Raw genomic sequence first — 51,862 nt, 5'->3', positions numbered from 1 at the left:
GCGACGGCCCTGTACCGGCGGTTCATGCCGACGGGCGTGCGGCGGGTACTGGTGTTCGCGGCCCTGTTCTGCCTGCTGGAATGGCTGCGCGGCCATGTGCTGACCGGTTTCCCGTGGAATCCGGCCGGGGCCAGCTGGAGGGCGGGGTCGGCGGGGTCGCAGTTCGCGGCGGTTGCCGGCGTCTATGGTTTGAGCCTCGTCACCGTGGCGGCGGCGGCCGCCTTCGGCCCCCTGCTGGGGGCGGGGCCGCGCAAGGACCGGATCGTCGCGGCGGTTCTGGGCGCCGCGGCGCTGGGCGCCCTGGTGGTCGGCGGAACGATGCGGCTGTCGCAGGCGCGGCTGGAGCTGACCGACACCGTGGTGCGGATCGTTCAGGCGGACGTGCCCCAGGAATCGAAATGGTCGCCCGAGGCCTATCGGGGGATCGTGGACCGCTACGTCAATCTGACCGCCCGCCCCGGCGCGGTGGTTCCGGACCTGATCATCTGGCCCGAGGGGGCGCTGCCCGCCTCGGCCAATCAGGTCTTCGCCCCGGGTTCGCCCGATGCGGAGGCGATCGCCCGCGCGGTTCAGCCGGGCCAGAGCCTGATCATGGGTCTGGGCCGGGGCGTACCCGATCCGACGGCGCCCGAGGGCGGCCGTTACTACAACAGCCTGTTCGTCCTTACCGACGAGGGGGCCGGCGGCCTGCGGATCAGCGCCACCTATGACAAATACCGGCTGGTGCCGTTCGGCGAATATCTGCCGGCGGGCGGCGTGCTGGGCGCACTGGGCGTGCGCAGCCTGACCCATATGCCGACGGACTTCAGCGCCGGACCGCTGCCGGCCCCGATCCGGATCCCGGGCGCGCCGCGGGCCCAGCCGCTGATCTGCTATGAGAGCCTGTATCCCGGCTTCACGCCGGGCGGCGCCGGGCGGCCGGGCTGGATCGTCAACATCTCGAACGACGCCTGGTTCGGGCGCACCTCAGGGCCGCTGCAGCATCTGAATCTGGCCAGTTACCGCGCCATCGAGACGGGTCTGCCGGTGGTCCGCTCCACCCCGACCGGCGTCTCGGCCATGATCGACCCCTGGGGGCGGGTGGTCGGCGACCAGAGGTTGGAGCCCGGCGAAAGCGGCGTCATTGACGCGCGCCTGCCGCGACCCACGGGGTTGACGCCTTACGGACGCTTCGGAGACCTGTTCTTCTGGCTCGCAGTGCTGGCCGGACTGGCTCTGGCGGGCCCGTGGAGCCGGTTGCGCCTGTCCCGCCCCGGGCGAAAAATTCGCCGTTAAGGATAGTTTTCCCGCGACGCGCGAGGCGGGAAACCCTTTACTCAACCAAGGCTGGGCGTGGCGCCGCGCTTTTTGCATTTTTTGATGACAGCAGGCACAGCCGGGCGCATTCAGGCTCGACGGTACCAACCGAAGGACGAGTAACGATGGCGAGAGGCAAGGGCGAGGACGGACCTCATCCCGTGGACCGGCATGTCGGCCGGCGCGTCTGCGAGAAGAGGCTGGCGCTCGGCTACAACCAGAGTGACCTCGGTCGGGCCCTGGGCCTGACCTTCCAGCAGATCCAGAAATATGAAAAGGGGGCCAACCGCGTCTCGGCGTCCAAACTTTGGGACATCGCCCGCTTCTTCAAGGTCGACATCGGCTATTTCTTCGAAGGGCTGAACGGCGCACAGGCGGCGGGCATGGCCGAGGGCGGGGCGGGGTATGAGCACGACTTTCCGGCCACGCGCTACACCATCGAGATCAGCCGCCTGGCGCCCCAGCTGTCCAGCCGGCAGCAAAAGCTGGCGCTGGAGCTGATCCGCGACATGGCCGATCGCAAGGAAACGGACGAGGCCTGACTCTCGCCCGCTAGTCCTGCGCCGCCCGCCGCTGGCCGAAGGTCGGCGCGCGGTCCTTCTGCTCGGCCCAGTACGCCGCCCCCTCGCGCGGCTTGAACATGGTTTTCGGGACGCCGCCGCGCGACACCACGGCGAAGGTGTTGGTCGAGGCCTGATACAGCAGCACATCGCCATTGGGCCGCTCGACGCGGTCCGTGCCGGCCGGCGGACGCGTGGTGAAGGCCTCGACCTTCGCCAGATAGTCCCGGGGCGTGCGGGCCCCGAAATCCGCTCCGTTCCGCTCGAACAGCCGCGCGACCTTGGCGTCCACCGTCTCGCGTCGGTTGGCGGTCAGCACGGGCTTCGGCGCTTCGGCGTCGGGCGAGGTCCCTGCGGCCTGCGCCGGGGCGCCGCCCGCGGCGGCGAGCACCGCCCCGGCCGTCCCCTCCGCCGTCCGCTCCCGGGTCTCGACGGCCGAGCCGCCGTTGCCGCAGGCCGAAACCAGGGCGGCCATCGCGCCCGCGATCCACAGTCTGGAGATCATTCTGTCCTCCCAAAGGTTGAAACTCCCGGCTGACGACATAACCACAGGTCCTTTGTTCTTGCAATGTTCCGTGTCGGACGCCGCGTGGGCGGTCCGGTCCTCGACGGATGGGGCGGGGATGGCTAGATGACCGGCATGACCTCCGCCGCCCTGTCCGGACGCAAGATCCTGCTGATCGTCGGCGGCGGCATCGCCGCCTACAAGGCGCTGGAGCTGACGCGGCTGCTGAAGAAGGCGGGGGCCGAGGTCATGAGCGTGCTGACGGCGGCCGGGGCCGAGTTCGTGACGCCGATGTCGCTGGCCGCCCTGACCGGCCATCCGGTGCGCCAGGCCCTGTTCATGCCCGAGGACGAGACGGCCATGGGCCATATCGAACTGTCGCGCTGGGCCGATCTGGTGGTGGTGGCGCCGGCGACGGCGGGGCTGATCGCCAAGGCGGCCAACGGACTGGCGGACGATCTGGCCTCGACGACGCTTCTGGCCACCGACAAGCGGGTGCTGCTGGCTCCGGCGATGAATGTGCGGATGTGGCTGCACCCGGCGGTTCAGGCCAATCTCGAGCAGCTGAAGGGCTTTGACGGCTTCCATGGCGTCGCCGTGGTCGGCCCCGACGAGGGCGAAATGGCCTGCGGCGAGTTCGGCCCGGGCCGAATGGCCGAGCCGGCGGCGATCGTGGATGCGATCGAGGGGCTGCTGGCCGGGCCGGCCCGTTCTTCGGAATCGGGGCGCCCGCTGGCGGGCCGCAGGGCGGTGGTGACGGCCGGACCGACCTTCGAGCCCATCGATCCGGTGCGGGGGCTGACGAACCGTTCCAGCGGCAAACAAGGATACGCCATCGCCCAGGCGCTGGCGCAGCTGGGGGCGCAGGTGACGCTGGTGTCGGGGCCCGTGGCGCTGGCGGCGCCCGCAGGCGTCGAGCGCGTGTGGGTCGAGACGGCCCGGCAGATGAAGGCGGCGGTGGAGGCGGCCCTGCCTTCCGACATCGCCGTGATGAGCGCCGCCGTGGCGGACTGGCGCGTCGACGGCGTCGCCTCGGGCAAGATCAAGAAGGCCCCCGGCGGCCCGCCCTCGCTGGCCCTGATCGAGAATCCCGACATTCTGGCCAGCGTGTCGGCGCCCGGAAAGACGCGGCCGAAACTGGTCGTGGGCTTCGCGGCCGAGACGGCCGATCTCGAGGCCAACGCCCGGGCCAAGCTGTCGCGCAAGGGCTGCGACTGGATCGTCGGCAATGACGTGTCGGACGACGTCTTCGGCGCGGACGGCAATACGGTGACCCTGTTCACGCGCGACGGTCTGGCGGAAAGCTGGCCGCGTCAGTCCAAGACAGAGGTGGCGAGGAAGCTGGCCGCGAGGATCGCCGATCATTTCGGCTGATCTGTCCACACGTTCTCCACCAGCTTTCCCCTTGTCACCTGTTCCTTCTCCACGGGAGGTTCTCTGACGGTGAACAGGGCGACGCGCCGCGGCGGCTGGCGGCACGGTATGGATCGCAGGGGCAATTCACCGCCTTAGTAGCTCTAATGAAGCCAGCGAACCCATGACGACCGTCCGGATCGAACGCCTGCCGCACGCAGAAGGCCTGCCCCTGCCCGCCTATGAGACTTCGGGCTCCGCCGGAATGGACCTCCGGGCAGCCATTGACGAGAATCTGCCGGTCATGCTGGCGCCCGGAGCGAGGACCCTGGTGCCCACCGGCCTCAGGATCGCACTGGAGCCGGGCTTCGAAGCCCAGGTACGTCCCCGGTCCGGACTGGCGCTGAAGCACGGGATCACCTGCCTGAACTCGCCCGGCACCATCGACAGCGACTATCGCGGGGAGGTCGGGGTGATCCTGATCAACCACGGGCAGGAGCCGTTCGTGATCCGGCGCGGCGAACGCATCGCCCAGATGGTCATCGCCCGCTACGCGCAGGCGGAGATGATGGAGGTCGGCGGACTCGACGAAACCGCCCGGGGAGCCGGCGGCTTCGGCTCGACCGGTCGTTAAGCGGAGCCATTCGGCGGAAACCGCGTTAACCTTGCTTCCGGCCGCGCCGCGGCCGTTTCAAGGAGGTCGGCGTATGGAGTCCCTGTTCGATTCGATCGGCGCGTTTCTGACCGGTATCTTCGGCCTCGCCCAGGGCGGGTTCGACAGCGTCAACCAGATCATGGGCCTGCTGATCGCGGTGATCGCCGCCCTGATGATGACGGCGTGGAGTCGGCTGTGGGCGACGGCGCTCGGCGCGGCCCTGGTGCATATCCTCATAGGGGTGGTGCGGCCGATGCTGGACGGCGGGGCGCTGGTTCTCCCGAACCTGCTGAGCCTGACCTTCTGGATGACCGTTCTGGCCCTGTTCCTGGGCTATGCGATCGTCATCGCGGTCTTCTTCTTCATCAAGTCGCTGTTCGTCGGCCGCGGCCACAGCCGCCACCGCCACGCGCACTGAGGCCCAGGGGCCTCGGCATCCTTGGCGGGCCGTCAGGCCTGCCGAAAACCAAGAACGTCCTGCATGTCGTAGAGACCCGGCTTGCGGCTGCGGACCCACGCCGCCGCCGCGACGGCGCCGCGGGCGAACAGCGACCGGTCGATGGCCGAGTGGCTGAGGGTCAGGGTCTCGTCTTCCGAGGCGAACAGGACCGTGTGCTCGCCGATGATGCCGCCGGCCCGCAGCGAGGCGAAACCGATCTTCCCGCTTTCCCGGGCCCCGGTGATGCCGTCGTATGGCGCACGGCGCACGTCGGCCAGGTCCTCGCCGCGGCCGTTGGCGGCCGCCTCGCCCAGCATCAGGGCGGTGCCCGAGGGGGCGTCCGCCTTCTTGCGATGATGGGCCTCCAGCACCTCGATGTCCCAGTCGCGGGGGTCCAGCCTCTGGGCGGCGTGTTCGACCAGACCGATCAGGATGTTGACGCCCAGCGAGAAATTGCCGCTGCGGACGATGGCGATCTTCTCCGCCGCCCGCAGGATTTCGGCGTCCTGTTCGGGCGACAGGCCGGTGGAGCCGATGACCAGGGCCGGCCCGCCACGCGCGGCGCAGGCCCGCGCCAGCTCGGCCGAGGCGTCGGGGGTCGAAAAGTCGATGATGACGTCGCACAGCGACAGGTCCGGCGTCTCACCGCGATCGAAGCGGGCTGAGACCACGACATCGTCGCGGGCGTCCAGAACGGCCGATACGGCCCGCCCCATGCGGCCCCGGGCCCCGGAGATGCCGGCGTGGAAGATGGCGCTCAATTCGGACCCCTGTCAGTTCGTCTGCATTGTGGAGGGTTTCTTCCGGACCGTCATCCCAAACACCGTCGCTCTCTCACCCCAAACACCGCCGGCGTCATCCTCGGGCTTGACCCGAGGATCAGAGGTTGGGCTGCAGGGTGTCCGGGACGGCCCTCCAACCTCCGGGCCGGCCCAGGGGACGCGCACCGGATGATCTGGCCCTCGGGTCAAGCCCGGGGGTGACGGCGGGGGCTACTGCGGCGCTTCCGAGCCCAGGATGTCGGCCCAGAAGCGTTTGGCCTTGCCGGCGAAGGACGAGTTGCGCGGGGTCTGGCTCTCGCCCAGCGAGGCGGCCAGTTCCTGCAGCAGCTCCTTCTGGTGCGCGGTCAGGTCCGTGGGGGTCTCGACGAACAGCTCGACCACCAGATCGCCGCGGTTCTTGCCGTTCAGATGCGGCATGCCCTTGCCCTTGATGCGCACCGTCTTGCCGGTCTGGGAGCCGGCGGGAACGCTGACGGGCGCGCGGCAGCGGCCGTCGCAGGCCTCGGACGTCAGGCAGGGGGCGTCGATCTCGCCGCCGAGCGCCGCGGTGGTCATGGGCACGGGGACGGTGACCAGAAGGTCGAGATTGTCGCGCTCGAACAGTTCGTGCGGGGTCACCGACAGGAAGACGTACAGGTCGCCGCGCGGACCGCCGCGCGCGCCGGCGTCGCCCTCGCCCGACAGGCGGATGCGCGAACCGTCGTCGACCCCGGCGGGGACCTTGAGCTGGAGTTTGCGGTTCTTGCGCACCTGTCCATGGCCGGCGCAGCTGGCGCAAGGTTCGGCGATCATCTGGCCCTGGCCGCCGCAGCGGGGGCAGGTGCGTTCGACCTGGAAGAAGCCGTTGGCCGAACGGACCCTGCCTGCGCCCTGGCAGGTGGTGCAGGTGGTCGGCTTGGTGCCGGCCTTCGCGCCCGTGCCCTCGCAGGTGTCGCAGGTCGCGGTGGTGGGCACGCTGATTTCGACGTCGGCGCCCTTGTAGGCCTGCTCCAGCGTGATCTCGAGGTCGTAGCGCAGATCCGAGCCGCGGCGCGGACCGTGCTGGCGGGCGCCGCCTCCGGCGCGGCCGCCGAAGACATCGCCGAACGCCTCGCCGAAGACCTGGGAAAAGATGTCGTTGACGTCGGTGAAGCCCTGGCCCTGGCCGAACGGATTTCCGCCGCCGCCATTGACCCCGGCATGGCCGAAACGGTCGTAGGCCGCCCGCTTCTGGTCGTCGGACAGGACGGAATAGGCTTCGGAAATTTCCTTGAAGCGCGCCATGGAGTCGTCGCACCCGCCGTTCCGGTCGGGGTGGTGCTGCATGGCCAGTTTGCGGTAGGCGGCCTTCAGGCCGGCGGCGTCGATCGTCCGCTCGACTCCCAGAACCTCGTAATAGTCACGCGTCGCCATGCGGCGGTCGTCCTCTTACTCTTGCCGACGATCGGCGCCTCTTGGCGGGCGAATGACCGTAACGGCTGACCGGGCTGACATGGTGGCCCGGGAAAATGATGCAAGTTCATGAAACGGCCCCGCCCGTCGTCAGACAAGCGGGGCCGGGTGATTGTTCGCGCGGTGTGGCTTACGCGCTCTTCTTCTCGTCGTCGTCGCCCGAGACTTCCTCGAACTCGGCGTCGACCACGCCGTCGTCGGCGGGGGCTTCAGCCGAGGCACCGTCGCCGGCGCCCTGCTGCGAGGCGTACATGGCCTCGCCCAGCTTCATCGAGGCCTGAACCAGGGTGTTGGTCTTCGTCCGGATGTCTTCCGGATCCGTGCCTTCCTTCGCGGCCTTCAGCTCCTCCAGGGCGGTTTCGATGGCGGTCTTCTCTTCGCCGCCGATCTTGTCGCCATGTTCGGCCATGGCCTTCTCGGTCGAATGGATCAGGCTGTCGGCGGCGTTGACCGCCTCGACCATTTCCTTCCTGGCCTTGTCGGAGGCCGCATTGGCCTCGGCTTCCTTGACCATCTTCTCGATGTCGGCGTCCGACAGGCCGCCGTTGGCCTGGATGCGGATCGACTGTTCCTTGTTGGTCGCCTTGTCCTTGGCGGTCACATGGACGATGCCGTTGGCGTCGATGTCGAAGGCGACCTCGATCTGCGGCATGCCCCGCGGCGCGGGCGGAATGCCCATCAGGTCGAACTGACCCAGCACCTTGTTGTCGGCGGCCATCGGACGCTCGCCCTGGAAGACGCGGATCGTCACGGCCGACTGGTTGTCGTCGGCGGTCGAGAAGACCTGGCTCTTCTTGGTCGGGATGGTCGTGTTGCGTTCAATCAGCGGGGTGAAGACGCCGCCCAGGGTCTCGATGCCCAGCGTCAGCGGGGTCACGTCGAGCAGCAGGACGTCCTTGACGTCGCCTTGCAGGACGCCGGCCTGAACGGCGGCGCCGAGGGCGACGACTTCGTCAGGGTTCACGCCCTTGTGCGGCTCCTTGCCGAAGAAGGCCTTCACGGCCTCCTGCACCTTGGGCATGCGGGTCATGCCGCCGACCAGCACCACTTCGTCGATGTCCGAGGCCTTCATGCCGGCATCGGCGAGGGCCTTCTTGCACGGCTCGATGGTGCGCTGGACCAGGTCCTCGACGAGGGCTTCCAGCTTGGCGCGCGACAGTTTGATGTTCAGGTGAAGCGGGCCTGAGGCGTTCATGGTGATGAACGGCAGGTTGACCTCGTACTGGGTCGTGGAGCTGAGCTCCTTCTTGGCCTTTTCGGCCTCTTCCTTGAGGCGCTGCAGGGCCAGTTTGTCGGAGCGCAGGTCGACGCCCTGCTCCTTCTTGAACTCGTCAGCCAGGTAGTCGACCAGACGCAGGTCGAAGTCCTCGCCGCCCAGGAAGGTGTCGCCGTTGGTCGACTTCACCTCGAAGACGCCATCGCCGATCTCGAGGATCGAGACGTCGAAGGTGCCGCCGCCGAGGTCGTAGACGGCGATCTTCTGGCCATCGTTCTTGTCCAGGCCATAGGCCAGGGCGGCCGCGGTCGGCTCGTTGATGATGCGCAGGACTTCCAGACCGGCGATCTTGCCGGCGTCCTTGGTCGCCTGACGCTGGGCGTCGTTGAAATAGGCGGGCACGGTGATGACGGCCTGGGTGACGGTTTCACCCAGATAGGCCTCCGCGGCCTCCTTCATCTTGCCCAGGGTGTAGGCCGAGACCTGCTGGGGCGAATAGTCCTTGCCGTGGGCCTTCACCCAGGCGTCGCCGTTCGGGCCCTTGACGATCTCATAGGGGACCATCCCCTTGTCCTTGGCCACCACGGGGTCCGTGAAATTGCGGCCGATCAGGCGCTTGATGGCGAAGAAGGTGTTGGTCGGGTTGGTGACCGCCTGGCGCTTGGCCGGCTGGCCCACCAGCACTTCGCCGCTGTCCTGGATAGCGACGACGGAGGGCGTCGTGCGGTTGCCCTCGGCGTTCTCGATGACCTTGGGATTCTTGCCGTCCATGACGGCGACGCACGAGTTCGTGGTGCCCAGGTCGATGCCGATGATCTTGGCCATGTGTAGTCTTTCACTCCATTTCAGCGGGCGATGCGGCGGCCTTTTAAAGCGAAGCGCCGCGCGTGACCGCCCCCGATGTTCAGGGTCTTTGGTCGGTTGGTACGGTTCCGGCCGCAAAGCCCCACGAACTGCGGGGATTTACGGCGGTTGTGGCCGATATGGGAAACACCCCCGGCCCTGCAAGCCCCAAACGCCTTCAGGGGAAGATTCGCTCTTTCATCAGAATGGATGATTTCGACGAACATTGGTGTAGTTAATAGGGGATGTGTCGGCCTGAGGGGGGCTGGCATCCGGGGAGAAACCGAGAATGAACGTCCACAAGACCATCGTCCGCGCCGCCGTCGTCCTGGCCGCGCTGGCTTCCACCGCGGCGGCCGCCGCCCCGACGACGGCGCCCGAGCGGGCCGTCGCCGTCACCACCGCCGCAGCGCCTGCGCCCGTGCAATCGCGCGACGGCCGGAACCGCCGCGTGCGCATCCACAACAACACCGGCTGGACCATGCTGCGCTTCTTTGCGTCGAACACCAGCCGCAGCGACTGGGAAGAGGACATCCTGGGCAACGACGTCCTCGCCAATAACGCCAGCATCGTGATGAACATCGACGACGGCACCGGCGCCTGCCTGTTCGACTTCAAGGCCGAGTTCACCAACGGCCAGAGCCTGATCCGCAACAACGTCAACGTCTGCGAGATCGCGGACTATTACTACACGCGCTGAGGCGCGCAGCGCCTCAGCTTGTTTGTTGGGCCTACCGCCCTTCGGGCTACTTGAGGCCGGGTCGCGCCCCCCTACCTTGATGGGATGTCCGCGCGCCCTGGGATCGATACGGGAATGGAGGGCTTCCGGTTCTGGCCGGGAGCCCTTTCCGCGTCCGAACAGGCCGGTCTGCTGGCCGGGGTGCTGGCGGCCGAGGCGGAGGCGCCCTTCTATCAGCCGGTGACGCCGGGCGGCCGGCCGTTGTCGGTGCGGATGACCAGTCTGGGGCCGCTGGGCTGGGTGTCCGACCGTGCGGGCTACCGCTATCAGGCGACGCATCCGGTCACGGGGGCCGCATGGCCCCCGATTCCGCGCCTGCTTCTGGACCTGTGGCGCGATCTGACCGGAGACGAGACGCCGCCGGACGCCTGTCTGGTCAATCTGTACCAGGACGGGGCCAGGATGGGCCTGCATCAGGACCGCGACGAGGCGGACATGTCGGCGCCGGTGCTGTCGGTCTCGCTGGGCGATGCGGCCATGTTCCGGATCGGGCCCGCGGGCGGCGGGCCGACGAAGGCGATCCGGCTGAACTCGGGCGATGTCTGCGCCCTGACAGGGCCGGCGCGGCTGGCGCGGCATGGCATCGACCGGGTCATCGCCGGCTCCTCGACGCTGATCCCGGGCGGCGGGCGGATCAATCTGACGCTGCGCCGGGCTGCTCCAGCTTCACAGCAAACGTGAATGGACGCCTCGCCGGGGCCGCGCCAAGGTCCCGCTTCCCCAGCCGGAGCCCGTCATGACCAACCTGATCCGCCCCGAGGGCCCCGAGGCCGACGATTTCCGCTTCAGCCGCCGCGCGCTGGCCGTCGGCGCCGTGGGCGGCCTGGCCTTCGCCGGCTACGCCCCCGCGGCTCTTGCGCGTCAGGCCGCGCCGATCACCACCAGCGACGACGACCTGACCATCGAGCAGACCACATACCCGGCGCCCGACGGTTTCGCCCTGCCGGCCTATGTGGCCCGGCCGAACGGCGCAGGGCCCTTCCCGGTCGTGGTGGTGGTGTCCGAGATCTTCGGCGTCCACGAATATATCCGCGACGTCTGCCGCCGGCTGGCCCGGGCGGGCTACGCCGCCATCGCGCCGGCCTTTTTCAACCGGGTCGAGGACCCGGCCCCGCTGACGGACATGCAGCGGGTCCAGGCCATCGTCGCCGCCGCCGGCTATGAGCAGGTCATGGGCGACGTCTCGGCCACCCTGGACTGGGCCAGCCAGCAGCTGTGGGCCAATGGCGACAAGACGGGGATCACCGGCTTCTGCTGGGGCGGCAAGGTGGTGTGGCAGGCTTGCGCCCGGTTCGCGCAGATGGACGCCGGCGCGGCCTGGTACGGCCGGCTGGCCCCGGCGGCGACCGCCACGCCCGAACAGGCCGAGGCCGGCCGGCCGTGGCCCGTCGATCTGGCCGGCGACCTGAAATGCCCGGTCATCGGCCTGTACGGCGGTCAGGACCGGGGCATCCCCGTGGCCAGCGTCGAGGCCATGCGCGCGGCCCTGCAGAGGGCGGGCCAGACGAACAGCACGATCACCGTCTATCCGGACGCGCCCCACGCCTTCCACGCCGACTATCGCGACAGCTACCGCGCCGCCGATGCGGCGGACGGGTGGGGCAGGCTGCTGGCCTTCTTCGAAGCGCGGCTGAAGACCTAGGCCTTGCCGTCGAAATTGCCGCCGGTGGCGCCCGCCGCGACATAGGCGGCGTTGCCGGCCGCGGCGCCGGAGCCCTTGGCGGCGACCACCACCATGGCGGGGCGCACGGTGCGGCCGAACAGGGCGTAGCCGGGCTGCAGCGTCTGGATGACCTGACCGCCCTGAACGCTGTCGGAGACCTGTTCCATCATGGCCTGATGCAGGTGCGGGTCGAAGGCCTCGCCCGGCTCGGGGGCGACGCGTTTCAGATGATTGGCCTCGAAGGCCTGCAGCAGCGACTTCTGGGTCAGCTCAAGGCCGGTGACCAGACCGGCCTCTCCGGCGTCGGCGTTCTTCGGCGCGGCCTGAAGGGCGCGCTCGAGGTTGTCGGCCACGCCCAGCAGGTCGCGGGCGAATTTCTGAATGGCGTAGGCGCGGGCGTCGTTGTTCGACGTTTCCGCGCGTTTCTTCGTGTTCTCGGCCTCGGCGACGGCGCGCAGGGCGCGGTCCTTCCACTGGTCGCGCTCGGCGATCAGGGCGTCGATGGGGCCAAGGCCGTCGTCGAGGCCCGCCTCGGCGTTGGCCTCGGCCTCCGCGATGTCGGCGGCCAGCTCCTCGGAGTTGGGGAAGTCGTCGTGTGTGTCGCTCAAGTCTCTTGTCCGTCCAGCATTCGCCCCAGCACCCGGGCGGTATAGTCCACCAACGGTATGATGCGGGCATAGTTCAGTCGCGCGGGTCCGATCACGCCGATGGCGCCGAGGACCCGCTGTCGGCCCGTCATATAGGGCGCCGCGATCACGGCGGAACCCGAAAGTGAGAACAGACGCGTTTCCGCGCCGATGAAGATGCGCACGCCCTGGGCCGTGGACACCCCGTCCAGCAGGCCGATCAGCTGTTCCTTCTGCTCCAGGTCGTCGAACAGGATGCGGACCTTTTCCAGATCCTCGGCCGTCTCGCGGTCGTGCAGCAGATTGGCCCGGCCGCGCACGATCAGGGACCGTTCGCGCTCCGCCCCGCCCGACCAGGCCGCCAGACCGTCCTCGACCAGTCTTGCGGCGGCGGCGTCCAGTTCGCGGCGGGCGGCGTCCAGTTCGGTGCGCATCTCGGTGCGCGCCTCGTGCAGGGGGCGGCCCTTGAGCCGGGCGTTGAGGAAGTTGGAGGCCTCGGTCAGGGTCGAGGGAGTGACGCCGGCCTTCAGCGGCATCAGCCGGTTCTCGACCGAGCCGTCGTCCCCGACCAGCACGGCCAGGGCCTGATCGTGGCCGAGCGCCACGAATTCGACGTGTTTGACCCCGGCCTCGCGGATCGGGCTGGCGACGATGCTGGCGCCGCCGGCGAGCCCGGACAGCAGGCTGGAGGCCTCGTTCAGCGCCTCGTCGAAGCTGCGGCCCCGTCCCGCGAGGCGGGCGTCGATCTCGCGCCGCTCCTCGGCGCCGATGTCGCCGATCTCCAGCAGGCCGTCGACGAACAGGCGCAGGCCCGCATGGGTCGGGATCCGCCCGGCCGAGGTGTGGGGGGCTCCGAGCAGGCCCGCCATGGTCAGGTCCTGCATGGTGTTGCGGATCGAGGCGGGCGACAGGGCCACGCCGGTCATCGACAGGGTGCGCGAGCCGACGGGATCGCCGGTCTCGAGATACGTCTCGACGATGCGGCGGAAGATGTCGCGGGCCCGCTGGTCCAGACCGGTCAGGCTGCCGGTCTCCATGGCGGTCGAGGTCAGCAGGGGCGGTTTCATGACTGTCGGCCTCGCCACGCCGCGCGCGTCAGCCGGTGAACCAGACAGTCGTCCTCATCGAACAGGCGCCGGCCCTCGGGCTTGAAGCCGAGGCGCTGATAGAAGCGGTGGGCCTCGGTGTTGGAGTTCAGGGGGTCGATGACTATGGCCGTCACCTTCGGATCGGCGAAGGCCTCGTCGATCGCCAGCGTCATCATCTGCGTGCCGTAGCCGCGACCGAGCGCGTCCTTCGGTCCGATCCAGATGTCCATGGCCCGCAGGTTCGGTTCGATCTCGCCCCAGTAATGCGTCGGCTCCCGATGCGGGTCGCAGATCTGCATCACGCCGATGGGCCGGCCTTCAACTTCGGCGATACGGTAGAAGCTGACCTCGGACTGGTCGGCCAGCTCCTCGCGCCATTCGATGCCGCCGAAGGCGACATCGGCCTCGGGATCGTCGGTCGAGCATTCGACGACGTGCGGCTCGCGGTCCCATTCCGCCAACATCGGGACGTCGTCCAGCGTAGCGGGGCGCAGGCGAACCGAAGATGCGGGGGACAGGGTCACGGTTTCAGGATAAGCACCGCCGCTGTCGCTTCCAAGGATTACCGTCATGCGCCCGTCCGACCGCACGCCCGAACAGCTCCGCGCCGTCACCCTGGAGACGGGGGTGAACCGCTATGCCGAGGGCTCGTGCCTGGTCACCTTCGGCCACACCAGGGTTCTGGTGACCGCGACGGTTGAGGAGAACGTCCCCGGCTGGATGCGCAACAAGGGTTCGGGCTGGGTGACGGCGGAATACGGCATGCTGCCCCGCGCGACCCACACGCGCGGCCGACGCGAGGCCGCCAGCGGCAAACAGACGGGCCGGACGCAGGAGATCCAGCGGCTGATCGGCCGCTCGCTGCGCGCCGTTGTCGATCTGAAACTGCTGGGCGAGCGGCAGGTGGTGCTGGACTGCGACGTCATCCAGGCCGACGGCGGCACGCGCACCGCGGCCATCACCGGCGCCTGGGTCGCGATGGCCAGCGCGTTCGACTATCTGCGCGCCGAGGGCGTGCTGAAGACCGATCCCATCCTCGATCAGGTCGCCGCGGTCTCGTGCGGCATCTGCGGCGATCGCCCCGTGCTGGACCTCGACTATGAGGAGGATTCCACCGCCGAGGCCGATTCCAACTTCGTCCTGACCGGCGCCGGCGGGATCGTGGAAATCCAGGCCACCGGCGAAAAGCGCGGCTTCTCGCGCGCCGAATTCGACCGCCTGTTCCAGCTGGCCGAGGGCGGCTGCGCCGAGCTGTTCGCCCTGCAAAGGGCCGCACTGGGCCGGTAGCTTCCGATATCGCCGGTTTCGCGGACGCGCGAAGCATGCCTATCCTGCCCTTTCTCGCGACTGATCGGAGAGCCTGATGCGCCGGACCGTTCTCGCCCTCGCGGCAATCGCCCTTCTGATCGGCGGCTGTCAGCAGCCCGCCTCGACGCCAGAGGCCGAACCGGCCGCAGCGGACGCGGCCCCGCCCGAAATGCCGGCGGACGCCCCGCCGCAGGAAGAGGTCCCGGTCCAGACCGCCGCCACGGGCGAGCCCGGCTCCTGCCTCGCCGAAATCGGCGCCGACGCCTCGGCCCGTCTGGTTCAGCGCTGCATCGCCGTCAGCCCGGCGACCCACCCGCCCTGCAACTCCGCCAATCCCTGCGCCATGATCCAGGGCGAGATCGATCGCGCGTGCGAAATGTATGCGCCGGGCGAGGCGAAACCGGCGGAATGCTCGGCCTGATCTAGCGCAGACGACGATAGACCAGCGCGGGCCCGCCGGCCGCGCGGAACCGCTGCCGGTGCGCCTCGGGCAGGGCGCGCACGGCTTCTTCGGCCATGCCCCGCTCGCAGAATCGTGGATTGGCGGGATGTTCCGGCGTGATCCTTTCGAGATGCAGCGCGCAGAACCGCCGGCTCTGCTCGACCACGCGGTCGGCGAACACGGCTGCGTCACGGGCGTCCGAGAGGTTCAGGCCGGTGGCCGAAACCTGCATGACCGGAGGCTCGCGCAACTCCACGGAGCCGGTGGCCAGAACGGCGGCGATGAGGATTGAAGTGATCATGTCGGCGCATCCTTCTGTTTGAGGTTTTCCAGCCTCCCGAAGGGCCAGAGGCGCGGAGGCCGGCGCGCGGATGCGGATCGGCGGGTGAAATCGCCGTAATGCGGGGCCGGCGGCGCTTAATCGTTTTCCAACGCTGTTCCCGCACCTTGGCGGGCCATGACCCCAATCCAGACGCCCCCCGACCTGCGCGCCCTCACCGGCCTGCGCTTCCTCGCCGCCCTTTGGGTGGTGCTCTATACGGCCTGGCCGCATCTGGATGTGAGCTGGATCCCGGTGGCGGTCACCAGGGGCTATCTCGGCGTCGAGGTCTTCTTCGTCCTGTCGGGCTTCATCCTCAGCCATGTCTATCTCGAGGCGGCGGGGCGGAAGCGGTATTCGTACGGCGGCTTCCTGTGGGCCCGGATCGCGCGGGTCTATCCGCTGCATCTGCTGACCCTGTTCGGCATGGTCGCGCTGGGCGTGGCGGGCACGGCGGCGGGTCTGAGCATCGACGGCAGCCTGACCGACTGGCGCTCCCTGCCGGCCCATCTGACCATGACCCACGCCTGGGGGCTGGCCCCGACCTCGGCGTTCAACCATCCGTCCTGGTCGATCTCGGCCGAATGGTTCGCCTATCTGACCTTCCCGGCCTACGCCTTCGTGGCATGGCGGCTGCGCGAGCGGCCGGTGCTCGCCGTTCTGGGCGCCGTGGCGCTCGCGCTGGCGATCTACGCCGCATTCCAGCCGCTGGCGGGCTTCTCCCTGACCGAGGCCACCTTCCGATGGGGCGCGCTAAGGATCGTGCCGTGTTTCGCCCTCGGCTGCGCCCTCTACCTCGTCTATCGGCGCGGCCCGATCCCGTATGCGGGGCCGGTCGCCGTGATCAGCGCCGTCGCCATGCTGGCCAGCGCCTCGCTCGGTCTGTGGGACCCGATCACTGTGCTGCTGGCTGGCGGCCTGATCCTCGGCCTCGGCTCGCTGGACAACGCCCGCGCCGGCCTGATGGGGTCGAAGGCCGGGGTCTATCTGGGCGAGATCAGCTATTCGATCTACATGGTCTGCGCGCCGGTGATTCTGGTCATGACCAATGTCGCGGCGCGGGCGACCGGAGCAGACGACAAGCGGTTTCACATCATTGTGTGGCTGGCCGTGGTCGCCGCGATTCCGGTGACGGCCATGGCCACCTACCACCTTGTCGAACGCCCGTGCCGCAAGGCTTTGAGGGGTTTCGCGGACCGCCGCCGCGCGCGGCTGACCGCGACAAAACCGCACACGGATTCGCCTGAAAGGGTTCTTCAACCCTCGAAAACTATCGTCTAAGGCTTGGTCTTCGGACGTCGGGAAAACACGCCAGCATGATGAAACGGCTCACAGCCGCCGCAGTTGCGGCGACCTTCGGAATTTTTGTGCTGGGCGCCGCGCCCGTTGCAAAGGCCGACGAGCCGTACTGGCAGTGCGTGACCTTCGCCCGCATGTTTTCGGGCATCAACATCTTCGGCGACGCCCTGACATGGTGGCGGCAGGCCCAGGGCAGGTTCCGCACCGGCGGCCGTCCCGAGACCGGCGCCGTCCTGGCCTTCCAGCCCAGCGGCCGGATGACCCGCGGCCACGTCGCCGTCGTCTCGGACATCCTCACCGACCGCGTCATCCGCGTGACCCACGCCAACTGGGGCGGCAGCCGCGGCAAGGTCGAGGAAAACGTCACCGTGGTCGACGTTTCGCCCTCGGGCGATTGGAGTGCGGTCAAGGTCTGGTACAACCCGATCCATGATCTGGGCACATCCGTCTATCCGACCTACGGCTTCATCTACAAAGCCCCGGCCCCGGCGCCGGGCCGGACGGTCGAGAGCGTTCTCATGGCCTCGGCCGAGGCGCCGTCGGGCCAGCCCTGACCTCAGGACGTCCAATGGGATCCCGGCATGATCCGCGTCTGGTGCGCGGGCCGGTCCGCCTGTGAGCCGCCCGTCGACCCGGCGGTCTGGGTGATGCCGCCCGACGCCGTCTGGATCGATCTGATCCGGCCGACCCGCGAGGAAGAGGCCGCCGTCGAAAAGGCTCTCGACCTGTCGGTCCCGACGCGCGAGGAGATGGCCGAGCTGGAGGCGTCCAGCCGGATCTATCGCGAAAACGGGGCGACCTACGCCACCGCCGACATCGTCACCCATGGGGACGAGGAAATTCCGGGCATTCAGCCGGTGACCTTCGTGGTCACCGCGGGTCCGTTGGTCACCGTTCGCTACGTAGACCCCAAGCCTTTCGCCATGATGGTCGACAAGCTCTCCCGCGAACCGAACCTCTGCGACACGGGCCCGGAGCTGTTCCTGAACCTGATGGAAACCATCATCGACCGGGTCTCCGACATCCTTTCGGGCACGGTGGTGCGGGTCGAGGGCATCGCCAGCCACGTCTTCTCCGGCGGCAAGACGGTCGGGTTCGAAAAACTGATCACCAAACTGGGCCGGGCCCAGATGACCAACGCCCGCATCGAGCAGAGCCTGGCGGGGCTGACGCGCATCTTCGCCTTCGTCGGCATCGACGAGCGGATGGCCACCGAGGAGGCCCGCGCCCATCTGCGCTCGCTGGCCCGCGACGCCGAAAGCCTGTCGGCGCACAACCATTCGGTCGCCGCGTCGATCAATTTCCAGCTGTCCGCGGCGCTGGGCCTGATCAACATCGAACAGTCGTCGATCATCAAGATCTTCTCGGTGGCGGCGGTGGCCTTCCTGCCGCCGACGCTGATCGCCTCGATCTACGGCATGAATTTCCACTTCATGCCCGAGCTGTCGCAGCCGTGGGGCTATCCCCTGGCGGTGGCCGCCATGGTGGTGTCGGCCCTGTTGCCGCTGGCCTGGTTCAAGAAGAAGGGCTGGCTCTGACGACGGGCTTGACCCAACGGGCGCGGTCCGCGTTTCTGTTCGAGACATTCCGGAGCCCGCCATGCGTCTGACCGCCCTCGCCGTATCCGCCCTGATCCTGTCGGCCTGTTCGCAGGCTGAGGAACCCGCGCCTCCTCCTCCGGCCCCGGGACCCGCGCCGGTGCTGGCCGGGGTCGATCTGTCGAAACCCGTGCGGGCGCTGGGCACCGAGCCGTTCTGGGCCGTCGAACTGACCGGGACCGAGATGGTCTATTCCGGTCTGGACCGTCCCGAGCAGCGCGCGCCTCAGCCCAGGGCGGTGGTTCAGGGCACGACGGCGACCTTTGAAGGCGTCACCGGCGCGGGCGCGTCGCTCAGCATCATGCTGGCGGCCACCGAATGCTCGGACGGGATGAGCGACCGGACCTATCCGCTCTCGGCTATCGTCAAGATCGGCGACGAAACCCTGACCGGTTGCGCGGCCTCCTCGGCGGCGATCATGTCCACGGGTGAAAGCGGGCCGGTGGTCGAAAAGGCTCAGCCGGCCGTCTGATCGCGCACCGTCCGCATCGCCCCCAGCCGGGCGAAGGCGATAGTCAGCGCCTTGCGGCGCGCCGGCGCCAGCGGGGCCAGCGGCGCGTCGCGCACCACGGCCCCGCCGAAGCCGTCGGCGACGATCAGGCCCGGATGCTCGGGCAGGATGTCCGACGGAAACTCGGGCGCGACCGCGAAATAGAAGGCGTCGCAGAAGGGTCCGTATTCGCCCCATTTGCGGTCGACCCGGTAGTCCTCGATCCCGGACTTGACCTCGCAGATGACGATGTCGCCGCGCGGTCCGATGGCCATGACGTCGGCGCGCCGGCCGTTGGGCAGACACACTTCCAGCAGGGGGGCGTAGCCCAGGTCGACCATCAGCCGCGCGGCCCCGCGCGTGACCGACAGGGTGGTTTCCGGACGGCTGAAGACGAGGTCGATCTGCAGGAGTTCCGCGGCCATCCCGCTTTATGTTCCGCTTGTGTTCCGGTTTCAAGCCGGGTCGGCGGCTTCCAGACGGGCCTCCCGAACATCGATCAGCACGAAGCCCACGTCGACGCCGCCTCCGAATTCGCCGGGAACGAGCCTGCCCATCGAGAGCCGTTGCGGTCCGAATTCGTCCGTCACCACATAGGTGTGGTGACCTGCCCAGCCCATGACGCCCGTCTGCTGTCCGGCTTCATGCGTGTGCGGGGGCCAGGGCGCGCCCCGGACATGCAGCCGCAGAACCTCCCAGTCGAACTGGTCCCCGTCGACGGGCGCCAGAACATGCAGCTGCCGGCGCGGCTGATGCCCATAACGGAACACCAGCACCCGCCACCCCCTGCCCCAGCCGCCCGGCGGCATGCGCCGGTACCGGATCCGGTGAACGAGGCGCCGCAGCGGCCGCGTGGCGCCGTAGTAGAGCCGGGCGTAACGCCAGGGCAGATGGCGGGTGAGGAAAGCGCCGGGGGACATCTTTGACCCCGCCTACAGAATGAACCGGCTCAGATCCGCGTCGCGCGCCAGCTCGCCGACCAGTTCGCGCACCTTCGGACCGTCGAAGGCGACAGTCTGACCGGTCAGGTCCGAGGCCTTGAAACTGGTCTCTTCCAGCACCCGTTCGATCACCGTCACCAGCCGCCGCGCGCCGATGTTCTCGACCGCGCCATTGGCCGCCACGGCCGCGTCGGCCATGGCCTCGATGGCGTCGGGGGTGAAGGTCAGGGTGACGTTCTCGGTGGCCAGCAGGGCCTGGTTCTGGCGGATCAGATTGGCCTCGGGCTCGGTCAGGATGCGCACGAAATCGTCGCGCGTGAGGGCCTTCAGCTCGACCCGGATCGGCAGCCGGCCCTGCAGCTCGGGCAGCAGATCCGAGGGCTTGGCCACGTGGAAGGCGCCTGAGGCGATGAACAGCACATGATCGGACTTCACCGGCCCGTATCTGGTCGAGACGGTGGTGCCCTCGATCAGGGGCAGCAGGTCGCGTTGCACACCCTCGCGCGATACGTCGCCGCCCGAACGGTCGGAGCGGCCGGCCACCTTGTCGATCTCGTCGATGAAGACGATGCCCTCGTTTTCGGCCAGCAGCAGCGCTTCGGTGGTCAGGCTTTCCTGATCCAGCAGCTTGTCGCTCTCTTCGGTGACCAGGGGCGCGACGGCTTCGCGCACGGTCAGCCTGGCCGTCTTCGTCCGTCCGCCGCCCAGCTTGCCCAGCATTTCGGACAGATTGATCATGCCGACATTGCCGCCGCCGGGCAGGTCCAGCCCCTGCATGGGCGAGCTGGTGTCGGCCAGGGTGATCTCGATCTCCTTGTCGTCCATCTCGCCGGCGCGCAGCTTCCTGCGGAAGCTTTCGCGGGTGGCCGGCTGGGAGCCGGGGCCGACGAGGGCGTCGAGGATGCGTTCCTCGGCCTGGCCCTCGGCTTTGGCCTTGACGCCGGCGCGGCGCTTGTCGCGGACCATCACCAGCGCCGCCTCGACGAGGTCGCGCATGATCTGGTCGACGTCGCGGCCGACATAGCCGACCTCGGTGAATTTGGTCGCCTCGACCTTGAGGAAGGGCGAGCCCGCCAGCCGGGCCAGCCGCCGGGCGATCTCGGTCTTGCCGACGCCGGTGGGGCCGATCATCAGGATGTTCTTGGGCGTCACCTCGTCGCGCAGCTCATCGGGCACGCGCTTTCTGCGCCATCTGTTGCGCAGGGCCACGGCCACGGCGCGCTTGGCGTCCTGCTGGCCGACGATGAAGCGGTCGAGTTCGGAAACGATTTCGCGGGGGGAGAGGTCGGTCATGAATCGCAGATAGGGCGGCTCAGCTCCCGGCGGGAGGGGGCGGGGGCGCCGGCGGGGGAGGCGGGGCGGGAATCAGCTGGGCCAGGACGATCTTCCAGCCGCCTTCCTGTCTCTGCCACATGCGGACGTAGTGGCCCGTCCGCGCCTGTCCATCGGTGGTCCAGTCCGCCGGGCCGTAGGTCCAGACCATGTCGCCGTAGCGCGAGGCGCCGCCGCCCCCGGTCGGGCCGAACCGGAAGGTCGCGGGCCAGTCCGAAAGCGCCTCGGCGAAGGCCGCGCGCCCGATCGCGGGCGGTCTCGGCGCCACATAGAGCCGGCCATTGTCGGCCATGGCGTCGAGGTGGGCCGATCTCTGATCGGTCGCGGCCGCCCGGGCCAGCGCCGCCTCGCGGGCCTCGACCTCCGCCATCGCGTTGCGGGACGCCAGGGCGCTGGAAGCGGGCCGACCTTCGGGGGCGACCTGCAGAAGCTCGGGTCCGAATGGCAGAATCACCGGCTCGCTGTCCGGTCCCGGCACATCCGCGGCGCTCGCGCCCGACCCGCCATCGTAAATCCATTTCCACGAGCCATCGACCTGATGCTTCCAGACGGTGAAATAGTGCCCGGTGCGCCGCCCGCCGACCTGCACCCCGCCGGTCGTGAAGCCCATGTCGCCCGAGCGCGATATGCCGGCGAAATTCGGCCACCATTCCAGCAGGGGCTCGTCCGCCGGCCGGGGGCCGTCGGGATAGGCCTCCCCGATCCGCAGGATCCGTCCGCCGCCGATCAGTATGGCGTCGGGCGTCGACCATTTGTTGAAACTGCCGGCGATGCCCATCGACGGAGCGTCCGCCGCGAAGGCCCGCTCGGCGGCCACGACCGCCGCCGCGTCCGGTCTCTGGGCCACGGCGGGTGAGGCGGCCAGCAGGGCCGCCGCGAAGACGAAAGCGCGCATGGGACATCCTCCGCCCGCCATGGAGCGTCAGAAGCCGCCGTCTGTCCCGTTAAATCGCGGAAAGATCAGTCCAGCGTCTCAACCGTCAGATTGCCGTTGGTGTAGACGCAGATGTCCGCCGCTATGGCCATGGCGCGGCGGGCTATGGCCTCGGCGTCGAGCTCGGTGTGATCCAGCAGGGCCCGGGCGGCGGCGAGGGCGTAGTTGCCGCCCGATCCCACCGCGGCCACGCCGTGCTCGGGCTCCAGCACGTCGCCGACGCCGGTGACGGTGAAGATCGAGCTCCTGTCCGCGACCAGCAGCATGGCCTCCAGCCGGCGCAGGTAGCGGTCGGTGCGCCAGTCCTTGGCCAGGTCGACGCAGGCGCGGGCCAGCTGGTCCGGATACTGTTCCAGCTTGGCCTCCAGCCGTTCGATCAGGGTGAAGGCGTCGGCGGTGGCGCCGGCGAAGCCCGCCAGCACCTTGCCCCCAGCCAGGATGCGGACCTTCCGCGCCGCGCCCTTGACGATGGTCGGGCCCATGGAGACCTGGCCGTCGCCCGCGATGACGGTGCGGCCGTCCTTGCGCACCGCCAGAATGGTGGTGCCGTGCCAGTCGGGAAAGTTGGATGAGTCGTTAGCCATTTGTTTCAGATGGCGACCGAAATGCGGCGCGGCAAGCAGGAAAGCAGGGAAATACAACGGCTACGCTGCGCCATATTGTTACCAATGTAATCCGTTACAACGACAAACTATTCCCCACATTCGGCCATATAAGGGAGACGACGTGCTTCACCGCGTCATCTACGCCAGCGAAGCTGTCGGCGCCACCGGCGTATCGACGCTCTCCATCGCCCAGATTCTGGGCAATGCCGAGCGCAACAACCGGCGCGACCACATCACCAGCTGCGTGATGTTCCACCAGGGGCATATCCTTCAGGCCATCGAAGGATCGCGGTCCGATATCGATCGGCTGATCCGCCGCCTGCTGACCGACGGCCGCCATTCGGGTCTCAGAATTCTGGTCGACACGCCCATCAGCCAGCGGCTGCTGACCGAGCCGATGGGGCTGTGCGCGGATCCCGAACCTCTGCTGCGTCAATTCGGCCTGCCCTGCCTGTCGCTGATGACGGCCCGAGAGGCCGAAGCCATGCTGGCCTTTCGCAAGGCCGCGTGACCCAATCCTGGTGACCTTCGGGCGATCCCGGCCTAACGGAGAGCGGTGAGCTTTTCCGACGACGAAATCGAACGCTATGCCCGCCACCTGGTCCTGTCCGAAGTGGGCGGTCCCGGCCAGCAACGGCTGAAGGCCGCGCGCATCGCCATCGTGGGCATGGGCGGGGTCGGCGGACCTGCGGCCCTGTATCTGGCCGCGGCGGGCGTCGGAACCCTGCGGCTGATCGACGACGATGCGGTCGGCCTGTCCAACCTGCAGCGCCAGATCGCCTTCGCCACGCCAGACCTGGGCCGCGCCAAGGTCGAGGCGGGAGCCGAGGCCCTGACCACCCTCAACCCCCACGTCCATGTCGAGCCGGCGGCCGAACGGCTGACCGGAGACAACGCCGCCCGCCTGATCGAGGGCTGCGACGCGGTCGTCGACGGGACGGACGACTTCACCGCCCGTTTCGCCGTCAACGCCGCCTGCGTCGCAGCGGGGGTTCCGCTGGTGTCCGGGGCCCTCGGCCGCTGGAACGGACAGGTCGGGGTCTTCACCGGCCGCCCCTGCTATCGCTGTCTGATTGCCGAAACGCCGCCGGACGCCGAAACCTGCGCCCGCGTCGGCGTGATCGGCGCCCTGGCGGGCGTGATCGGATCGATGGCCGCGATCGAGGCGATCAAACTGGTCGTCGGCGCCGGCGCGCCGCTGGCGGGGCGGCTGCTGATCTATGACGGCCTGGCCGGGACCGCCCGGACCGTCGCCGTGACGGCCGATCCCGGCTGCCCCGTGTGCGGCTGAGCGCCGTCTTAGCGCGGCGTCACGCGAAGGCCTGACGGAACACGGCGACGTAGCGGGTCATCAGCTCCTGCTCCTTGGCGTCCTCCCAGTCCGCATGCCCCGCGTCCTCGACCTCGATCAGCTCGACGGTCTTGCCGGCGCTGCGCAGGGCGTCGCGCATCCGGCGGGACTGGATCAGCGGCAGGACGGGGTCGTCGACCCCGTGCACGAGCACCACCGGACAGGTGATCTCATTGGCCCGACGGCGGGGGGAACCCGCCTCGAGCGCAGCCCCCATCACCGACCGATCGCCGATGCGTTTGGTCCAGAATTCGTAGATCGGCTGGCCCGGTGTATCGTCCTCGCGGTCCTCCCACGCGAGCACGTCGGGCAGGTCGTAGACGCCGCAGATGCCGATCGCGGCCTTGTACAGGTCCGGCCGTTTCACCGCCCCCATCAGGGCCGCATAGGCGCCGTAGCTGGTGCCCATGATCCCGACCTTCGACGCGTCCAGCCCCTTTGCGGAAACGGCGTGGGCGACGGCGTCCTCGACGTCGTCCTGCATGCGGTCGCCCCAGCGGGTCCAGCCCTGCTGCGCGAAGGTCTGGCCATAGCCGCCCGAGCCGCGGAAATTCGGCCGCAGCACCCACCAGCCCTGCGCGGCCAGCACCTGCACCTGGCGATCCCAGCTCGGCGTGTCGCGCACCTCGGGGCCGCCGTGGGGCAGGACGATCAGGGGGCCCGGAGCCCCGCCGGGAGGCGCGGTCAGATAGGCCTCGATGGTCGCGCCGTCGCGGGTCTGGACCTGCAGCACCTCGCTGGCGCCCAGCCGCGCCGGATCCAGGTCCCGGGCCTGGCCGAGATTGACGATCGCGCGCGCCGCCTTGTCATAGAAGAACCAGCTGCCCGGTTCCTCCGGTCCGTTCACATAGGCGATGAAGCGGTTCCGCGCCTTGTCGACGTCCGTGAAGTGGACATTGCACCTGTTGTCGAAAAAGCGGTTGAGGGCCCGGTGGTGGACCGCCAGCGCGGGATCGGCGAACTCATATTCCAGCCGCTGGCCGTAATAGGCGGCGCCCAGGTAGTTGCCGGCGGAGTCCGGCAGGCCATAGGCGACGTCCCGGCCCGGGCGAGGGTTCAGCGGCGCGCCGAGCGCGGTCGTCGTCAGGTCCATCTCGCGAACGCTCTGAACGTCCTCGTTGTCGAGACGGGCGATGACCAGCACCTTGCCGGGAGTCTCGCCGGCGCCGACCCACAGGAAGTCCGGGGCTTCCCGCACGCGGGTGCGGCGCGCCATCTTCCACTCGGTCTCGCCGGGCGCCCGGACCATGATGGTCTCGACCGTGCCGCGGCTGTTCATGTCGTGACGCAGGACGGGCACGCCGTTGACGGCCCGCCAGTGATAGGTGCCGGACCCGCCGCGTTCCATCCGGGTCGCCGCGCCCGTGTTCACATTCACCCGGTGCAGGCCCATTACCCCGTCGGATTCCCACGCGGCCATCAGCACGTTGTCGGGATCATCGGGCAGCATGTCGATGATGCGGCCCATGTCGAAGGTGCTGCGCATCCGGTTGCGCTGATCGCTGAACAGCACCACGACATCGCCGGTCGTCGCATTCACCGAGACCGTGCGGCGCATATAATATTCGACGCCCTCCACCCTGCGGTTGGAGCCGGCCATCGACCGCGTCGCCGTCCGGGCCTTCAGGATCACGCTCGCCAGAAGGCGCTCGTCATTCGCCCACTCGATGGAGCTCACCCGGACCGCGCCCAGTTCGATCCGGCGACGCTGGCCTTCGGGATCCGCGGCGTCGATGAAGTCGACAGCGCTGCGCGGGTCCTCGTCCGTGCCGAGGCTCTCGGCGACGGCGATCCGGCTTCCGGAAGGCGACAGGGCCGCGCCGCTGCTCATGGTCGGCTTGAAGAATTCGCTCAGCGGATAGGCGCCGACCTGGGCCCGGGCCGCACCAGGCGGCAAGGCCGCCATCGCCGTCAGACCCCCCGCGCCGGCCAGCAGGCCGCGCCTCGACAGGGCGGCCCGCGCCGCCTTGTGCATTCCAGCCATGTCGATACGCCCCCGATACGCTTCCCCGGCGCCTACCAACCCAAGGTTGGCGGCTCCGTCAAGCCGTCCGTGTCAAAGCATCGCCGGAATCACCCGGTCCGCCGGCCGGTGGCCGTTCTGGAAGGTGAGGATGTTGGCGATGACCCGGTCGCCCATGTCCTGACGCGCCTCGAGGGTGGCGGACCCGAGGTGCGGCAGCAGCACGACATTCGCCTGGTTCATCAGGCCCGGATGGATGGCCGGCTCGTGCTCATAGACGTCCAGTCCCACGCCCGCGATCGCGCGGCGCGCCACGGTCTCCGCCAGGGCGGCCTCGTCGATCAGTTCGCCGCGGGCGGTGTTGACCAGGATGGCGTGCGGCTGCAGCCGGGCCAGCCGTTCGGCCGACAGCAGGTGGTGGGTGTCCCTGGTCGCCGGGCAGTTCAGCGAGATCAGGTCCATCCGCGCCAGCATCTGGTCCAGATCGTCCCAGTACGTCGCCCCCAGCTCCTCGGCGATCATGGCCGGGACCGGTTTGCGGTTGTGATAGTGGACCTGCATTCCGAAGGCCTTCGCCCGCCGCGCCAGCGCCTGGCCGATCCGGCCCATGCCGACGATGCCCAGCCGCTTGCCCCACAGCTTGCGGCCGCACATCCAGGTCGGGGTCCAGCCCTCGAACCCGCCCGCGGCCACCACCTGGGCCCCCTCGACGATGCGGCGGCTGACCGCCAGGATCAGGGCCATGGCCAGGTCGGCGGTGTCCTCGGTCAGGACGCCCGGGGTGTTGGTGACGATGATCCCCCGCGCCACGGCGGCGTCGATGTCGATATGGTCCACCCCCGCGCCGAAATTGGCGATCATCTTCAGCTGATCGCCGGCCTTCGAAATCAGGTCGGCGTCGATGATGTCGGTGATGGTCGGAACCAGCACCTCGGCCCGCCGCACCGCCGCCTCCAGCGCCGCCCGGTCCATCGGCCTGTCCGTCAGGTTCAGCTCGGCGTCGAACAGCTCGCGCGTGCGGGTTTCGACCGCGTCCGGCAGGCGTCTGGTTAATACGACCTTAAGCCGGGGGGAGGACATTCGAGGCCTTCGATTTCACGGATCCAGACGGTGTCTAGCAAAGCTCGCTCCCGCCTCCAAAGGCTGGCTGTCATCGCGGCGGTTCTCGGCGCGGGGATCCTGACCGGCGCGGGTCAGACCATGCCCGATGGCCGGCCCACGCCCAGCGGCCAGCCGGTGCCGCGCTGGCTGTCGCTGAAGTCGTCCGAGGTCCGGGCGCGCTACGGCCCCGGCCTGGATTACCGCATCCTGTGGGAATACCGCGCCTCGGGCTTGCCGGTCCAGGTCGTCGCCGAGACCACGGAATGGCGCAAGATCTGCGATCCCGAGGGCGCGGTCGCCTGGGTCCACCGCAGCGTGGTCTCCAGCCGCCGCAGCATTCTGAACGCCTCGGACGCCGAGATTCCGATCCGCGCCGGCCGTTCGGACACGGCGGCGGTGCGGGCCCGGCTCAGCCCCCACGCCCTGGCCTCGATGGACAAGTGCGAGGACGGCTGGTGCGAGATCCGCGTCCGCCGCCTGCGCGGCTGGGTGCGTCAGACGGCGGTGTTCGGGGCGCAGGAGCGTGCCCTGTGCAGCGCCTCGCGGCCGGCGGGGCGAGGCCGCTGACAAGCGCCACAGTCGCGCAACTGTGTTTTGACAAGGCTGCAGGGCAGGCGGCGAATCACGGGGCGGCTGCCGGGCGAAGGCCGCGTGGCGGAGGGTGTTCGGGTGCGCACCTACCAATTCCTTTTCTTCGACCGTCAGGGGCGATCGCCGGCGCTCGACTTCGTCGAATGCGCCGATGACGGCGCGGCGGCTCGCAACGCGGGCCTTCAACTGGGCCTGCATCGCACGTGCAGCGGAGTCGAGGTGTTCGATGGAGACCGCATGGTCATGCGTCTCGAGCGTCCGCCCGGGGCCGGTCGCCGCCCACATAATCCGGTCTGAAGGCGGACGTCTAAAACATTGAGCCTCCGGTTCCCGTCGTGTACCTCCACGGCGATATCCGCCGGAGCGCCGCATTGAGCCAGATCCAATATCCGTCGTCGTTCGACTACGAGGCCCTGCTGGCCGCGGGCCGCGGCGACCTGTTCGGTCCCGGCAACGCCAAGCTGCCGGCCCCGCCGATGCTGATGTTCGACCGGATCACGCAGATCAACGGCGACGGCGGCGCCCACGGCAAGGGCTATGTCGAGGCCGAGCTGGATATCCATCCCGACCTCTGGTTCTTCCAGTGCCATTTCATCGGCGACCCCGTGATGCCGGGCTGCCTCGGCCTGGACGCCATGTGGCAGCTGGTCGGCTTCTATCTCGGCTGGATCGGCGGCCCGGGCCGCGGCCGGGCGCTGGGCGTCGGCGAGGTCAAATTCACCGGCCAGGTGACACCGGACGTCAGGAAGGTCGTTTACAAGATCGACCTGAAACGGGTGATCAATCGCCGTCTGGTCATGGGCATCGCCGACGGGGTTCTCGAAGCCGACGGCGTCCCCATCTATACGGCGACCGACATGCGGGTCGGCCTGTTCGGCGCGGAACCGGTCGGCGGCTGATCCGTCACTTCAAGACCGCGGCCAACGCGGCGAATTGAGTTCAAGAAGGAAACCACATCATGCGGCGTGTCGTCGTCACCGGCCTGGGTATCGTCTCTTCCATCGGCACGGGCCAGGATGAGGTCACCGCGTCCCTGCGCGACGCGAAATCCGGCGTGGTGGCCGCCCCGGATCATATCCAGCACGGCTTCCGTTCGCAGGTATGGGCCCCGCCGTCGTTGGGCGTGACGGCCGAGGACTGGGCCCCGCATGTCGATCGCCGCGCCGCCCGCTTCCTGGCCAACGGCACCGCCTGGGGCCACATCGCTTTCGAGGAGGCGCTGAAGGACAGCGGCATGACCGCTGACGAGATCAAGTCCGACCGCATCGGCGTCATCGTCGGCGAGGGTGGCCCCTCGACACAGGTCATCCTTCAGGCCGCCGAGACGACGAAGGAGAAAGGCTCGCCCAAGCGCATCGGACCGTTCGCCGTTCCCAAGGCCATGGCCTCGGGGCCCTCGGCCGTCCTGGCAACCTGGTTCGAGCTCAAGGGCGTCAACTATTCGATCAGCTCGGCCTGCGCGACCAGCGCCCACTGCATCGGCGCGGCCGCCGAACAGATCGCCTGGGGCAAGCAGGACGTGGTTTTCGCGGGCGGGGTCGAGGACATCGACTGGTCCATGTCCAACATGTTCGACGCCATGGGCGCCATGTCCTCCAACTTCAACGAGACCCCCTCGGTCGCCAGCCGCGCCTATGACGTGGCCCGCGACGGCTTCGTCATCGCCGGCGGCGCGGGCATCGTGGTGCTGGAAGAATATGAGCGGGCCGTGGCGCGTGGCGCGACCATCTACGCCGAGGTCACCGGTTACGGCGCCAATTCCGACGGCTATGACATGGTCGCCCCCTCGGGCGAGGGCGCCGAGCGCTGCATGAAGATCGCCCTCGAAATGGCCGGAAATCCGCGGATCGACTATCTGAACCCGCACGGCACCTCGACCCCGGTGGGCGACTCCAAGGAGATGGGCGCGGTCCGCAACGTCTTCGGCGACGACCTGCCGATGATCAGCTCGACCAAGTCGCTGACGGGCCACTCGCTGGGCGCCGCCGGGGCCCAGGAGGCGATCTACTGCCTGCTGATGATGAAGCACGGCTTCGCCGCCGAGAGCGCCCACATCGAAAACCTCGACCCCGAGTTCGAGGGCATGCCGATCCTGCGCAAACGCCACGACGGCGAACTGAAGCACGTCATGTCCAACAGCTTCGGCTTCGGCGGGACGAACGGGACGCTGATCCTGTCGAAGGTCTGAAACGTCAGTCGCGGTCGGGCTGCCTCAGGCCCGTCCACGGCTCCGACGCCGCCGCGTTGATACAGGCCTCGAGCGCCTCCCTGTCGCGGGTCCAGTCGTTGACGCCATGCATGCGGATCGAGCCGGGCCACAGCCATGTGTCCTGGGCCGTCGGCTCGGCGGGAACCACGCCCCGGCCGTAACAGGTCACGCGCATCTCGCCGCCCTGCCGGTCAGCCGCCCTGGGCGACCGATCGTCGAAGGCCACCACCACCGTCGGCGGCGCGTCGGCCGCCAGTGCGGCCCGCGTCAGATAATAGCGGACGCAGTAGTCCAGGTCGTCGTCGGCCCGGTCCCCCTCGCACGGCCCGAAGTGCTCGGGGGACAGGGTGGAGTCGATGAAGTCGAACCGTCCCCACTCCGGATTCCCCAGGAAGGCGAGCGCCGAACGGCCGTGGCGCTGCTGGATCTGGCGGACCTGATCCAGCGTCACCACCACCACTGACACCTTTGGCCGGGCCCCGGCCGTTTGGGAAAGGGCCGGAGCCGCCAGCCCGCACAGGCTCAGGGTTGCAACAAGGGACGGGAGAAGGCGCATACGGAAGACTCCGCGAGTGTTCCCGGTATCCTGACCCGGCAAGCGTGGCCGTAACAAGTCGGCTATCCCCGACGGCGGCGCCTACCAGCCGCTCTCGGCGCCCGCGCCGGTGATGCAGCCGGCGGCCGCCGCGCGGGTCTCCATGCGTTTCGGAGAGGCGGGGTCGAGCCCGGCGTTCAGGTCGAAGCGGATGAACTGGCGCTCGGGGCCGGTCGGCCGCGGGCCCGTCCCGACGCAGATCCAGCTTGCGCGCTCAGCCTCGCCGCCGGCGAGGACGACGACCGTCGCGCCGGTGACCCCCTGTTCGCTCAACAGCCGGCGGGCGCAGGAGGGGGTGTCTTGCGCCGAGATGGTGCAGCGCTCGAACCCGGCCACGTCCAGCCCGGTGGGCAGCAGTTCGAACCAGCCGCCGGTCGGCCCGCCCGCCGACAGACTCTGCAGCATGGCGTCGTGCCGGGCGCGCACCGCAGCATCCATATAGGGGTCCGAAGCCAGCAAAACCTTGACCCGCAACGGCGGCGGCCCGGCCTGGGCCAGGGCCGGAGCCGCAACCCCGCACAGGGACAAGACCGACAGAAGGGACAGCAGAAGGCGCATCCGGAGGACTCCGCGTGTGTTCCGTCCATCCTGACCCCGGAAGCGAGGCCGCAGCAAGTCTTCGATCTCGAGACCCTTCTATCCGCCGTCACCCTCGGGCGTGACCCGAGGGCCAGACCGTCCGGCGCTCGGTGCGAGCCGGGGGTTCGCAGGCCGCGAAGCCTTCCGCCGGCCGCAAGTTCGCGACAGCGTCTGATCCTCGGGTCAAGCCCGAGGATGACGGCGTGGGAGAGGGAGGGCGACGCCACGGCCCTCGCTTGCCCCTGGGCGCTCAGACGTTCAGAAAGGCCCCACTGAATTGAGGAGACGGACCATGGCGAGCGAGAGCGGCTGGAACATGCCTGCGGGTGAACTCATGAAGGGCAAGAAGGGCCTGATCATGGGTGTGGCGAATTCCAACTCCATCGCCTGGGGCATCGCCTCCCAGCTGGCGGCCCAGGGCGCCGAACTGGCCTTCACCTACCTCGGCGAGGGGCTCGAGCGCCGGGTGCGCCCGCTGGCCGAAAGCGTCGGCGCCAAACTGCTGATCCAGGCCGACGTCACCGACGACGCCTCCATGGACGCCGCCTTCGCCGAGCTGGAAAAGGCCTTCGGGACCATCGACTTCGTCGTCCATTCGGTGGCCTTCGCCAACAAGGACGAGCTCAAGGGCAGCTTCGTCGAAAACACCAGCCGCGACAGCTTCCTTCTGGCCATGAACATCTCGGCCTTCAGCTTCGTCGATGTGGCGAAGCGGGCGTCGAAGCTGATGCCCAACGGCGGCTCGCTGGTGACCATGACCTATCTCGGCTCGGAACGGGCCATCCCCAACTACAACACCATGGGCGTGGCCAAGGCGGCGCTGGAGGCGGCGACCCGCTACATCGCCCGCGACCTGGGGCCGAAGGGAATCCGCGTCAACGCCATTTCGGCCGGGGCCATGCGCACCCTGTCGCTGGCCGGCATCTCGGGCGGCCGCGGCATGATCAGCCAGGGCCGGGCCATGTCGGCGATGAAGGAGGACACCTCGATGGAGGGCGTCGCCGGCTGCGCCCTGTGGCTGTGTTCGGATCTCGGCTTCTCGACCACCGGCGAAGTCATCCACGTCGACGCCGGCTTCCACATGATGGGCATGGCGGCGGACGAGGAAGCCTCCTAGGCCTCTTCTGCGTCCGGGCCGCGATAGCAGGCCTCGATATTGTTGCCGTCGGGGTCCAGCACGAAGGCGCCATAGTATTGCATTGCGCCCTCGCGCGGCCCCGGCGGACCATTGTCCCGTCCGCCGGCCTTGAGCGCGGCGTCGTAGAAGGCCTGCACCATCGCCTTGCTGTCGGCCCGGAAGGCGACGTGCATCTGGTTGATCCCCGGCCGCGACCCCTCGACCCAGTAGGACGGGATCAGCGTCCCGATCCACAGATAGGGGATCGGCTCCTCCCGGCTCTTGCCGAACAGGAAGGCGTCAGGGCCGTTGTCGGCTGTCGCCAGCCCCAGGGCCTCCGCGATCGCGTCATAGAAACGGCGCGCGGCCTTCAGGTCGGTCACGACGATGCCGGTGTGGTCGAGCATGACGTCCGAACGCGCGGCTACCGCCCGATGTTCCTGGCCTGCATCAGGGCGCGGCGATCCGGATCCGCTCGAACGCAAACCGGTCCCGGATGCGGGCGGAGAAGAACCGGCCCTTCGACCCCGCCGCCCTCAGGCCGTCCGGGACCATCGGCGGCACATCGAGATAGTCGTAGACGTCGCCGGACGTGAAGGTGATCCGCAGGCGGCGGCGCGGCTCGTCATAGCTGAACTGGCGGATGACGCTGGAGGGCATGGCGGAGAGAACGCCGGACCCCGCGGTCGGCTCCGATCACGCGCCTGTGTCGGCCAGCGTGCATTTCGCCGTTTGCCCCCGGTCACGGTTGTGACAGCTTGGCCCTTCCCCTGACAGGAGAGTGCGCCATGGCTCACAAGTTCGAAATCGTGAAGAACGACAAGGGCGAGTTCCGCGCCCGCTTCAAATACAACAGCGAAGTCATCTTCTGGACCGAGAACTACGCCTCTAAGGCCGGCGCCCAGAACGCGATCGACTCGATCAAGTCCAATGGCCCGTCGGCGCCGACCGAGGACAACAGCTAGTCCGGTTCGCGCTCGCCGATCTCGACCGGTCTGACGGCCAGCAGCCAGCCGTCGGCGATGTGCAGCTCGGGCACGGCCTCTTTGGTGAACGGCAGATACCAGGTCGGGCCCCCGGCGGCGGGCGAGATCTCGAGGATGTCGTCGGCGCCGAAATTCTGCACCGCGCGGACCGAGCCCAGCACCACGCCCTCCGGGTCGCGCGCCTCCAGCCCGACCAGATCGGCCAGGTAGAATTCGTCCTCGTCCGGCTCGGGCAGGCGGTCGCGGTGGATATAGAGCTTCAGCCCGCGCAGGGCGTCGGCCTGTTCCTTGGTGGCGATCTCCTTCGCGCGGCCGACCACGGCGGTCTTCTCGGGCCGGGCCGAGGTCAGGGTCAGGCCGGGCGTGCCGTCGGCGCGCAGCAGGGTCCCGTATTTCAGCAGGGCCATGGGCTCGGCCGTCCAGGCGGTGACCCGCACCTCGCCCTTGACCCCGAACCCGCCGGCGACCTGGCCGACGAGGATGAGTTTGCTGTTGTCAGTCATTGGTCCTTCTCCCCTCGGGGGAGAAGGTGGACCGCGAAGCGGGACGGATGAGGGGGCTGTTCGATACCGCTCCCCTCATCTGTCCTGCTCCACGTCCGACATCCCCCTCATCCGACCGCCTTCGGCGGCCACCTTCTCCCCCGGGGGGAGAAGGATCACCGGATCAGGCCTCGGTCTTCTCTTCCTCGGTCGCTTCAGCGGCCGGGGCTTCCTCGGCGGCGGTTTCGGCCGGGGCTTCTTCGGTCACGGCTTCAGCGGCCGGAGCCTCTTCAGCAGCGGCTTCGGGCTCGGGGGCCGGAGCGTTCTTGGCGGCTTCAGCAGCGGCCTTGGCCTCTTCCTTCGCCCGGACAGCGGCTTCGGCGGCTTCCACCTTGGCTGCGGCTTCGGCTTCCGCACGGTCGGCTTCGCGCTGGGCGCGCTCGGCGGCGCGTTCCTGGGCCTTCTTGCCCGGCTGCGCCTTGTTCGGATTGTTGCCTTGCGTCCACTTGACCTTGCCGGCCAGGGCTTCGTCCTGGCTCAGGAAGCGGGCCACGCGGTCGGTCGGCTGGGCGCCCTTGGACAGCCATTCCGAGATCCGGTCGGCCTTCAGGGTGACGCGCTTCTGCTCGCCGTCGCGCGGCAGCATCGGGTTGTAGGTGCCGACGCGCTCGATGAATTTGCCGTCGCGGGGCGAGTGGCTGTCGGCGACGACGATGTAATAGTAGGGGCGCTTCTTGGCGCCGCCGCGGGCCAGACGGATCTTCAGCATTTTCAGTCTCTTTCCTTGGTCGTTCTATTTCTTGGGAGGGAAGCCCGGAAGACCCGGAAGGCCTCCCGGAAGTTGTCCGCCGCCCAGGCCCGCGATGCGGTCCTGCAGGGCTTTCAATTCGTCGGCCGAGGGTTCGGGCATGCGGCCGCCCCCCATCGCCTTGAGGCGGGCCATGTCGGGGCCGCCGCCCATTCCACCGCCGAGGCCGCCCATCATGGCGGCCATCTGCTTCATGCCCTTGCCGCCGCCGCGCGACATGGACTTGACCATGTCAGCCATCTGGCGGTGCTGTTTGAGCAGGCGGTTGATCTCCTGGACCTCGACGCCGGCGCCGGCGGCGACGCGCTTCTTGCGGCTGGCGTTCAGAAGGTCGGGCTTCTTGCGTTCCAGCTTGGTCATCGAGGAGATGATGGCTTCCTGACGCGCGATCATGCGGTCGTCGACGCCGCTGTCGGCCATCTGGGCCTTCATCTTCGCGACACCGGGCAGCATGCCCATGATGCCTTGAAGACCGCCCATCTTCTTCATCTGCTGCAGCTGGCCGGCCAGATCGTTCAGGTCGAACTGGCCTTTGGCCAGTTTGCGGGCCATGGCCTCGGCCTTGGACTGGTCCAGCTCCTGCGACGCCTTCTCGACCAGGGCGACGATGTCCCCCTGACCCAGGATGCGGCCGGCGACGCGGCGGGCGTCGAAGACTTCCAGCGCGTCGACCTTCTCGCCCGCGCCGATGTATTTGATCGGCAGGCCGGTGACGGCGCGCATCGACAGCATGGCCCCGCCGCGCCCGTCGCCGTCGGCGCGGGTCAGGACCAGGCCGGTCAGCGGCAGGCGGTCGTGGAAGGCCTTGGCGGTGCGGACCGCGTCCTGACCGGTCAGGCTGTCGGCGACCAACAGGGTCTCGACGGGCTTCGACACGGCGGCGACTTCGGCCACCTCGGCCATCAGGGCCTCGTCGAGCGTGATGCGGCCGGCGGTGTCGAGGATCAGGACGTCATAGCCCTGGAGTTTCGCCGACTGCAGCGCCCGCTTGGTGATCTGGATCGGCGACTCGCCGGCCACGATCGGCAGGGTGGCGACCTCGATCTGTTTGCCGAGGGTGGCCAGCTGTTCCATGGCCGCCGGACGACGCGTGTCCAGCGAGGCCATCATGACCTTCTTGCGGTCGAACTTCGTCAGCCGCAGCGCCAGCTTGGCCGAGGTCGTCGTCTTGCCCGAGCCCTGCAGGCCGGCCATCAGGATGACGGCGGGCGGCGTAGCGTTCAGGTTGATCGGGGTCGGCTCGTCCCCGCCCAGCATCTCGACCAGGCCGTCATAGACGATCTTGACCACCTGATCGGCGGGCTTGACCGAGCGGATGACGTCCTCGCCGGTGGCGCGTTCGGTGGCGAAGGCGATGAAGTCCTTGACGACGGGCAGGGCGACGTCGGCCTCGAGCAGCGCCACGCGAACTTCGCGCATCGCCTCGGAGACGTCCTTTTCGGACAGGGCGCCGCGCCCGGTGATCCGGTCGAAGACGCCTGTCAGCCGCTCGTTCAGAGCCTCGAACATTCACTACCTCGTCAGCCCCTGCGGGCCACCAAACCGACGGGTGAAACGGTCTCCATAGCGAAATGGCCTCCGGCGACGATCACGTCGGCGGAGGGTTCTCGCCGGGCTCGTCCTGTTGAAACAGGGGTCGTCCCGGTGGAGACGCGAGGTTCACTTGCGTCGGAAGCGGCGGCTTATGGCGGAAAAGCGGGGCGAAGACAAGGCGCGGGGCTGTCCGCGCCTGATCGCCGTTCAGGTTTCCGCGAATTCATGCGGCGTCGCTATTTCGCCGCGGAACGCTCACGAGGCTGCAACGGGCCGGGCGCATCAGACGCCCTGTCGCCGCCAAGAGCGACGTTGATCTCCCCAGGAGTTCGTCATGAAAGCTCTCGCTTCTCTCGCCGCCGTCGCGGCTCTCGCCGTCGCCGGCTCCGCTTCGGCCCAGGAGGCGCGGATCGCCTGGGGCGATCTGGACATGTCCAGCGCCGCCGGCGCCGCCGCCTTCGACGCCCGCGTCGAGGCCGCCGCCCGATCCCTGTGCCGGGGGGTCAGAAAGCCCGGCAGCCGCATCAGCGACCGCGCTTTCTGCCGCGCGGCGGTTCAGGCCGAGGCCGTGCGGCTGCTGCCGGGGCCGGTGCAGGTCGACTACGCGCTGAGCCGCCTTCCCCTGGTGGTCTGACGTCAGGCGGGCCGTCCTTAGCGGCGGCCTTGAGTTGACATAAGGCATACTTTTGCCAGCCTTGGCAGTTCTCGGGCTGTAGTGCAGTAATTGTCGCACTTCTGGTCTGGTCACTGTCACGCGAGCCTATCATCTGCCTTGTCGTCGCACTCCCCGCGACAGGAGGATTTCAAGATGATCAAGACCGCCCTCGCCCTCGCCGCCGCGACCCTGCTTCATGCAGCCCCGGCGGCGGCCCAGACCGTCCGCGTGCCGTTCGGCGACCTCAACCTGTCGACCGCCGCGGGCGCCGAAGCCTTCGACGCACGCGCCGCCGCCGCGGCGCGTGCTGCGTGCACCGTCGGTCCGCGCATCGTCAACGACAACTGCGTGCGGCGCGTGCAGCAGGAAGCCGTGCGCGGACTTCCGGCCGCGCGTCAGGACGACTATGTCCGCGCCCGCCGCGGCGACCGCATCCTGGCCATGGTCGTCCCCGCCTGGCCGGCGTGAGCCGCAAGGAAGAAGGGCCGGCGGAGTGATCCGCCGGCCCTTCTCATTCCGAGCCCCGTGTTCCGCGCGCCGCCCTCAGGCAGCGCGCGCGACAGGACCACTCAGGAAGTCGGGAAGCCCCGCACCTTGAGCAGGGCCGTCACGTCCGGGTCGCGGCCGCGGAAGCGGCGATAGGCCTCGGCGCGGTCGGTGGTGTTGCCCTCGGCCAGGATGATGGCCTTGTAACGGGACGCAATGTCCGGATTGAAGACGTCGCCCGACTCCTCGAAATAGGCCCAGGTGTCGGCGTCCATCACCTCTGACCAGAGGTAGCTGTAATAGCCGGCCGAATAGGCGTCCGAGGTGAACAGGTGATTGAACTGCGGCAGGCGGTGCCGCATCACGATCTCCTTCGGCATGCCGTAGCGGGCCAGGCTCTCGCGCTCGAAGGCGTCGATGTCGGTCGGCGGCGTGGTCTGCGTATGCAGGTCCATGTCGACCAGGGCCGAGGACAGATAGCTGACCGTCGCATAGCCCTGGTTGAAGGTCTGGGCCGCCTGGACCTTGTCCACCAGCGCCTGCGGCATGGGTTCGCCGGTCTGGTAGTGTTTCATATAGCCGTCGAGGATCGGCCGGCTCAGCACCCAGTGCTCATGCACCTGCGAGGGATATTCGACGTAGTCGCGCGGCGTGCCGCCGAGGGCCGGATAGGTCACCTTCGACGAATAGGCGTGCAGGGTGTGGCCGAATTCGTGGAACAGGGTCTCGGCGTCGTCCAGCGAGATCAGGATCGGCTCGCCGCCCTCCGCCTTGACGAAATTGTTGTTGTTCGAACCGAGGGTGTTCTTCTCGCCGTCATAGGTCGAATGCGACCGGTAGGTCGTCATCCAGGCTCCCGACCGCTTGCCCGCCCGCGCATAGTCGTCGGCGTAGTACAGACCGATCGGCCGGCCCGCGTCCTTGACCTCATAGACGGTCACGTCCGGATGGAAGACCGGCACGGCGCCGGCGGGCAGTTTGTCGAAGGTGAAGCCGTACAGCCGGCGCGCCATCTCGAACGAGCCGGCGCGGACGTTGTTGAGCTCGAAATACGGCTTCAGCTCGTTCTGATCCAGGTCGTACTTCGCCTTGCGGACCTTTTCCGCGAAATAGAGATAGTCCCACGGCTCGATGTCGTGGCCGGCGATCGCCCGCATGTCGGCGACCTCCTCCGCCACCCGGGCCTTGGCCGGGGCCCAGACGCGGTTCATCAGGTCCATGGCCGCGCGCGGCGTCTTCGCCATCGTGTCCTGCATCCGCCATTCGGCGTGGTTGTCGAAGCCCAGCAGGCGGGCGCGTTCCTGACGCAGCTTCACGATCTCGGCGATGGTCGCATTGGTGTCGTTGCGGTCGCCGTTGTCGCCGCGGTTGACGAATTTGCGCCAGACCACTTCGCGCAGGCCGCGGTCGTCGGCGAAGCTGAGGAAGGGATCCACGCTGGAGCGGGTGTTGACGATGGCCCAGCCCTGGACGTTGCGGCTGCGCGCCGCGGCGGCCGCGGCGGCCTTGTTCGAGGCGGGCAGGCCGGCGACGCCGGCTTCGGTCGGGATGACGGTCCAGGTGTTCTCGTCAGCCACGACCTTCTGGCTGAAGGCGGTGAAGGCGTTGGCCAGGGCGGTGTTGATCCGGCCCAGCTCGGCCTTGCCGGCGGCGTTCAGGGCGGCGCCGTTGCGCACGAAGGCGTCGCGGCTGCGCTCGGCGATGCGCGTCTGCTCGGCGGTCAGGCCCATGGCGCGCGCATTGTCGGCCACGGTCTTGATGCGGGCGAACAGCTTCTCATTGAAGGTGATTTCGTCGCCGGCGGCGGACAGCAGCGGCGACACCTCGGTGTCGACGGCGTTGTAATCGTCCGAGCCGATGTTCGAGGTCATGACGCCGTAGATGGCGCCGGCCCGGTCCAGCGGCTCGCCGGCCATCTGCATGGCGACCATGGTGTTGGCGAAGGTCGGGGGCTCGGGATTGTTGGCGATCGCCTCGATCTCGGCGCGCTGCAGGTCGATGCCTTCCAGCAGGGCGGCGCGCAGTTTCGGGGCCGTCACCTTGTCCCAGGGCGGAACCCCGCCGAAGGGCCCGGTCCACGGCTGCAGCAGCTCGGCGCGCGGCGTCTGCGCCGGCAGGACGGCGCGGGCGGCGGCCGCGTCGGCGGCGAGCGTCGCCGGGGATGTTCCGCCGCCCATGGGCATGCCGTTCGAGGCGCAGGCCGAAAGCGCGAACATGCTGCCCCCGGCGATGAGAAGATGACGTCTGTGCATGAGAAACTCCCTGGGCGGTCTTCGTTCCCCGGACCCTAGGCGCTCGGGCCGCTGACTGTCACATGAACGGGCCGTAATCTTCGCCGGTGGACGGGAAGGAGCGGCAAGTCTAAAGCCCCGGCCATGGCGATTGGCGTATTCGACTCCGGCGTGGGCGGGCTGACGGTCCACCGCGAACTGACGCGGCGGTTCCCCGACCGGGATTTCGTCTATCTGGCCGATCAGGCCAACGCCCCCTATGGCGGACGCGGCGGCGAGGAGATCGTCGAACTGACCCGCGCGGGCTGCGAACGGCTGTTCGAGGCCGGCGCCAATGTCATCGTCCTGGCCTGCAACACCGCCAGCGCCATCGCCCTGCGCCGTCTGCAACAGACCTGGGTGCCCGAGGCGCGCGCCCGCCACGGCCGTCCGATCAATGTGCTTGGCATCATCGTTCCGACCATCGAGGCGGCCACCGGCCTGCCCTGGACCTTCGAGGCGGAGCGGCGCGGAGAGAAGATCGAGGCCATCGACATCACCGGCGTCTTCTGCACGGCGGCCACGGCGATGAGCCGGGTCTATGAGATCGAGATCGACAAGCGGCGCGAGGATCTGGCCGTCTTCTCGGAACCCTGCCCGGGCCTGGCCGGCCTGATCGAACTGGGCGCCCCGGCCGAGGAGCTGAAGGTGGTGGTCGAGGATCATGTCGACTCCCTGCGCCGCCGCATCGGCCGCCATCCGGATCAGGCCATTCTGGGCTGCACCCACTATGAGATCGTCGCCGACCTGTTCGCCGCCGCCCTGCCGGCCGGAACGCCCGTGATCCACCAGCCGACCGCTGTGGCCGATGCCTTGTCGCGCTATTTCGAGCGCCATCCGGAATACGATCTGGGCGGCTCGGGCCGCCGCGACTTCCTGACCAGCGGCAAGGCCGGTCCGCAATCGGATCTGGTCGCCCAGTTCTGGGGCGCGCCCCTGACCTTCACCCCGGCCTGATCCATGAAGGCGCCCGCCGACGCCGCCGACCAGCTCAGGGCCTTCGGCCTGACCTATCCCGAGGTCGCCCTGAAAAGCCCGTGGCCCGGCCACGCCGATCTGGCAGTGCGCGACAAGACGTTCGCCTATCTGAGCGTGGCGGGCGAGCCCTTCAGCCTCTCCTGCAAACTGCCGTTCTCGGGCGAAGAGGCGCGAGACATGCCGTTCGTGAGCCCGACCGGCTATGGCCTCGGCAAAAGCGGCTGGGTGACCGCGTCATGGCCCGACGGCGTCGAGGATCCGATGGCCCTGTTCCGCGGCTGGATCGACGAGAGCTACCGCGCCCAGGCCCCGAAGAAGCTGATCGCTCTCGCCCCGGCCTTCGAGCCCTGACTTGACGCCGCCGCCGTTCCGTCGCCCCTTGGCGGCGGGAGGATTTCGGATGCTCAGACCCCTGCTCGCCGCGGCCGTTCTGGTACTGTCCGCGGCGCCCGCGACCGCGGAGGTCGTGGCGCGCACCGCCGACAGCTTCACCCTGCGCTACGCCGTCGGCGCCGAGGTCGCGCCCGAGGACATCGGACCCTCGCTGACGGACCTGCCGAAATGGTGGGATTCGGCCCACACCTACAGCGGCTCGGCCGCCAACCTCAGCCTCGACCTGACGCCCGGCGGATGCTGGTGCGAGAAGCTCGCCGACGGGACCGAGTTCGACCACGGGCGGACGGTCTCGGTCGCGCCGGACGGCTTCGTCTTCAGCGCTCCCTTCGGCCCCCTGCGCGGGAAGACGACCAAGGCCGAGCTGACCGTCACCTGGCCCGGGGCCAATCGCGGCTGGACCCCGACCTGGACCATGGTCGTCGAAGGACCCGGGACCGGAGCCATGGCCGATGGCGTCGACGCCGTCATGGGCGCCGGCTACCAGCGCTGGCTCCACTATCTGGAGTCTGCGGAAGCGCCGTCCGTCTAATCCGCCAGCGCGGTTTCCGAGGCGATGATGCGGCTGGCGGCGTGGACCACGGCGCCGATGCGCAGGGCGGCCTGGACCTGGGTCGCCGGAACGCCGTGTTTGCGCAGTTCGCTTTCGTGGGCGTCCAGACAGGCGCCGCAGCCATTGATCGCCGACACCGCCGTCGACCACAGCTCGAAGTCCATTTTGTCGACGCCCGGATTGGCGATGACGTTCATGCGCAGACGGGCGGGGATGGTCGTGTATTCCTGGTTCTTCATCAGGTGCAGCGACCGATAGTAGATGTTGTTCATGCCCATGATGGCGGCGGCGGATCTGGCCGCGCTCATGGCCTCGGGCGACAGGACGGCGGCGGCCTGGGCCTCGATCGCCCTGACCACGGGGCCGACCCCGATGGCGTGGGCCGAGGCCAGGAAGGTCCCCCATTTCTGCTGGTCGTTCAGCACCGTTTCCGACGCGAGCGAACCGAGGTTCAGGGAGATGTCCTTGGCGTAGGCCGGAATTAGGTCGCGAAGGGCTTCGATCGACATGGAAAGACTCCGGAAAACGTGCGCTCAAGCCGTGAGCCGCCGCGCGGCGAGCGAAAGCGCACCAAGGCAGAAACAAAACAGGCGGCGGCTCGCGCCGCCGCCTGTCAGGAAGACGCTGACGCTACTTTACGCCGCCAGCGTTTCGCCGCCCACCGGGCGGTTGCAGGCGCACAGCTCGTCGGTCTGCAGGGCGTCGACGACACGCAGGGTGTCGGCGGGAGCGCGGCCCACGTTCAGATTGGTGACATAGACGTGCTGCACGACATTGTGCGGGTCGACCACGAAGGTGGCGCGCAGGGCGACACCCTCGGCCTCGTCGAGAACGCCCAGGTCGCGGGCGAATTTGCCGCCGTTGTCGGCAAACTGCCAGATCGGCAGTTTCGACAGGTCGGCGTGGTCGCGGCGCCAGGCCAGTTTGACGAACTCATTGTCGGTCGAGCCGCCCAGAACCACGGTGTCGCGGTCCTCGAATTCACGCGCCAGCGAGGCGAACTCGGCGATCTCGGTCGGGCAGACGAAGGTGAAGTCCTTCGGATAGAAGAAGATGACCTTCCACTTGCCCTCGAAACTGTCCTGGGTCACCGGCTCGAAAGCCGAGACGCCGTTCTCTTCGTGGCTGTTGAAGCCCGGCTTGACGCCGATGATCTTGAAATCCGGCAGTTTTTGACCGACGCCCAGCATCGCTGTTCTCCTGAAGTCTCTGAGGAAGGAAGTTCCGGAGCGCCGGGGGGAGCGGCGCTGCAGCCGCGAAATGGCTTGTGCAATGCACAAAGTCAATGTGTGGATTTCATATTATTCCATAGATTTTATCTATGGAAGGCATAGGCGTGCGAGACCGTTGGGCGCTTTACGACCGCGCCTCCTCCCGGCAAGGTCGCAGGAATATCAAGAGGAAGAGACACCCCATGCGTCGACTGACCGCCGCCCTGTTGATCGCCGCCAGCGCGGCGCCGCTCCTCGCCGCCCCGGGCCTCGCCGGAGCCCAGACCCCCCCGGCCACTATCGGCGAGCGCTATGTGCCGGCGCCATGGTGGATGCGCGATCCCGTCATCGCCTCGGTCGGCTATGTCCGCACCGAGGTGGCGGCCAATCGGGCCAGCTTCGGCGCGACCTTCCAGTCGATCGACCGCTCGGCCGCCGACGCCTCGCGCAAGGCCGCCGATCAGGTCCGGGCGCTCAGCCAGGCGCTGGCCGCCTATGGCGTCGACAAGGTCCGGGTCGAGACCAGCCTGACCACCCGCCCTCTGTACGACCAGTATCGCGACGAGAACGGCGTCCTGCGCGACAACGCCCGCGCCGACCAGATCGAACGTTATCAGGCCAACGCCAACGTCAGCGTCACCGTCCGGGACATGTCGGTGCTGGAACGGGTCTATGCGACTGTGCTGGCGGCCCAGCCGACATCGACCAGCCCGGTCTCATTCAACCTGGAGCCTGACAATGCCCTAAAGACCTGGCTGCAGGGCGAGGCGGTCAGGGACGCCGCCCGCCGGGCGCGCGAAGCCGCCTCCAATGCCGGCGCCTCCCTGGGGGGCGTGCGGGTCATCGATCCTACCGGCCGGGCCTGCCAGACCGATGTGCTGGCCGGCTGGCCCTCCTATTCTTCGGGCGGCGGGCTGGCGACCGACGTGGACGCGATCGCGGTTAGCGGGTCGCGATCCTTCGCGCCGCCGCCGCCTCCGCCCGCTCCGCCCCCGCCGCCTCCGCCGCCGGGCGCCGCCCCGTCCGAGGCGCAGATCGAAGCCGCGCGGCTTGCGCTGCAGCCGCCGCTACGCGAACTGACCGACCAGGCCTGCGTCGTCTACGGCCTGAACTGACGGCGCATGGGTTCTGCCTTCAAAGCCGACCCCGCCTTCGACGCCGGTTCCGTCGTGGTCTGCGACTGGCCCCTGTGCGAGGTGAGGCTTCAGGACGACGCCCGCTTTCCCTGGCTGATCCTGATTCCACGCCGCGCCGGTCTGCACGAGCTTGAGGACCTGACGGCGAACGAGCGCGCCGCCCTGATGGACGAGGTCGTCCGCGCCGGAGATCTGGTGCGAACCCTCGGCGAGGCCGCGGGGCGGCCGGTGCAGAAACTCAACGTCGGCGCTCTCGGCAATGTCACGGCGCAGCTGCACCTTCACGTCGTCGGCCGCAGGCACGACGACGGCCTGTGGCCCGATCCCGTCTGGGGCCGGGGCGTGGCGCGGCCCTATGGAGCGAACGGGCTCCAGACCGCCGTGTCCCGCGTTCGCCTGCAGGCGCGCGACGTCCCGACGAAATGATGCGAAGCAGCGCTACTTGCCCTCAAGCTTCGTTGACCCCCGCCGCCCCGCTGCTTAAAGCCAGAGCACCGATTTTGAGCGCCTGAATTCGCTCAGGTTTCTGAGAACCATTCGCAATATGTCGACCTCTCCCTTGCCGGGCGACGCCTCGAACGATCCGACGCCCAGGTCCTCTGGCGACCAGACCGGCCGTTTCGTGGTCCAGCCCAACGGCCGCGTCCGCCCCCTGTCGCCCCACCTCCAGGTCTGGCGCTGGCACGTGACCATGTTCGCCTCGATCCTGAACCGCATGACGGGCGGCGCCCTGTCGGTCGGATCGGTGCTGGTGGCCCTGTGGCTGCTGGCTCTGGCCTTCGGACCCGACGCCTATGCGACCTTCACCGGATGGATGGGTTCGCCCCTGGGCCTGCTGGTCTGGTTCGGCCTGACCCTGGCCCTGTTCCTGCATCTCACGGGCGGCATCCGCCACCTGATCTGGGACGCCGCGGTCGGCCTGTCGCCGAAATCGGCGGACGCCCTGTCCTGGGCCTCGATGATCGCCGGCGTCGTCGGCGCCGTGGCCTTCTGGGCCTTCCTGTTCGCCTCGGGGAGGGTCGTGCTGTGAGCCGCGAAACCAGGGCCTTCATCAAGGGCGTCAAGGTCTCCGAGCGCCACGGCGCCGGCGAATGGACCGCCGAACGCCTGTCTTCCCTGATCCTCGTTCCCCTGACTCTCTGGGGTCTGTGGAGCGGCTTCGTCCTGTCGGGCGGCGGCTATGACGGCGCGCGCGAATGGTTCGCCTCGCCGGTCAACGCCGTGCTTCTGGCGGTGACCCTGCTGATCAGCCTGTGGCACATGAACATGGGCCTGAAGGTCATCGTCGACGACTATATCCACAAGCCCGGCTCGCGCACCGCGCTGCTGGGCCTGATCGGCCTGCTGTGCCTCGTGATCGCGGCGGCGGGCGTCTTCTTTATCGTACGGCTGGCGCTGGGCTCCGCCCCCCTGCCCGCCGGTTTCGGGATCTGACGGCTGATGGCTGCTTATGAATTCGTCGATCACGCCTATGACGTCGTCGTCGTCGGCGCGGGCGGCTCGGGCCTTCGCGCCGCCCTCGGCGCCGCCCAGCAGGGACTGAAGGTCGCCTGCGTCACCAAGGTCTTCCCGACCCGCTCGCACACCGTCGCGGCCCAGGGCGGCATCTCCGCCTCGCTCGGCAACATGGGCGAGGACAGCTGGCAGTGGCACATGTACGACACCGTCAAGGGGTCGGACTGGCTGGGCGATCAGGACGCCATCGAATACCTGGTCCGCAACGCCCCCAAGGCCGTCTACGAGCTCGAGCACTGGGGCGTGCCCTTCAGCCGCACCGAGGAAGGCAAGATCTACCAGCGCGCCTTCGGCGGCATGACGCGCAATTTCGGCGAGGGCCCGGTGCAGCGCACCTGCGCCGCCGCCGACCGCACCGGCCACGCCATCCTGCACACCCTGTACGGCCAGTCGGTCCGGCGCGAGGTCGAGTTCTTCGTCGAATATTTCGCGCTGGACCTGATCATGCAGGACGGCGCCTGCACCGGCGTGACAGCGCTGAAGCTGGACGACGGAACGATGCACCGCTTCCGGGCCAAGATGGTCATCCTGGCCACCGGCGGATACGGCCGCGCCTATTTCTCGGCCACCAGCGCCCACACCTGCACCGGCGACGGCAACGCCATGGTGCTGCGCGCCGGCCTGCCGCTGCAGGACATGGAATTCGTCCAGTTCCACCCGACCGGCATCTATGGCGCCGGCTGCCTGATCACGGAGGGCGCGCGCGGCGAGGGCGGCTATCTGACCAATTCCGAGGGTGAGCGCTTCATGGAGCGCTATGCGCCGACCGTGAAGGACCTGGCCCCGCGCGACATGGTCTCGCGCTCCATGACCATCGAGATCCGCGAAGGCCGCGGCGTGGGTCCGAACAAGGACCACATCAACCTGCACCTCGACCACCTCGATCCGAAGATCCTGCATGAGCGGCTGCCGGGCATTTCCGAGAGCGCCAAGATCTTCGCCGGCGTCGATGTGACGAAACAGCCGATCCCGGTCCTGCCGACCGTCCACTACAATATGGGCGGCATCCCCACCAACTATCATGGCGAGGTCCTGACCAAGGTCGGCGACAATGCCGACACCGTCGTGCCCGGCCTGATGGCGGTGGGCGAGGCGGCCTGCGTTTCTGTGCACGGCGCCAACCGTCTGGGCTCCAACAGCCTGACCGATCTGGTGGTGTTCGGCCGCGCGGCCGGCCTGCGCTGCGGCGAGGCGGTCAGCAGGACGACGAAGGTCCCGGAGGCGCCCGCCTCGGCCACCGACGGCCATGTGGCCCGCCTCGACCGCTTCCGCCACGCCAACGGCTCGACCCCGACGGCGAAACTGCGCATCGACATGCAGCGCGCCATGCAGTCCGACGCCGCCGTCTTCCGCACCGGCAGGACGCTGGAAGAGGGGGTGGCCAAGCTGCGCGCCATCCACGCCGCCGGCGCGGACATCAAGACCACGGACCGCGGTCTGATCTGGAACACCGATCTGGTCGAGACGATGGAATATGACAACCTGATCGATCAGGCGATGGTCACCATCGAGGGCGCCCTGAACCGCACCGAGAGCCGCGGCGCCCACGCCCGCGAAGACTATCCGGACCGCGACGACAAACAGTGGATGAAACACACCCTCGCCTGGAAACGTCCCGGCGAGCAGGTCAGCATCGACTACCGTCCGGTCCACAAGGAACCGATGTCGAAAGACATCGCCTATATCGAGCCCAAGGCGCGGGTTTACTGAACATGGTCCAGCTGACTCTCCCCAAGGGTTCGAAGCCCGTCACCGGCAAGGTCCACAAGGCCCCGGCCGGCGCGAAGAACGTCAAGACCTACAAGGTCTATCGTTACGACCCCGAGGTCGACGCCGACCCGCGCTGGGATGTGTTCGAGATCTCGGCCGACGACCACGGCCCGATGCTGCTGGACGCCCTGATCCACATCAAGAACGAGATCGACCCGACCCTGACCTTCCGCCGCTCGTGCCGCGAGGGCATCTGCGGTTCGTGCTCGATGAACATCGACGGGCGCAACACCCTGGCCTGCACCAAGGGCTGGGAGGAGTGCTCGTCCTCGACCATCTCCATCGCCCCCCTGCCGCACCAGCCGGTGGTCAAGGATCTGGTGACGGACCTGACCCTGTTCTACGCCCAGTACGACTCGATCCAGCCCTACCTCCAGTCCGACGAGCCGGACCCGGAGAAGGAGCGCATCCAGTTGCCCGAGGACCGGGCGAAACTGGACGGCCTGTACGAATGCATCCTGTGCGCCTGCTGTTCGACGTCATGCCCCAGCTACTGGTGGAACCAGACGGAGTATCTGGGCCCCGCGGCCCTGCTGCAGTCGTACCGCTGGATCGCCGACAGCCGCGACGACGCCACGGACAAGCGGCTCGACGACCTCGAGGACCCGTTCAAACTCTACCGCTGCCACACCATCATGAACTGCGCCCAGGTCTGCCCCAAGGGGCTGAATCCGGCCGAGGCGATCGCGAAGACGAAGAAGCTGATGGTGGCGCCGTCGCGGAAGAAGACGGAAGCGGCCGCATAAGGTGGCGAAGATCACCTACATCGAACACGATGGCCGCGAGCATGTGGTCGAGGTGAAGAACGGCCTGTCGGTGATGGAGGGGGCGATCCGCAACAACGTCCCGGGCATCGACGCCGACTGCGGCGGGGCCTGCGCCTGCGCCACCTGCCACGTCTATGTCGACGAAGCCTTCGCCGCCGAGACGGGCCGCGCCTCCGCCATGGAGGAATCGATGCTGGACTTCGCCGAGAACGTCCAGCCCAACAGCCGCCTGTCCTGCCAGATCCGGGTATCCGACGATCTGGACGGGCTGATCGTCCGCCTGCCCGAGAACCAGCACTGACCGGCCCCGCGAGCCGGGCGGACCCGCGGCTCGTCGATCTGATCGGCCGGCTGATTGCGACTGGATCCCGCGCCGGCGTCGGGCCGCCCGTGATCGCCATTGTCGGAGCCCAGGGGTCGGGCAAGACGACCCTGGCCCGCGCCGCCGCCGAAAGGTTCGGCGGGGTGCAGATCTCGATCGACGACGTCTATCTGACCCGCGCCAAACGTGAAGCCATGGCGGAGGAGGTGCACCCGCTGTTCCTGACGCGCGGGCCTCCGGGCACGCACGATCTCAGGATGCTGGGCCGTCTGATCAAGGCCCTGGGCACGGCCCGGCCCGACGACAAGGTTCTCATCCCCGATTTCGACAAGCGCGGGGACGACCGCCGGCCGATCCGCGACTGGCGCGTCTTCGAGGGGCGGCCGAGCGCCATCCTGATCGACGCCTGGTGTCTGGGCGCCATGCCGGAGGAGGAGGCGGATCTCGCTGAGCCGATCAACGCGCTGGAGCGCGACCGGGACCCCGACGGGGCGTGGCGGCGCGCGGTCAACGGGTTCGTCGCCGGCTCCTACGCCGATTTCGCCGCCCGGTTCGACGCCATCGTATTTCTGCAGGCGCCCGGATTCGACGTGGTGCTCGACTGGCGCAGCGAGCAGGAGGCGGATTTGCTGAAAATCCCGCCCGCCCGGCTTCCGCAGGCGGAGCGCCGCCGCCTTGCGGAATTCATCCAGTATTTCGAACGCATCACGCGGCGAATGCTGGATGGGGGCGTTATCGCCCATACGATCGTGCCGCTTGATCGCGAGCGCCGCCCCGGTTCTATACCCCCATGACGCAACAGCCGCCGGATCGCCGCTTTGAGCCTCGACATCCCGCCAATGCGCGCGGGGTCGTGGTCGCGCCCGGGCTGGAGATGCCGTGCCTCATCGTCGACCAGTCCGCCAGCGGACTGCGGATCCGGTTGGAGCGCGGCTTCACCCTGACCGGTACCGTCATCGTCATCGATCTCGCCCGCGGCATGGCCATCGAGGCCGCTGTCGTCTGGAGCAAGGGTCTGGAAGCCGGGCTGAAACACTCCGGTCAGACCTCGCTGAGGGGACTGGTGCCCTCGCGCTTCGCCGCCGCGCGCGAAGCGTTGCGGCGGGCCGGGTGGGGCTAGGGGCCGAAGATCAGGCTTCGGCCGGCGCGCCCGACAGGGATTCTTCCATTTCCAGGAAGGACGGCTGGGCCGAGGACGGGATGTCGCCGCGGCCGATCTCGACCGAGATTTGCGCCGCATTGCCGTGCAGGTGGGCGACCAGAACCGACTGGATGATCTTGTAGAAGGCCGATTCCTCGTCGACGATCGCCTTTAGCCGCGAGGCGATAGGCCCGACCAGGCCATAGGCCAGGAAGACGCCCAGGAAGGTGCCGACCAGCGCGCCGCCGATCATGCCGCCCAGGATTTCCGGCGGCTCCGAGATCGAGCCCATGGTCTTGATCACCCCCAGCACGGCGGCGACGATGCCCAGGGCGGGCAGGGCGTCGGCCAGGGCAGTCAGGGCGTGCGGCGCCTCCAGCGCCTCGTGGTGGTGCTTCTCCAGCTGTTTTTCCATGGCGTCCTCGATCTGGTGCGGATCCTCGAGGTTCATGGTCATCATGCGCAGGGTGTCGCAGATGAAGTCGGTGGCGAAATGGTCCTTCAGCACCTTGGGATACTTCTGGAAGATGGTGCTCTCGGCCGGCTTTTCGATGTGGCTTTCCAGGGCGATGACGCCCTTGGACTTCATCGTCTTGGTCAGCTGGAACAGCAGGGACAGCAGGTCCTTGTAATCCTGCTTCTTCCATTTCGGTCCTGCAAAGGCCTTGCCCAGCCCTCCCAGGGTGGCCTTCATCGTGGTGGTGCTGTTCGAAATCAGGAAGGCGGCCAGACCGGCGCCGCCGATGGCCATCATCTCGTGGGGCAGGGCGTGCAGGATCACCTCGAACTTGCCGCCCGAGATGACGTAGCTGCCGAACACGAGGGCGAACAGCAGCACGATGCCGATAATCTGGAACATGGAGAGCGATGTCGTCCTGCGCGCGAGAGACGCCGACCATCGCCGTTAATGATTAAGAGGCGGTTGCAGACCGCTAACCCTAAAGCCGCGTTTCGCCGTTCACGATCGCCGCTCGCGCCGCTTCGCTGAGTTTCGCATAGCCGTTCTTGCCGCCGCGCACATACAGGGCGCCGTCGACCTTGTCGGGATCGAAGCCGTCGGCCACCAGATCGGTCTTCTTGTATTTGAAGGTGCCGGTGGTGTCCGCCGACTTGATAAGCCGCACAAAGACCGGCCGCGCGTAGGCCGGCAGCTCCTGGTCGACCCAGTCTGCGAAGTCCTTGGGGGCGAATTTGCCGTCGATCACCAGGGCGACCATCCCGGCCTTGCCGTCCTGTCCGGGGATCGGGACTCCGTAGGCGATGACCTCCTTGACCCCGGGCGCGTCGGCCAGCCGCTGCTCGACCTCGGCCGTCGAGACGTTCTCGCCCTTCCAGCGGAAGGTGTCGCCGATCCGGTCGATGAAATAGACATAGCCTTCGCTGTCCTGCCTCATCAGGTCGCCGGTGCGGAACCAGCGGTCGCCGCGCACGAAGACGTCGCGCAGGATCTTCTTCTCGGAGGCCGCCTTGTCGGCATAGCCCGAGAAGGCGTGGCGGATGTCGTCGCCGATCATGCCCAGGGCCTCGCCGACCTCTCCGGGCTTGGCCAGCTGGCACAGGCCGTCGGGTCCGCGCACCGGCTCCTCGGTCTCCATGTCGAACCGGACGAGGCGGAAATTGATCTGCTTTTTCAGGAAGCCCGGCACCCGGCCGATGGCCCCCGGCTTGCCGTCGAAATTGAACACCGAGACATTGCCCTCGGTCGAGCCGTAGAATTCCAGAATGTCGGGAATGGCGAACCGCTTCTGGAAATCGGTCCAGACGTCGGGCCGAAGCCCGTTGCCGAAGGCCAGCCGCAGCTTGTGCGACCGCTCGTCGGGGTGCTCGGGGCAGTTGACCAGATAGCGGCACAGCTCGCCGATATAGACGAACAGGGTCGCGCCCGAGGCCTTGACGTCCGGCCAGAAGCTGGTCGCCGAGAACCGCTTGCGCAGCACCAGCCTGCCGCCGTTCAGCAGGGCGGGGCCGACCCCGACCAGGCCGCCGGTCGAATGGTAGAGCGGCAGGACGTTGAAGGTGACGTCCTTGTCCGTGGCCGCCGTGGCCCCGGCGAAGGCGCGCATATAGGTGCGGGCCCGGGCATGAGTGATCCGCGCCGCCTTGGGCATGCCCGTCGTGCCCGAGGTGTAGATGAACATCGCCGTGTCGCGGTTGGTCAGGCCCGCGCGCGCCGAGCGGGCCGGCCGCACCGACGAGCCGCTGCGGACCGGCTTGTCGAGGCCGCGCCGTTCATCGGCCTCGTCCTCGTCCTTGAGGCCCAGCACCCACAGCATCAGATTGCGCCCCGACAGGGCGCGGGCGTCCTCGACCCGCTTCCAGCAGTCCTCGTCGGTCACCACCTGCGAGGCGTTGGAGATCGACAGGCAGTGGGCCAGGGCGTGGCCGGTCAGATTGGTGTTGATCAGGGCCGTGGCGACCCCGACCTTGGCGAAGCCCAGCCAGGCGGCGATGTATTCGGCGCGGTTCAGCATCACCAGGGCGATGGTGTCGCCGCGCTTCAGCCGACGGCTCTGGGCCCAGTGGCCGAACCGGTTGGCCATGGCGTCCAGCTCGCGATAGGTCACCGTGCGGCGGTCGTCCTCGATCGCGGCGTGGTCGGGGAATTTGTCGACGGCCTCTTCCCAGTCGTCGCAGACCAGGTCGGCGCTATCGAGGGTGATCGGCTTGATGCGATTAAGCAGCCGCCGCAGCCCCTTGGCGAAACGCATGTTGCGCTTGATGTTCGCCACCAGACCCATCGTTATGTCCACTCCGTCGTCCGTCGCCCCCTTGGTGATGGACAAGCCGGGCGCCGGGGTCAACCGGCAGGGGAATCCGAAGGGCGTTTCAGGCCCGCCGGGCGCGGGTTTGCGGACAGGCGTGGCGCCGAAGCGGCGGTGACGCAGG

Annotated in this window: 62 protein-coding genes (1 of these 62 cut by a window edge); 35 read left to right on the top strand and 27 right to left on the bottom strand. The window is 68.4% G+C overall.

The genetic code is table 11. From position 1 onward, the window contains the following. On the top strand, positions 1-1,275 hold the 3' portion of the coding sequence (gene lnt / locus BrevBR_RS07510; RefSeq protein WP_340000474.1) for an apolipoprotein N-acyltransferase. Its footprint begins 360 nt before the window's first position; the window shows 1,275 of its 1,635 coding nt (coding positions 361-1,635); its start codon lies beyond the left edge, outside the window; its stop codon occupies positions 1,273-1,275. Positions 1,276-1,421: 146 nt separating this feature from the next. Next, positions 1,422-1,838 carry a helix-turn-helix domain-containing protein gene (locus BrevBR_RS07505; protein ID WP_332640215.1) on the top strand — a complete coding sequence of 139 codons (417 nt, stop codon included), beginning with the start codon at positions 1,422-1,424 and terminating at the stop codon, positions 1,836-1,838. Between the two features lie 10 nt (positions 1,839-1,848). Here the strand turns inward: BrevBR_RS07505 and BrevBR_RS07500 are convergent, their stop codons facing one another. Further along, entirely contained in the window at positions 1,849-2,361 is a 513-nt protein-coding gene (locus BrevBR_RS07500) for an S-type pyocin family protein (RefSeq protein ID WP_332640214.1), read from the bottom strand. 135 nt (positions 2,362-2,496) lie between these two features. Here BrevBR_RS07500 and coaBC point away from each other — a divergent pair, with 135 nt between their 5' ends. From coaBC to BrevBR_RS07485, 3 genes are all read left to right on the top strand, one after another. Next, positions 2,497-3,735, top strand: a complete 1,239-nt coding sequence (coaBC, locus tag BrevBR_RS07495) for a bifunctional phosphopantothenoylcysteine decarboxylase/phosphopantothenate--cysteine ligase CoaBC (RefSeq protein ID WP_340000772.1) — start codon at positions 2,497-2,499, stop codon at positions 3,733-3,735. A gap of 163 nt (positions 3,736-3,898) precedes the next feature. Then, a complete protein-coding gene (gene dut, locus BrevBR_RS07490) occupies positions 3,899-4,348 on the top strand; it encodes a dUTP diphosphatase (protein ID WP_332640213.1) in 450 nt (149 codons plus the stop codon). Between the two features lie 73 nt (positions 4,349-4,421). Then, positions 4,422-4,787, top strand: a complete 366-nt coding sequence (locus BrevBR_RS07485; protein ID WP_332640212.1) for a hypothetical protein — start codon at positions 4,422-4,424, stop codon at positions 4,785-4,787. Positions 4,788-4,819: 32 nt separating this feature from the next. On the opposite strand, the gene dapB is transcribed toward BrevBR_RS07485, so the two are convergent. The 3 genes from dapB to dnaK all read right to left on the bottom strand — a co-directional run bounded on the left by dapB (position 4,820) and on the right by dnaK (position 9,062). After that, positions 4,820-5,569: a 4-hydroxy-tetrahydrodipicolinate reductase gene (gene dapB / locus BrevBR_RS07480; protein WP_332640211.1), complete on the bottom strand. Its 750-nt coding sequence runs from the start codon at positions 5,567-5,569 to the stop codon at positions 4,820-4,822. Positions 5,570-5,800: 231 nt separating this feature from the next. Continuing rightward, a complete protein-coding gene (dnaJ, locus tag BrevBR_RS07475) occupies positions 5,801-6,982 on the bottom strand; it encodes a molecular chaperone DnaJ (RefSeq protein WP_332640210.1) in 1,182 nt (393 codons plus the stop codon). Between the two features lie 169 nt (positions 6,983-7,151). Then, positions 7,152-9,062 (bottom strand): molecular chaperone DnaK, encoded by a 1,911-nt coding sequence (gene dnaK / locus BrevBR_RS07470; protein WP_332640209.1) that lies wholly within the window; start codon positions 9,060-9,062, stop codon positions 7,152-7,154. Between the two features lie 307 nt (positions 9,063-9,369). On the opposite strand from dnaK, the gene BrevBR_RS07465 reads away from it, so the two are divergent. From BrevBR_RS07465 to BrevBR_RS07455, 3 genes are all read left to right on the top strand, one after another. Further along, positions 9,370-9,780 (top strand): hypothetical protein, encoded by a 411-nt coding sequence (locus BrevBR_RS07465; RefSeq protein WP_332640208.1) that lies wholly within the window; start codon positions 9,370-9,372, stop codon positions 9,778-9,780. 114 nt (positions 9,781-9,894) lie between these two features. Further along, positions 9,895-10,500 (top strand): alpha-ketoglutarate-dependent dioxygenase AlkB, encoded by a 606-nt coding sequence (locus tag BrevBR_RS07460; RefSeq protein ID WP_340000473.1) that lies wholly within the window; start codon positions 9,895-9,897, stop codon positions 10,498-10,500. Between the two features lie 55 nt (positions 10,501-10,555). Beyond that, entirely contained in the window at positions 10,556-11,461 is a 906-nt protein-coding gene (locus BrevBR_RS07455) for a dienelactone hydrolase family protein (RefSeq protein ID WP_340000472.1), read from the top strand. On the opposite strand, the gene grpE is transcribed toward BrevBR_RS07455, so the two are convergent. Genes grpE through BrevBR_RS07440 form a run of 3 tightly spaced genes read right to left on the bottom strand, consistent with a single transcriptional unit; the run spans position 11,458 to position 13,768 of the window. After that, positions 11,458-12,039 carry a nucleotide exchange factor GrpE gene (grpE, locus tag BrevBR_RS07450; RefSeq protein ID WP_442881328.1) on the bottom strand — a complete coding sequence of 194 codons (582 nt, stop codon included), beginning with the start codon at positions 12,037-12,039 and terminating at the stop codon, positions 11,458-11,460. The genes BrevBR_RS07455 and grpE overlap by 4 nt on opposite strands. A 47-nt stretch (positions 12,040-12,086) precedes the next feature. After that, positions 12,087-13,145, bottom strand: coding sequence for a heat-inducible transcriptional repressor HrcA (gene hrcA, locus BrevBR_RS07445; RefSeq protein WP_332640300.1), 1,059 nt, complete (start codon positions 13,143-13,145; stop codon positions 12,087-12,089). Positions 13,146-13,171: 26 nt separating this feature from the next. Beyond that, the gene (locus tag BrevBR_RS07440; RefSeq protein ID WP_340000471.1) at positions 13,172-13,768 is read right to left on the bottom strand and encodes a GNAT family N-acetyltransferase; all 597 of its coding nucleotides are present in this window, start codon (positions 13,766-13,768) and stop codon (positions 13,172-13,174) included. Between BrevBR_RS07440 and rph the strand changes: the two genes are divergently transcribed. Both rph and BrevBR_RS07430 read left to right on the top strand, forming a co-directional pair. Next, positions 13,767-14,483 (top strand): ribonuclease PH, encoded by a 717-nt coding sequence (gene rph, locus BrevBR_RS07435; protein WP_332640203.1) that lies wholly within the window; start codon positions 13,767-13,769, stop codon positions 14,481-14,483. The genes BrevBR_RS07440 and rph overlap by 2 nt on opposite strands. 76 nt (positions 14,484-14,559) lie before the next feature. Then, the gene (locus BrevBR_RS07430) at positions 14,560-14,925 is read left to right on the top strand and encodes a hypothetical protein (RefSeq protein ID WP_332640202.1); all 366 of its coding nucleotides are present in this window, start codon (positions 14,560-14,562) and stop codon (positions 14,923-14,925) included. A 1-nt stretch (position 14,926) separates the two neighbouring features. On the opposite strand, the gene BrevBR_RS07425 is transcribed toward BrevBR_RS07430, so the two are convergent. After that, a complete protein-coding gene (locus BrevBR_RS07425) occupies positions 14,927-15,247 on the bottom strand; it encodes a UrcA family protein (RefSeq protein ID WP_332640201.1) in 321 nt (106 codons plus the stop codon). A gap of 156 nt (positions 15,248-15,403) precedes the next feature. Between BrevBR_RS07425 and BrevBR_RS07420 the strand changes: the two genes are divergently transcribed. The 4 genes from BrevBR_RS07420 (at position 15,404) to BrevBR_RS07405 (ending at position 18,634) form a co-directional block, all read left to right on the top strand. Then, the gene (locus BrevBR_RS07420) at positions 15,404-16,546 is read left to right on the top strand and encodes an acyltransferase family protein (protein WP_340000470.1); all 1,143 of its coding nucleotides are present in this window, start codon (positions 15,404-15,406) and stop codon (positions 16,544-16,546) included. Between the two features lie 35 nt (positions 16,547-16,581). Next, positions 16,582-17,118 carry a CHAP domain-containing protein gene (locus BrevBR_RS07415; RefSeq protein WP_340000469.1) on the top strand — a complete coding sequence of 179 codons (537 nt, stop codon included), beginning with the start codon at positions 16,582-16,584 and terminating at the stop codon, positions 17,116-17,118. Positions 17,119-17,145: 27 nt separating this feature from the next. Further along, the gene (locus BrevBR_RS07410) at positions 17,146-18,102 is read left to right on the top strand and encodes a magnesium transporter CorA family protein (protein WP_340000468.1); all 957 of its coding nucleotides are present in this window, start codon (positions 17,146-17,148) and stop codon (positions 18,100-18,102) included. Between the two features lie 61 nt (positions 18,103-18,163). After that, positions 18,164-18,634, top strand: a complete 471-nt coding sequence (locus tag BrevBR_RS07405; protein ID WP_340000466.1) for a COG3650 family protein — start codon at positions 18,164-18,166, stop codon at positions 18,632-18,634. On the opposite strand, the gene mmcB is transcribed toward BrevBR_RS07405, so the two are convergent. From mmcB to hslV, 5 genes are all read right to left on the bottom strand, one after another. Further along, positions 18,619-19,077 carry a DNA repair putative endonuclease MmcB gene (gene mmcB / locus BrevBR_RS07400; protein WP_340000465.1) on the bottom strand — a complete coding sequence of 153 codons (459 nt, stop codon included), beginning with the start codon at positions 19,075-19,077 and terminating at the stop codon, positions 18,619-18,621. The genes BrevBR_RS07405 and mmcB overlap by 16 nt on opposite strands. Positions 19,078-19,107: 30 nt before the next feature. Next, the gene (locus tag BrevBR_RS07395) at positions 19,108-19,572 is read right to left on the bottom strand and encodes a hypothetical protein (RefSeq protein ID WP_340000464.1); all 465 of its coding nucleotides are present in this window, start codon (positions 19,570-19,572) and stop codon (positions 19,108-19,110) included. Positions 19,573-19,584: 12 nt separating this feature from the next. Next, the gene (hslU, locus tag BrevBR_RS07390; protein WP_340000463.1) at positions 19,585-20,886 is read right to left on the bottom strand and encodes an ATP-dependent protease ATPase subunit HslU; all 1,302 of its coding nucleotides are present in this window, start codon (positions 20,884-20,886) and stop codon (positions 19,585-19,587) included. 19 nt (positions 20,887-20,905) lie between these two features. After that, a complete protein-coding gene (locus tag BrevBR_RS07385; protein ID WP_340000462.1) occupies positions 20,906-21,820 on the bottom strand; it encodes a DUF4440 domain-containing protein in 915 nt (304 codons plus the stop codon). 65 nt (positions 21,821-21,885) lie between these two features. After that, positions 21,886-22,443, bottom strand: coding sequence for an ATP-dependent protease subunit HslV (gene hslV, locus BrevBR_RS07380; protein ID WP_332640192.1), 558 nt, complete (start codon positions 22,441-22,443; stop codon positions 21,886-21,888). A 142-nt stretch (positions 22,444-22,585) separates the two neighbouring features. Between hslV and BrevBR_RS07375 the strand changes: the two genes are divergently transcribed. Both BrevBR_RS07375 and BrevBR_RS07370 read left to right on the top strand, forming a co-directional pair. Next, on the top strand, positions 22,586-22,975 hold the full coding sequence (locus BrevBR_RS07375; protein WP_332640191.1) for a BLUF domain-containing protein: 390 nt from the start codon (positions 22,586-22,588) through the stop codon (positions 22,973-22,975). A gap of 45 nt (positions 22,976-23,020) precedes the next feature. Beyond that, a complete protein-coding gene (locus BrevBR_RS07370) occupies positions 23,021-23,755 on the top strand; it encodes a HesA/MoeB/ThiF family protein (protein ID WP_340000461.1) in 735 nt (244 codons plus the stop codon). 19 nt (positions 23,756-23,774) lie between these two features. On the opposite strand, the gene BrevBR_RS07365 is transcribed toward BrevBR_RS07370, so the two are convergent. Continuing rightward, a complete protein-coding gene (locus BrevBR_RS07365; protein WP_340000460.1) occupies positions 23,775-25,799 on the bottom strand; it encodes an alpha/beta hydrolase family protein in 2,025 nt (674 codons plus the stop codon). 72 nt (positions 25,800-25,871) lie between these two features. Beyond that, complete coding sequence (locus BrevBR_RS07360) at positions 25,872-26,858, bottom strand: 2-hydroxyacid dehydrogenase (protein ID WP_340000459.1); 987 nt, start codon at positions 26,856-26,858, stop codon at positions 25,872-25,874. A 30-nt stretch (positions 26,859-26,888) separates the two neighbouring features. On the opposite strand from BrevBR_RS07360, the gene BrevBR_RS07355 reads away from it, so the two are divergent. The 3 genes from BrevBR_RS07355 to fabB all read left to right on the top strand — a co-directional run bounded on the left by BrevBR_RS07355 (position 26,889) and on the right by fabB (position 29,658). Continuing rightward, entirely contained in the window at positions 26,889-27,446 is a 558-nt protein-coding gene (locus BrevBR_RS07355; protein ID WP_340000458.1) for an SH3 domain-containing protein, read from the top strand. A gap of 404 nt (positions 27,447-27,850) precedes the next feature. Continuing rightward, positions 27,851-28,369 carry a 3-hydroxyacyl-[acyl-carrier-protein] dehydratase FabA gene (gene fabA / locus BrevBR_RS07350; RefSeq protein WP_332640299.1) on the top strand — a complete coding sequence of 173 codons (519 nt, stop codon included), beginning with the start codon at positions 27,851-27,853 and terminating at the stop codon, positions 28,367-28,369. A gap of 59 nt (positions 28,370-28,428) precedes the next feature. Further along, the gene (gene fabB, locus BrevBR_RS07345; RefSeq protein ID WP_332640183.1) at positions 28,429-29,658 is read left to right on the top strand and encodes a beta-ketoacyl-ACP synthase I; all 1,230 of its coding nucleotides are present in this window, start codon (positions 28,429-28,431) and stop codon (positions 29,656-29,658) included. Between the two features lie 4 nt (positions 29,659-29,662). Here the strand turns inward: fabB and BrevBR_RS07340 are convergent, their stop codons facing one another. Both BrevBR_RS07340 and BrevBR_RS07335 read right to left on the bottom strand, forming a co-directional pair. Then, positions 29,663-30,235, bottom strand: coding sequence for a hypothetical protein (locus tag BrevBR_RS07340; RefSeq protein WP_340000457.1), 573 nt, complete (start codon positions 30,233-30,235; stop codon positions 29,663-29,665). An 81-nt stretch (positions 30,236-30,316) separates the two neighbouring features. Continuing rightward, positions 30,317-30,832, bottom strand: coding sequence for a hypothetical protein (locus BrevBR_RS07335; RefSeq protein WP_340000456.1), 516 nt, complete (start codon positions 30,830-30,832; stop codon positions 30,317-30,319). A 337-nt stretch (positions 30,833-31,169) separates the two neighbouring features. On the opposite strand from BrevBR_RS07335, the gene BrevBR_RS07330 reads away from it, so the two are divergent. Then, positions 31,170-31,970, top strand: coding sequence for an enoyl-ACP reductase FabI (locus BrevBR_RS07330; RefSeq protein ID WP_340000771.1), 801 nt, complete (start codon positions 31,170-31,172; stop codon positions 31,968-31,970). On the opposite strand, the gene BrevBR_RS07325 is transcribed toward BrevBR_RS07330, so the two are convergent. Next, positions 31,967-32,377, bottom strand: a complete 411-nt coding sequence (locus BrevBR_RS07325) for a VOC family protein (RefSeq protein WP_340000455.1) — start codon at positions 32,375-32,377, stop codon at positions 31,967-31,969. The genes BrevBR_RS07330 and BrevBR_RS07325 overlap by 4 nt on opposite strands. Positions 32,378-32,420: 43 nt before the next feature. Continuing rightward, positions 32,421-32,630 carry a KTSC domain-containing protein gene (locus tag BrevBR_RS07320; protein WP_332640177.1) on the bottom strand — a complete coding sequence of 70 codons (210 nt, stop codon included), beginning with the start codon at positions 32,628-32,630 and terminating at the stop codon, positions 32,421-32,423. A gap of 128 nt (positions 32,631-32,758) precedes the next feature. Here BrevBR_RS07320 and BrevBR_RS07315 point away from each other — a divergent pair, with 128 nt between their 5' ends. Beyond that, positions 32,759-32,935 carry a YegP family protein gene (locus tag BrevBR_RS07315; RefSeq protein ID WP_332640175.1) on the top strand — a complete coding sequence of 59 codons (177 nt, stop codon included), beginning with the start codon at positions 32,759-32,761 and terminating at the stop codon, positions 32,933-32,935. Here the strand turns inward: BrevBR_RS07315 and rimM are convergent. The 3 genes from rimM to ffh form a co-directional block, all read right to left on the bottom strand. Further along, a complete protein-coding gene (gene rimM / locus BrevBR_RS07310) occupies positions 32,932-33,459 on the bottom strand; it encodes a ribosome maturation factor RimM (RefSeq protein ID WP_332640173.1) in 528 nt (175 codons plus the stop codon). The genes BrevBR_RS07315 and rimM overlap by 4 nt on opposite strands. 163 nt (positions 33,460-33,622) lie before the next feature. Beyond that, positions 33,623-34,207: a 30S ribosomal protein S16 gene (rpsP, locus tag BrevBR_RS07305; protein ID WP_340000454.1), complete on the bottom strand. Its 585-nt coding sequence runs from the start codon at positions 34,205-34,207 to the stop codon at positions 33,623-33,625. Between the two features lie 24 nt (positions 34,208-34,231). Further along, positions 34,232-35,755, bottom strand: a complete 1,524-nt coding sequence (gene ffh / locus BrevBR_RS07300; protein ID WP_340000453.1) for a signal recognition particle protein — start codon at positions 35,753-35,755, stop codon at positions 34,232-34,234. A gap of 358 nt (positions 35,756-36,113) precedes the next feature. On the opposite strand from ffh, the gene BrevBR_RS07295 reads away from it, so the two are divergent. Beyond that, positions 36,114-36,413, top strand: coding sequence for a UrcA family protein (locus tag BrevBR_RS07295; protein WP_332640167.1), 300 nt, complete (start codon positions 36,114-36,116; stop codon positions 36,411-36,413). A 174-nt stretch (positions 36,414-36,587) separates the two neighbouring features. Next, positions 36,588-36,902, top strand: coding sequence for a UrcA family protein (locus BrevBR_RS07290; protein WP_332640165.1), 315 nt, complete (start codon positions 36,588-36,590; stop codon positions 36,900-36,902). A gap of 101 nt (positions 36,903-37,003) precedes the next feature. Here BrevBR_RS07290 and BrevBR_RS07285 read toward each other — a convergent pair whose 3' ends face one another. After that, on the bottom strand, positions 37,004-39,172 hold the full coding sequence (locus tag BrevBR_RS07285) for a M3 family metallopeptidase (RefSeq protein WP_340000452.1): 2,169 nt from the start codon (positions 39,170-39,172) through the stop codon (positions 37,004-37,006). Between the two features lie 123 nt (positions 39,173-39,295). Here BrevBR_RS07285 and BrevBR_RS07280 point away from each other — a divergent pair, with 123 nt between their 5' ends. From BrevBR_RS07280 to BrevBR_RS07270, 3 genes are read left to right on the top strand one after another with little or no spacing between them, the layout of a single operon-like run. Then, the gene (locus tag BrevBR_RS07280; protein ID WP_340000451.1) at positions 39,296-40,147 is read left to right on the top strand and encodes a glutamate racemase; all 852 of its coding nucleotides are present in this window, start codon (positions 39,296-39,298) and stop codon (positions 40,145-40,147) included. Between the two features lie 3 nt (positions 40,148-40,150). After that, complete coding sequence (locus BrevBR_RS07275; RefSeq protein ID WP_332640159.1) at positions 40,151-40,519, top strand: MmcQ/YjbR family DNA-binding protein; 369 nt, start codon at positions 40,151-40,153, stop codon at positions 40,517-40,519. A gap of 49 nt (positions 40,520-40,568) precedes the next feature. After that, positions 40,569-41,093: a hypothetical protein gene (locus tag BrevBR_RS07270; RefSeq protein WP_340000450.1), complete on the top strand. Its 525-nt coding sequence runs from the start codon at positions 40,569-40,571 to the stop codon at positions 41,091-41,093. Here BrevBR_RS07270 and BrevBR_RS07265 read toward each other — a convergent pair. Then, on the bottom strand, positions 41,090-41,623 hold the full coding sequence (locus tag BrevBR_RS07265; RefSeq protein WP_332640155.1) for a carboxymuconolactone decarboxylase family protein: 534 nt from the start codon (positions 41,621-41,623) through the stop codon (positions 41,090-41,092). The two genes, BrevBR_RS07270 and BrevBR_RS07265, sit on opposite strands and share 4 nt — an antisense overlap. A gap of 126 nt (positions 41,624-41,749) precedes the next feature. Continuing rightward, a complete protein-coding gene (locus BrevBR_RS07260) occupies positions 41,750-42,304 on the bottom strand; it encodes a peroxiredoxin (protein WP_332640153.1) in 555 nt (184 codons plus the stop codon). Positions 42,305-42,528: 224 nt separating this feature from the next. Here BrevBR_RS07260 and BrevBR_RS07255 point away from each other — a divergent pair, with 224 nt between their 5' ends. From BrevBR_RS07255 to BrevBR_RS07215, 9 genes are all read left to right on the top strand, one after another. Further along, complete coding sequence (locus BrevBR_RS07255) at positions 42,529-43,440, top strand: SIMPL domain-containing protein (protein WP_340000449.1); 912 nt, start codon at positions 42,529-42,531, stop codon at positions 43,438-43,440. A gap of 6 nt (positions 43,441-43,446) precedes the next feature. Next, a complete protein-coding gene (locus tag BrevBR_RS07250; protein WP_340000448.1) occupies positions 43,447-43,887 on the top strand; it encodes an HIT domain-containing protein in 441 nt (146 codons plus the stop codon). A 118-nt stretch (positions 43,888-44,005) separates the two neighbouring features. Further along, complete coding sequence (gene sdhC / locus BrevBR_RS07245; protein ID WP_332640148.1) at positions 44,006-44,491, top strand: succinate dehydrogenase, cytochrome b556 subunit; 486 nt, start codon at positions 44,006-44,008, stop codon at positions 44,489-44,491. Next, complete coding sequence (gene sdhD, locus BrevBR_RS07240) at positions 44,488-44,895, top strand: succinate dehydrogenase, hydrophobic membrane anchor protein (protein ID WP_332640146.1); 408 nt, start codon at positions 44,488-44,490, stop codon at positions 44,893-44,895. The genes sdhC and sdhD overlap by 4 nt, the downstream gene beginning before the upstream one ends. Before the next feature lie 6 nt (positions 44,896-44,901). Continuing rightward, on the top strand, positions 44,902-46,686 hold the full coding sequence (gene sdhA, locus BrevBR_RS07235; RefSeq protein WP_340000446.1) for a succinate dehydrogenase flavoprotein subunit: 1,785 nt from the start codon (positions 44,902-44,904) through the stop codon (positions 46,684-46,686). 2 nt (positions 46,687-46,688) lie between these two features. Beyond that, positions 46,689-47,492, top strand: a complete 804-nt coding sequence (locus tag BrevBR_RS07230; RefSeq protein WP_340000445.1) for a succinate dehydrogenase iron-sulfur subunit — start codon at positions 46,689-46,691, stop codon at positions 47,490-47,492. A gap of 1 nt (position 47,493) precedes the next feature. After that, on the top strand, positions 47,494-47,814 hold the full coding sequence (locus BrevBR_RS07225) for a 2Fe-2S iron-sulfur cluster-binding protein (RefSeq protein ID WP_291833500.1): 321 nt from the start codon (positions 47,494-47,496) through the stop codon (positions 47,812-47,814). 89 nt (positions 47,815-47,903) lie between these two features. Continuing rightward, a complete protein-coding gene (locus BrevBR_RS07220; protein WP_332640699.1) occupies positions 47,904-48,629 on the top strand; it encodes a kinase in 726 nt (241 codons plus the stop codon). Next, positions 48,626-48,955, top strand: a complete 330-nt coding sequence (locus tag BrevBR_RS07215) for a PilZ domain-containing protein (protein ID WP_332640700.1) — start codon at positions 48,626-48,628, stop codon at positions 48,953-48,955. The genes BrevBR_RS07220 and BrevBR_RS07215 overlap by 4 nt, the downstream gene beginning before the upstream one ends. 10 nt (positions 48,956-48,965) lie before the next feature. Here BrevBR_RS07215 and motA read toward each other — a convergent pair whose 3' ends face one another. Next, a complete protein-coding gene (motA, locus tag BrevBR_RS07210; protein WP_332640701.1) occupies positions 48,966-49,835 on the bottom strand; it encodes a flagellar motor stator protein MotA in 870 nt (289 codons plus the stop codon). 79 nt (positions 49,836-49,914) lie between these two features. Beyond that, positions 49,915-51,714, bottom strand: a complete 1,800-nt coding sequence (locus tag BrevBR_RS07205) for a long-chain-acyl-CoA synthetase (protein ID WP_340000770.1) — start codon at positions 51,712-51,714, stop codon at positions 49,915-49,917. Between the last annotated feature and the right edge of the window lie 148 nt (positions 51,715-51,862).

Source organism: Brevundimonas sp. BR2-1 (assembly GCF_037626195.1).
Lineage (GTDB): Bacteria > Pseudomonadota > Alphaproteobacteria > Caulobacterales > Caulobacteraceae > Brevundimonas.
This window is presented reverse-complemented; position numbering and strand designations above follow the sequence as displayed.

What these genes read in the sequence shown, in the direction of transcription:
- BrevBR_RS07425 (WP_332640201.1), bottom strand. Translation starts at nt 15,247, where the DNA reads ATGATCACTTCAATCCTCATCGCCGCCGTTCTGGCCACCGGCTCCGTG.
- motA (WP_332640701.1), bottom strand. Translation starts at nt 49,835, where the DNA reads ATGTTCCAGATTATCGGCATCGTGCTGCTGTTCGCCCTCGTGTTCGGC.
- BrevBR_RS07385 (WP_340000462.1), bottom strand. Translation starts at nt 21,820, where the DNA reads ATGCGCGCTTTCGTCTTCGCGGCGGCCCTGCTGGCCGCCTCACCCGCC.
- ffh (WP_340000453.1), bottom strand. Translation starts at nt 35,755, where the DNA reads ATGTTCGAGGCTCTGAACGAGCGGCTGACAGGCGTCTTCGACCGGATC.
- coaBC (WP_340000772.1), top strand. Translation starts at nt 2,497, where the DNA reads ATGACCTCCGCCGCCCTGTCCGGACGCAAGATCCTGCTGATCGTCGGC.
- rimM (WP_332640173.1), bottom strand. Translation starts at nt 33,459, where the DNA reads ATGACTGACAACAGCAAACTCATCCTCGTCGGCCAGGTCGCCGGCGGG.
- BrevBR_RS07230 (WP_340000445.1), top strand. Translation starts at nt 46,689, where the DNA reads ATGGTCCAGCTGACTCTCCCCAAGGGTTCGAAGCCCGTCACCGGCAAG.
- BrevBR_RS07505 (WP_332640215.1), top strand. Translation starts at nt 1,422, where the DNA reads ATGGCGAGAGGCAAGGGCGAGGACGGACCTCATCCCGTGGACCGGCAT.
- BrevBR_RS07295 (WP_332640167.1), top strand. Translation starts at nt 36,114, where the DNA reads ATGAAAGCTCTCGCTTCTCTCGCCGCCGTCGCGGCTCTCGCCGTCGCC.
- BrevBR_RS07290 (WP_332640165.1), top strand. Translation starts at nt 36,588, where the DNA reads ATGATCAAGACCGCCCTCGCCCTCGCCGCCGCGACCCTGCTTCATGCA.
- fabB (WP_332640183.1), top strand. Translation starts at nt 28,429, where the DNA reads ATGCGGCGTGTCGTCGTCACCGGCCTGGGTATCGTCTCTTCCATCGGC.
- BrevBR_RS07205 (WP_340000770.1), bottom strand. Translation starts at nt 51,714, where the DNA reads ATGGGTCTGGTGGCGAACATCAAGCGCAACATGCGTTTCGCCAAGGGG.
- sdhA (WP_340000446.1), top strand. Translation starts at nt 44,902, where the DNA reads ATGGCTGCTTATGAATTCGTCGATCACGCCTATGACGTCGTCGTCGTC.
- BrevBR_RS07335 (WP_340000456.1), bottom strand. Translation starts at nt 30,832, where the DNA reads ATGCGCCTTCTGCTGTCCCTTCTGTCGGTCTTGTCCCTGTGCGGGGTT.
- dnaJ (WP_332640210.1), bottom strand. Translation starts at nt 6,982, where the DNA reads ATGGCGACGCGTGACTATTACGAGGTTCTGGGAGTCGAGCGGACGATC.
- hslV (WP_332640192.1), bottom strand. Translation starts at nt 22,443, where the DNA reads ATGGCTAACGACTCATCCAACTTTCCCGACTGGCACGGCACCACCATT.
- BrevBR_RS07265 (WP_332640155.1), bottom strand. Translation starts at nt 41,623, where the DNA reads ATGTCGATCGAAGCCCTTCGCGACCTAATTCCGGCCTACGCCAAGGAC.
- BrevBR_RS07405 (WP_340000466.1), top strand. Translation starts at nt 18,164, where the DNA reads ATGCGTCTGACCGCCCTCGCCGTATCCGCCCTGATCCTGTCGGCCTGT.
- BrevBR_RS07430 (WP_332640202.1), top strand. Translation starts at nt 14,560, where the DNA reads ATGCGCCGGACCGTTCTCGCCCTCGCGGCAATCGCCCTTCTGATCGGC.
- BrevBR_RS07455 (WP_340000472.1), top strand. Translation starts at nt 10,556, where the DNA reads ATGACCAACCTGATCCGCCCCGAGGGCCCCGAGGCCGACGATTTCCGC.
- BrevBR_RS07415 (WP_340000469.1), top strand. Translation starts at nt 16,582, where the DNA reads ATGATGAAACGGCTCACAGCCGCCGCAGTTGCGGCGACCTTCGGAATT.
- BrevBR_RS07340 (WP_340000457.1), bottom strand. Translation starts at nt 30,235, where the DNA reads ATGCGCCTTCTCCCGTCCCTTGTTGCAACCCTGAGCCTGTGCGGGCTG.
- sdhC (WP_332640148.1), top strand. Translation starts at nt 44,006, where the DNA reads ATGTCGACCTCTCCCTTGCCGGGCGACGCCTCGAACGATCCGACGCCC.
- BrevBR_RS07285 (WP_340000452.1), bottom strand. Translation starts at nt 39,172, where the DNA reads ATGCACAGACGTCATCTTCTCATCGCCGGGGGCAGCATGTTCGCGCTT.
- BrevBR_RS07500 (WP_332640214.1), bottom strand. Translation starts at nt 2,361, where the DNA reads ATGATCTCCAGACTGTGGATCGCGGGCGCGATGGCCGCCCTGGTTTCG.
- BrevBR_RS07465 (WP_332640208.1), top strand. Translation starts at nt 9,370, where the DNA reads ATGAACGTCCACAAGACCATCGTCCGCGCCGCCGTCGTCCTGGCCGCG.
- dnaK (WP_332640209.1), bottom strand. Translation starts at nt 9,062, where the DNA reads ATGGCCAAGATCATCGGCATCGACCTGGGCACCACGAACTCGTGCGTC.
- BrevBR_RS07395 (WP_340000464.1), bottom strand. Translation starts at nt 19,572, where the DNA reads ATGTCCCCCGGCGCTTTCCTCACCCGCCATCTGCCCTGGCGTTACGCC.
- BrevBR_RS07325 (WP_340000455.1), bottom strand. Translation starts at nt 32,377, where the DNA reads ATGCTCGACCACACCGGCATCGTCGTGACCGACCTGAAGGCCGCGCGC.
- BrevBR_RS07460 (WP_340000473.1), top strand. Translation starts at nt 9,895, where the DNA reads ATGGAGGGCTTCCGGTTCTGGCCGGGAGCCCTTTCCGCGTCCGAACAG.
- BrevBR_RS07250 (WP_340000448.1), top strand. Translation starts at nt 43,447, where the DNA reads ATGGGTTCTGCCTTCAAAGCCGACCCCGCCTTCGACGCCGGTTCCGTC.
- BrevBR_RS07320 (WP_332640177.1), bottom strand. Translation starts at nt 32,630, where the DNA reads ATGCCCTCCAGCGTCATCCGCCAGTTCAGCTATGACGAGCCGCGCCGC.
- BrevBR_RS07215 (WP_332640700.1), top strand. Translation starts at nt 48,626, where the DNA reads ATGACGCAACAGCCGCCGGATCGCCGCTTTGAGCCTCGACATCCCGCC.
- BrevBR_RS07485 (WP_332640212.1), top strand. Translation starts at nt 4,422, where the DNA reads ATGGAGTCCCTGTTCGATTCGATCGGCGCGTTTCTGACCGGTATCTTC.
- hrcA (WP_332640300.1), bottom strand. Translation starts at nt 13,145, where the DNA reads ATGGAGACCGGCAGCCTGACCGGTCTGGACCAGCGGGCCCGCGACATC.
- rpsP (WP_340000454.1), bottom strand. Translation starts at nt 34,207, where the DNA reads ATGCTGAAGATCCGTCTGGCCCGCGGCGGCGCCAAGAAGCGCCCCTAC.
- BrevBR_RS07280 (WP_340000451.1), top strand. Translation starts at nt 39,296, where the DNA reads ATGGCGATTGGCGTATTCGACTCCGGCGTGGGCGGGCTGACGGTCCAC.
- BrevBR_RS07260 (WP_332640153.1), bottom strand. Translation starts at nt 42,304, where the DNA reads ATGCTGGGCGTCGGTCAAAAACTGCCGGATTTCAAGATCATCGGCGTC.
- BrevBR_RS07330 (WP_340000771.1), top strand. Translation starts at nt 31,170, where the DNA reads ATGCCTGCGGGTGAACTCATGAAGGGCAAGAAGGGCCTGATCATGGGT.
- BrevBR_RS07360 (WP_340000459.1), bottom strand. Translation starts at nt 26,858, where the DNA reads ATGTCCTCCCCCCGGCTTAAGGTCGTATTAACCAGACGCCTGCCGGAC.
- BrevBR_RS07420 (WP_340000470.1), top strand. Translation starts at nt 15,404, where the DNA reads ATGACCCCAATCCAGACGCCCCCCGACCTGCGCGCCCTCACCGGCCTG.
- BrevBR_RS07270 (WP_340000450.1), top strand. Translation starts at nt 40,569, where the DNA reads ATGCTCAGACCCCTGCTCGCCGCGGCCGTTCTGGTACTGTCCGCGGCG.
- BrevBR_RS07315 (WP_332640175.1), top strand. Translation starts at nt 32,759, where the DNA reads ATGGCTCACAAGTTCGAAATCGTGAAGAACGACAAGGGCGAGTTCCGC.
- BrevBR_RS07440 (WP_340000471.1), bottom strand. Translation starts at nt 13,768, where the DNA reads ATGACGGTAATCCTTGGAAGCGACAGCGGCGGTGCTTATCCTGAAACC.
- BrevBR_RS07275 (WP_332640159.1), top strand. Translation starts at nt 40,151, where the DNA reads ATGAAGGCGCCCGCCGACGCCGCCGACCAGCTCAGGGCCTTCGGCCTG.
- mmcB (WP_340000465.1), bottom strand. Translation starts at nt 19,077, where the DNA reads ATGGCCGCGGAACTCCTGCAGATCGACCTCGTCTTCAGCCGTCCGGAA.
- hslU (WP_340000463.1), bottom strand. Translation starts at nt 20,886, where the DNA reads ATGACCGACCTCTCCCCCCGCGAAATCGTTTCCGAACTCGACCGCTTC.
- BrevBR_RS07255 (WP_340000449.1), top strand. Translation starts at nt 42,529, where the DNA reads ATGCGTCGACTGACCGCCGCCCTGTTGATCGCCGCCAGCGCGGCGCCG.
- dut (WP_332640213.1), top strand. Translation starts at nt 3,899, where the DNA reads ATGACGACCGTCCGGATCGAACGCCTGCCGCACGCAGAAGGCCTGCCC.
- BrevBR_RS07410 (WP_340000468.1), top strand. Translation starts at nt 17,146, where the DNA reads ATGATCCGCGTCTGGTGCGCGGGCCGGTCCGCCTGTGAGCCGCCCGTC.
- BrevBR_RS07365 (WP_340000460.1), bottom strand. Translation starts at nt 25,799, where the DNA reads ATGGCTGGAATGCACAAGGCGGCGCGGGCCGCCCTGTCGAGGCGCGGC.
- rph (WP_332640203.1), top strand. Translation starts at nt 13,767, where the DNA reads ATGCGCCCGTCCGACCGCACGCCCGAACAGCTCCGCGCCGTCACCCTG.